This is a genomic window from Terrabacter sp. 01T434 (genome assembly GCF_056398545.1).
Genome location: NZ_JBFTPP010000004.1, coordinates 1 through 56208, shown reverse-complemented (window position 1 = coordinate 56208; position 56208 = coordinate 1). Strand labels below are relative to the sequence as shown.

55 protein-coding genes and 2 pseudogenes (1 of these 57 only partly in view) are annotated in these 56208 nt (G+C 68.9%); 34 read left to right on the top strand and 23 right to left on the bottom strand.

Going from position 1 to position 56208, the window contains the following annotated elements; all coding sequences use genetic code 11:
• The 4 genes in view from narH to AC1DIW_RS09850 are tightly spaced (at most 26 nt apart) and all read left to right on the top strand, a layout consistent with a single transcriptional unit that may run on beyond the window.
• Nucleotides 1–542, top strand: the 3' portion of a protein-coding gene (narH, locus tag AC1DIW_RS09865) for a nitrate reductase subunit beta (protein WP_478107838.1). 1150 nt of this gene lie to the left of the window's left edge; 542 of the gene's 1692 nt are visible here — the last part of the coding sequence; its start codon lies off the left edge, out of view; the stop codon is at nt 540–542.
• A complete protein-coding gene (gene narJ / locus AC1DIW_RS09860) occupies nt 539–1228 on the top strand; it encodes a nitrate reductase molybdenum cofactor assembly chaperone (RefSeq protein WP_478107836.1) in 690 nt (229 codons plus the stop codon). The genes narH and narJ overlap by 4 nt, the downstream gene beginning before the upstream one ends.
• Nucleotides 1225–1974, top strand: coding sequence for a respiratory nitrate reductase subunit gamma (gene narI / locus AC1DIW_RS09855; RefSeq protein ID WP_478107834.1), 750 nt, complete (start codon nt 1225–1227; stop codon nt 1972–1974). Before narJ ends, narI begins: the two co-directional genes overlap by 4 nt.
• Nucleotides 1975–2000: 26 nt before the next feature.
• Nucleotides 2001–3233 (top strand): MFS transporter, encoded by a 1233-nt coding sequence (locus AC1DIW_RS09850; protein WP_442278362.1) that lies wholly within the window; start codon nt 2001–2003, stop codon nt 3231–3233.
• 76 nt (nt 3234–3309) lie between these two features.
• On the opposite strand, the gene AC1DIW_RS09845 is transcribed toward AC1DIW_RS09850, so the two are convergent.
• From AC1DIW_RS09845 to AC1DIW_RS09835, 3 genes are read right to left on the bottom strand one after another with little or no spacing between them, the layout of a single operon-like run.
• Complete coding sequence (locus AC1DIW_RS09845) at nt 3310–4089, bottom strand: amino acid ABC transporter ATP-binding protein (protein WP_478107832.1); 780 nt, start codon at nt 4087–4089, stop codon at nt 3310–3312.
• Nucleotides 4086–4874: an amino acid ABC transporter permease gene (locus tag AC1DIW_RS09840; RefSeq protein ID WP_478107830.1), complete on the bottom strand. Its 789-nt coding sequence runs from the start codon at nt 4872–4874 to the stop codon at nt 4086–4088. The genes AC1DIW_RS09845 and AC1DIW_RS09840 overlap by 4 nt, the downstream gene beginning before the upstream one ends.
• Nucleotides 4875–4916: 42 nt before the next feature.
• Entirely contained in the window at nt 4917–5750 is an 834-nt protein-coding gene (locus AC1DIW_RS09835) for an ABC transporter substrate-binding protein (RefSeq protein ID WP_478107828.1), read from the bottom strand.
• A 339-nt stretch (nt 5751–6089) separates the two neighbouring features.
• Between AC1DIW_RS09835 and AC1DIW_RS09830 the strand changes: the two genes are divergently transcribed.
• The 3 genes from AC1DIW_RS09830 to AC1DIW_RS09820 are packed head-to-tail and all read left to right on the top strand — an operon-like array spanning nt 6090 to nt 9243.
• Complete coding sequence (locus AC1DIW_RS09830; RefSeq protein ID WP_478107826.1) at nt 6090–7130, top strand: acyl-CoA dehydrogenase; 1041 nt, start codon at nt 6090–6092, stop codon at nt 7128–7130.
• Nucleotides 7127–8503, top strand: coding sequence for a PIG-L family deacetylase (locus tag AC1DIW_RS09825; RefSeq protein WP_478107825.1), 1377 nt, complete (start codon nt 7127–7129; stop codon nt 8501–8503). The genes AC1DIW_RS09830 and AC1DIW_RS09825 overlap by 4 nt, the downstream gene beginning before the upstream one ends.
• The gene (locus tag AC1DIW_RS09820) at nt 8500–9243 is read left to right on the top strand and encodes a glycosyltransferase family 2 protein (protein ID WP_478107823.1); all 744 of its coding nucleotides are present in this window, start codon (nt 8500–8502) and stop codon (nt 9241–9243) included. The genes AC1DIW_RS09825 and AC1DIW_RS09820 overlap by 4 nt, the downstream gene beginning before the upstream one ends.
• 52 nt (nt 9244–9295) lie before the next feature.
• Here AC1DIW_RS09820 and AC1DIW_RS09815 read toward each other — a convergent pair whose 3' ends face one another.
• The gene (locus AC1DIW_RS09815) at nt 9296–9754 is read right to left on the bottom strand and encodes an SRPBCC family protein (protein ID WP_442278369.1); all 459 of its coding nucleotides are present in this window, start codon (nt 9752–9754) and stop codon (nt 9296–9298) included.
• Nucleotides 9751–11349, bottom strand: coding sequence for a phytoene desaturase family protein (locus AC1DIW_RS09810; protein ID WP_478107820.1), 1599 nt, complete (start codon nt 11347–11349; stop codon nt 9751–9753). The genes AC1DIW_RS09815 and AC1DIW_RS09810 overlap by 4 nt, the downstream gene beginning before the upstream one ends.
• A gap of 219 nt (nt 11350–11568) precedes the next feature.
• Between AC1DIW_RS09810 and AC1DIW_RS09805 the strand changes: the two are divergent.
• A pseudogene (locus AC1DIW_RS09805) lies at nt 11569–11673 on the top strand (hypothetical protein); the annotation flags it as partial.
• 129 nt (nt 11674–11802) lie between these two features.
• On the opposite strand, the gene AC1DIW_RS09800 reads toward AC1DIW_RS09805, so the two are convergent.
• A complete protein-coding gene (locus AC1DIW_RS09800) occupies nt 11803–12705 on the bottom strand; it encodes an NAD(P)H-hydrate dehydratase (protein ID WP_478107819.1) in 903 nt (300 codons plus the stop codon).
• Between the two features lies 1 nt (nt 12706).
• Nucleotides 12707–13489, bottom strand: coding sequence for a histidine phosphatase family protein (locus tag AC1DIW_RS09795; RefSeq protein WP_478107817.1), 783 nt, complete (start codon nt 13487–13489; stop codon nt 12707–12709).
• A 186-nt stretch (nt 13490–13675) separates the two neighbouring features.
• Between AC1DIW_RS09795 and AC1DIW_RS09790 the strand changes: the two genes are divergently transcribed.
• A complete protein-coding gene (locus AC1DIW_RS09790; protein WP_478107815.1) occupies nt 13676–14173 on the top strand; it encodes a hemerythrin domain-containing protein in 498 nt (165 codons plus the stop codon).
• A gap of 522 nt (nt 14174–14695) precedes the next feature.
• Here AC1DIW_RS09790 and AC1DIW_RS09785 read toward each other — a convergent pair.
• Entirely contained in the window at nt 14696–15136 is a 441-nt protein-coding gene (locus tag AC1DIW_RS09785) for an Hsp20/alpha crystallin family protein (protein WP_442278375.1), read from the bottom strand.
• A 150-nt stretch (nt 15137–15286) separates the two neighbouring features.
• Here AC1DIW_RS09785 and AC1DIW_RS09780 point away from each other — a divergent pair, with 150 nt between their 5' ends.
• Entirely contained in the window at nt 15287–15598 is a 312-nt protein-coding gene (locus AC1DIW_RS09780) for a MerR family transcriptional regulator (protein ID WP_478107813.1), read from the top strand.
• A 49-nt stretch (nt 15599–15647) separates the two neighbouring features.
• Here AC1DIW_RS09780 and AC1DIW_RS09775 read toward each other — a convergent pair whose 3' ends face one another.
• On the bottom strand, nt 15648–16010 hold the full coding sequence (locus tag AC1DIW_RS09775) for an STAS domain-containing protein (RefSeq protein WP_478107811.1): 363 nt from the start codon (nt 16008–16010) through the stop codon (nt 15648–15650).
• 238 nt (nt 16011–16248) lie between these two features.
• On the opposite strand from AC1DIW_RS09775, the gene AC1DIW_RS09770 reads away from it, so the two are divergent.
• Complete coding sequence (locus AC1DIW_RS09770; protein ID WP_478107809.1) at nt 16249–16914, top strand: hypothetical protein; 666 nt, start codon at nt 16249–16251, stop codon at nt 16912–16914.
• Here AC1DIW_RS09770 and AC1DIW_RS09765 read toward each other — a convergent pair.
• From AC1DIW_RS09765 to AC1DIW_RS09750, 4 genes are all read right to left on the bottom strand, one after another.
• Complete coding sequence (locus tag AC1DIW_RS09765) at nt 16907–17731, bottom strand: bestrophin-like domain (RefSeq protein WP_478107807.1); 825 nt, start codon at nt 17729–17731, stop codon at nt 16907–16909. The two genes, AC1DIW_RS09770 and AC1DIW_RS09765, sit on opposite strands and share 8 nt — an antisense overlap.
• A gap of 153 nt (nt 17732–17884) precedes the next feature.
• Nucleotides 17885–20257 (bottom strand): phosphoenolpyruvate synthase, encoded by a 2373-nt coding sequence (ppsA, locus tag AC1DIW_RS09760; protein WP_478108216.1) that lies wholly within the window; start codon nt 20255–20257, stop codon nt 17885–17887.
• A gap of 101 nt (nt 20258–20358) precedes the next feature.
• Nucleotides 20359–21201, bottom strand: a complete 843-nt coding sequence (locus AC1DIW_RS09755) for a pyruvate, water dikinase regulatory protein (protein ID WP_442278380.1) — start codon at nt 21199–21201, stop codon at nt 20359–20361.
• Between the two features lie 277 nt (nt 21202–21478).
• Nucleotides 21479–22045: a dihydrofolate reductase family protein gene (locus tag AC1DIW_RS09750; RefSeq protein ID WP_478107805.1), complete on the bottom strand. Its 567-nt coding sequence runs from the start codon at nt 22043–22045 to the stop codon at nt 21479–21481.
• 355 nt (nt 22046–22400) lie between these two features.
• Here AC1DIW_RS09750 and AC1DIW_RS09745 point away from each other — a divergent pair, with 355 nt between their 5' ends.
• From AC1DIW_RS09745 to AC1DIW_RS09725, 5 genes are all read left to right on the top strand, one after another.
• The gene (locus AC1DIW_RS09745; protein WP_478107803.1) at nt 22401–24665 is read left to right on the top strand and encodes a SpoIIE family protein phosphatase; all 2265 of its coding nucleotides are present in this window, start codon (nt 22401–22403) and stop codon (nt 24663–24665) included.
• Nucleotides 24666–24823: 158 nt separating this feature from the next.
• Entirely contained in the window at nt 24824–25351 is a 528-nt protein-coding gene (locus AC1DIW_RS09740; RefSeq protein WP_442278383.1) for a hypothetical protein, read from the top strand.
• A 137-nt stretch (nt 25352–25488) separates the two neighbouring features.
• A complete protein-coding gene (locus AC1DIW_RS09735; protein ID WP_478107801.1) occupies nt 25489–26718 on the top strand; it encodes a sensor histidine kinase in 1230 nt (409 codons plus the stop codon).
• On the top strand, nt 26715–27380 hold the full coding sequence (locus AC1DIW_RS09730) for a response regulator (protein WP_478107799.1): 666 nt from the start codon (nt 26715–26717) through the stop codon (nt 27378–27380). The genes AC1DIW_RS09735 and AC1DIW_RS09730 overlap by 4 nt, the downstream gene beginning before the upstream one ends.
• A gap of 444 nt (nt 27381–27824) precedes the next feature.
• Nucleotides 27825–28073 (top strand): hypothetical protein, encoded by a 249-nt coding sequence (locus AC1DIW_RS09725; RefSeq protein ID WP_478107797.1) that lies wholly within the window; start codon nt 27825–27827, stop codon nt 28071–28073.
• A 210-nt stretch (nt 28074–28283) separates the two neighbouring features.
• On the opposite strand, the gene AC1DIW_RS09720 is transcribed toward AC1DIW_RS09725, so the two are convergent.
• Nucleotides 28284–29366: an alpha/beta hydrolase gene (locus AC1DIW_RS09720; RefSeq protein ID WP_478107795.1), complete on the bottom strand. Its 1083-nt coding sequence runs from the start codon at nt 29364–29366 to the stop codon at nt 28284–28286.
• A 348-nt stretch (nt 29367–29714) separates the two neighbouring features.
• On the opposite strand from AC1DIW_RS09720, the gene AC1DIW_RS09715 reads away from it, so the two are divergent.
• The 5 genes from AC1DIW_RS09715 (at nt 29715) to AC1DIW_RS09695 (ending at nt 36072) form a co-directional block, all read left to right on the top strand.
• Complete coding sequence (locus tag AC1DIW_RS09715; RefSeq protein ID WP_478107794.1) at nt 29715–30089, top strand: ArsR/SmtB family transcription factor; 375 nt, start codon at nt 29715–29717, stop codon at nt 30087–30089.
• Nucleotides 30090–30094: 5 nt separating this feature from the next.
• Nucleotides 30095–30583: an SRPBCC family protein gene (locus AC1DIW_RS09710; protein ID WP_442278390.1), complete on the top strand. Its 489-nt coding sequence runs from the start codon at nt 30095–30097 to the stop codon at nt 30581–30583.
• 68 nt (nt 30584–30651) lie between these two features.
• A complete protein-coding gene (locus AC1DIW_RS09705; protein WP_478107792.1) occupies nt 30652–31551 on the top strand; it encodes a class I SAM-dependent methyltransferase in 900 nt (299 codons plus the stop codon).
• Between the two features lie 2905 nt (nt 31552–34456).
• Nucleotides 34457–35416 (top strand): patatin-like phospholipase family protein, encoded by a 960-nt coding sequence (locus tag AC1DIW_RS09700; RefSeq protein WP_478107790.1) that lies wholly within the window; start codon nt 34457–34459, stop codon nt 35414–35416.
• A gap of 170 nt (nt 35417–35586) precedes the next feature.
• On the top strand, nt 35587–36072 hold the full coding sequence (locus tag AC1DIW_RS09695) for a hypothetical protein (protein ID WP_478107788.1): 486 nt from the start codon (nt 35587–35589) through the stop codon (nt 36070–36072).
• A 108-nt stretch (nt 36073–36180) separates the two neighbouring features.
• On the opposite strand, the gene AC1DIW_RS09690 is transcribed toward AC1DIW_RS09695, so the two are convergent.
• Nucleotides 36181–36621: a hypothetical protein gene (locus AC1DIW_RS09690; protein ID WP_478107786.1), complete on the bottom strand. Its 441-nt coding sequence runs from the start codon at nt 36619–36621 to the stop codon at nt 36181–36183.
• A gap of 195 nt (nt 36622–36816) precedes the next feature.
• Here AC1DIW_RS09690 and AC1DIW_RS09685 point away from each other — a divergent pair, with 195 nt between their 5' ends.
• Together AC1DIW_RS09685 and AC1DIW_RS09680 are read left to right on the top strand one after the other, a co-directional pair.
• Nucleotides 36817–37296, top strand: coding sequence for a hypothetical protein (locus AC1DIW_RS09685; protein WP_478107784.1), 480 nt, complete (start codon nt 36817–36819; stop codon nt 37294–37296).
• Nucleotides 37297–37687: 391 nt separating this feature from the next.
• Complete coding sequence (locus AC1DIW_RS09680) at nt 37688–38875, top strand: PP2C family protein-serine/threonine phosphatase (RefSeq protein WP_442281331.1); 1188 nt, start codon at nt 37688–37690, stop codon at nt 38873–38875.
• A gap of 524 nt (nt 38876–39399) precedes the next feature.
• Here AC1DIW_RS09680 and AC1DIW_RS09675 read toward each other — a convergent pair.
• Nucleotides 39400–39981, bottom strand: a complete 582-nt coding sequence (locus AC1DIW_RS09675; protein ID WP_442281330.1) for a hypothetical protein — start codon at nt 39979–39981, stop codon at nt 39400–39402.
• 223 nt (nt 39982–40204) lie between these two features.
• Between AC1DIW_RS09675 and AC1DIW_RS09670 the strand changes: the two genes are divergently transcribed.
• On the top strand, nt 40205–40555 hold the full coding sequence (locus AC1DIW_RS09670) for a hypothetical protein (RefSeq protein ID WP_442281329.1): 351 nt from the start codon (nt 40205–40207) through the stop codon (nt 40553–40555).
• A 45-nt stretch (nt 40556–40600) separates the two neighbouring features.
• Here AC1DIW_RS09670 and AC1DIW_RS09665 read toward each other — a convergent pair whose 3' ends face one another.
• On the bottom strand, nt 40601–40900 hold the full coding sequence (locus AC1DIW_RS09665; protein WP_442281328.1) for a hypothetical protein: 300 nt from the start codon (nt 40898–40900) through the stop codon (nt 40601–40603).
• 331 nt (nt 40901–41231) lie between these two features.
• Entirely contained in the window at nt 41232–41402 is a 171-nt protein-coding gene (locus tag AC1DIW_RS09660; RefSeq protein WP_478107781.1) for a hypothetical protein, read from the bottom strand.
• Between the two features lie 190 nt (nt 41403–41592).
• Here AC1DIW_RS09660 and AC1DIW_RS09655 point away from each other — a divergent pair, with 190 nt between their 5' ends.
• Nucleotides 41593–41961, top strand: a complete 369-nt coding sequence (locus AC1DIW_RS09655) for a DUF1622 domain-containing protein (protein WP_442281327.1) — start codon at nt 41593–41595, stop codon at nt 41959–41961.
• Between the two features lie 229 nt (nt 41962–42190).
• Here AC1DIW_RS09655 and AC1DIW_RS09650 read toward each other — a convergent pair whose 3' ends face one another.
• Nucleotides 42191–42652, bottom strand: coding sequence for a hypothetical protein (locus AC1DIW_RS09650; protein ID WP_442281326.1), 462 nt, complete (start codon nt 42650–42652; stop codon nt 42191–42193).
• A gap of 119 nt (nt 42653–42771) precedes the next feature.
• On the bottom strand, nt 42772–43344 hold the full coding sequence (locus tag AC1DIW_RS09645; protein ID WP_478107779.1) for a dihydrofolate reductase family protein: 573 nt from the start codon (nt 43342–43344) through the stop codon (nt 42772–42774).
• Nucleotides 43345–44783: 1439 nt separating this feature from the next.
• Between AC1DIW_RS09645 and AC1DIW_RS09640 the strand changes: the two are divergent.
• From AC1DIW_RS09640 to AC1DIW_RS09630, 3 genes and pseudogenes are all read left to right on the top strand, one after another.
• Nucleotides 44784–46053: pseudogene (locus tag AC1DIW_RS09640) on the top strand (IS256 family transposase).
• 159 nt (nt 46054–46212) lie between these two features.
• Entirely contained in the window at nt 46213–47010 is a 798-nt protein-coding gene (locus AC1DIW_RS09635; RefSeq protein WP_478107777.1) for a maleylpyruvate isomerase family mycothiol-dependent enzyme, read from the top strand.
• A gap of 183 nt (nt 47011–47193) precedes the next feature.
• Nucleotides 47194–47562, top strand: coding sequence for a hypothetical protein (locus AC1DIW_RS09630; protein ID WP_478107775.1), 369 nt, complete (start codon nt 47194–47196; stop codon nt 47560–47562).
• 231 nt (nt 47563–47793) lie between these two features.
• Here the strand turns inward: AC1DIW_RS09630 and AC1DIW_RS09625 are convergent, their stop codons facing one another.
• Complete coding sequence (locus AC1DIW_RS09625) at nt 47794–49194, bottom strand: DUF2252 domain-containing protein (protein WP_478107773.1); 1401 nt, start codon at nt 49192–49194, stop codon at nt 47794–47796.
• A gap of 399 nt (nt 49195–49593) precedes the next feature.
• Nucleotides 49594–50415 carry an MIP/aquaporin family protein gene (locus tag AC1DIW_RS09620; protein WP_442281321.1) on the bottom strand — a complete coding sequence of 274 codons (822 nt, stop codon included), beginning with the start codon at nt 50413–50415 and terminating at the stop codon, nt 49594–49596.
• A 1059-nt stretch (nt 50416–51474) separates the two neighbouring features.
• Here AC1DIW_RS09620 and AC1DIW_RS09615 point away from each other — a divergent pair.
• From AC1DIW_RS09615 to AC1DIW_RS09595, 5 genes are all read left to right on the top strand, one after another.
• The gene (locus AC1DIW_RS09615) at nt 51475–51777 is read left to right on the top strand and encodes a hypothetical protein (protein ID WP_478107770.1); all 303 of its coding nucleotides are present in this window, start codon (nt 51475–51477) and stop codon (nt 51775–51777) included.
• A 103-nt stretch (nt 51778–51880) separates the two neighbouring features.
• Nucleotides 51881–52270 carry an ester cyclase gene (locus AC1DIW_RS09610; protein ID WP_478107769.1) on the top strand — a complete coding sequence of 130 codons (390 nt, stop codon included), beginning with the start codon at nt 51881–51883 and terminating at the stop codon, nt 52268–52270.
• A 56-nt stretch (nt 52271–52326) separates the two neighbouring features.
• Nucleotides 52327–52461, top strand: coding sequence for a hypothetical protein (locus AC1DIW_RS09605; RefSeq protein WP_478107767.1), 135 nt, complete (start codon nt 52327–52329; stop codon nt 52459–52461).
• 199 nt (nt 52462–52660) lie between these two features.
• Nucleotides 52661–53503 (top strand): DUF2127 domain-containing protein, encoded by an 843-nt coding sequence (locus AC1DIW_RS09600; RefSeq protein ID WP_442281316.1) that lies wholly within the window; start codon nt 52661–52663, stop codon nt 53501–53503.
• Nucleotides 53442–53852 (top strand): DUF4265 domain-containing protein, encoded by a 411-nt coding sequence (locus tag AC1DIW_RS09595; RefSeq protein WP_478107765.1) that lies wholly within the window; start codon nt 53442–53444, stop codon nt 53850–53852. The genes AC1DIW_RS09600 and AC1DIW_RS09595 overlap by 62 nt, the downstream gene beginning before the upstream one ends.
• A 440-nt stretch (nt 53853–54292) precedes the next feature.
• Here the strand turns inward: AC1DIW_RS09595 and AC1DIW_RS09590 are convergent, their stop codons facing one another.
• On the bottom strand, nt 54293–54787 hold the full coding sequence (locus tag AC1DIW_RS09590) for an ester cyclase (protein ID WP_478107763.1): 495 nt from the start codon (nt 54785–54787) through the stop codon (nt 54293–54295).
• An 806-nt stretch (nt 54788–55593) separates the two neighbouring features.
• Here AC1DIW_RS09590 and AC1DIW_RS09585 point away from each other — a divergent pair.
• Nucleotides 55594–56004, top strand: a complete 411-nt coding sequence (locus tag AC1DIW_RS09585) for a hypothetical protein (protein WP_478107762.1) — start codon at nt 55594–55596, stop codon at nt 56002–56004.
• Nucleotides 56005–56208: the final 204 nt, after the last annotated feature.

Genomic DNA, 56208 nt, shown 5'->3' with positions numbered 1-56208 from the left:
TGTTGTTCGGTGCGATCGAGGCACTGCGCATCCCCGTCGACTACCTCGCCGAGCTCTTCACGGCAGGGCGCACCGACATCATCACGGACGTGCTCCGCAAGCTCGCAGCCATGCGGGCCTACATGCGCGACGTGTCGCTCGGGCGCGACGGCGACCCGTCGATCCCGGCCGCCGTGGGGCTCGACGAGGAGACGCTCTACGAGATGTACCGCCTCATGGCGATCGCGAAGTACGACGAGCGCTATGTCATCCCCACCGCCCACGTCGAGCGTGCCCACGAGCTCGAGGAGATCGGCTGCTCCCTCGACTTCGACGAGGGGCCTGGGATGTACGAGTCCGGACCGTTCGGCGAGGCGAGCGGACGGCCGGCGCCTGTGGCTGTCGAGACGTTCAACGCCTTGCGCCAGCGACAGACGTCTGAGACCACGACGCCGACCTCGGCGTCAGGCGAGCTGCGCGGCCGGGTCAACCTTCTCAACTGGGACGGCAGGGGCGCGCCGCCCGGTCTCTTCCCCGACGACGGCAAGGAGGACGCGTCGTGATCTCGCTGCGCCGACGTCTGCCGCGGACCGGCGACGACCGCGTCGTGCACCTCGTCGCAGGACGGTGCCTCGACTACCCCACCGCGGAGCTCCTCACCGCGCTGCCCGCGATGCGTGAGGCGCTGACGGAGCACCGCGGCTCACCGGGCGCGACCGAGCTGGGGGGCCTGCTCGACCACCTCGGGGGCGCCGATCTCGCCAGTCTCCAGCGCACCTACGTCCACACCTTCGACCTCAGTCGCAAGCACGCGCTCTACCTGTCGTACTGGACCGACGGGGACACCCGACGGCGCGGCGAGGTGCTGGGACGGTTCAAGACGGCATACCGCAGCAGTGGAGCCGTCGTCGACACGCACGGGGAGCTGCCCGACTACCTCCCGATGGTGCTCGAGTTCGCCGCACGGGTGGACGCCGACGCAGGCCGCACCATCCTCCAGGACTACCGGGCGAGCCTCGAGCTGTTGCGAATCGCTCTGCAGGAGAAGCAGAGTCCGTATGCCGGTGCCCTCGTCGCCGTGTGTGCGACGCTTCCCGGTGAGTCGCCACCCGATCGCGCAGCGGTCATGGAGATGGTGGGGATGACCGGCCCCCACCCGACCGAGGCCGTCGGGCTGGAGCCCTACGACCCGAGACTCCTCCCGCTGCAACCGGTCCCGTCGGGCACGGCCTCGGGAGCCCACGCGTGAACACCTTCCTGTGGGGCGTGCTGCCCTACCTCTGCGTCGCGAGCCTCGTCGGCGGCACCATCTGGCGCTACCGCTACGACAAGTTCGGGTGGACGACCCGCTCGTCCCAGCTCTACGAGTCGCGGCTGTTGCGCATCGGCTCGCCGCTCTTCCACTTCGGCATCCTCCTCGTCTTCTTCGGGCACGTCGGAGGCCTCGTCATCCCCGAGTCGTGGACGGACGCGGTCGGCATCAGCGAGGGGCTCTACCACTTCAACGCGCTGCTCTTCGGCGGCATCGCCGGGGTGTGCACGCTCGTCGGCATCCTCATCCTCGTCTACCGCCGCCGCACGACGGGTCCGGTCTTCATGGCCACGACGAAGAACGACAAGCTGATGTACGTCCTGCTCGTCGCGGCCATCGTGCTCGGCCTCTGGACGACCCTCGTCAGCGTCGGGGCGGGGAGTGAGGCGCACAACTACCGCGAGACCGTGTCGCCGTGGTTCCGGTCGGTCTTCCTGCTGCGACCCGACGTCGCGTCGATGGCCGCCGCGCCGATCCAGTTCCACGTGCACGCCGTCGTCGGGATGCTGCTCTTCGCGCTGTGGCCGTTCACGCGGCTCGTCCACGCCTTCACGGCGCCGCTGCACTACCTCTTCCGGCCCTACATCGTCTACCGGTCCCGCGACCGGCAGACCTCCGGCAACCGGGCCAGCCGTCCCGGCTGGAGCGGGGTCGGCACCACGGACCGCGACCGCCGCCGCTGAGTGATCCCACCCACACAGGAGCCACCATGAGCCAGACCGCGGCCAGCCCACGTGCGGGCGCCGAACCCGAACTCTCCGGTCAGAACCGCAACCTCGCCCTCGCCCTCTTCGCCTTCACCATCACCTTCTGGGCCTGGAACATCATCGGGCCACTCGGGGTTCGCTACACCGCGCAGATGGGCCTCAGCAGCAGCCAGAAGGCCCTCCTCGTCGCGACGCCGGTGCTCGTCGGGTCGGTCGGACGCATCCCCGTCGGCGCGCTGACGGACCGGTTCGGCGGGCGAATCATGTTTCCCATCCTGACCCTGGCCAGCATCCCGTTCGTCCTGCTCGTCGCCGTCGCCGGCAACGCCCGCTCCTTCCCCCTGATGCTCCTCTTCGGCTTCTTCCTCGGGATCGCCGGCACGACGTTCGCCGTCGGGATCCCCTTCGTCAACGCGTGGTTCCGCGCCGACCGCCGGGGTTTCGCGACCGGCGTCTTCGGAGCCGGGATGGGTGGGACGGCGCTCTCGGCCTTCTTCACCCCACGATTCGTGCAGTGGTTCGGCTACACGGCGACGCACGTCATCCTCGCCGTCGCGCTCGCGGCGACCGCGGCGATCTGCTGGACGTGGATGCGCAACTCGCCGCTGTGGCGCCCGAACACCGACCCGGTCGTGCCCAAGCTCGCGGCGGCCCTGCGCCTGCCCATCACGTGGCAGATGTCGTTCTTGTATGCCGTCGCCTTCGGTGGCTTCGTCGCCTTCTCCACCTACCTCCCGACCTTCCTCAAGGACGTCTACTCCTTCGACCTGACGGCCGCAGGCACGCGCACGGCAGGTTTCGCCATCGCCGCCGTGGTGGCGCGCCCGATCGGAGGCATCCTCAGCGACCGCATCGGTCCCCGTGCCGTGCTCGCGATCTCGCTCGCCGGGACGACCGCGCTGGCCCTCGTGCTCGCGTTCCGACCGCCGCTCGAGCTGTCCGCGGGCCTGTCGTTCGTCGCCATCGCCTTCTTCCTGGGCCTCGGCACCGGTGGCGTCTTCGCGTGGGTCGCCACGGCGGCACCAGCCGAGCGGGTGGGCAGCGTCACCGGCCTCGTCGGCGCTGCGGGCGGCCTCGGCGGCTACTTCCCGCCGCTCGTCCTCGGGGCCACCTACGACACGCTGCTCCCCCAGTACGGCGTCGGCCTCGTGCTCCTCGCCATCGTCGCCGCCTCGGCGCTCGTCTTCTCCCAGCTCGGCATCAGGGCGCCGGACCGGACCGCCCGACCCGCCTGAGCACGACGGGCCGGGCACCCGAGGTCGAGGACCACGGATGCCCGGCAACACGGCATACGCCAGGTGGTGGCGCTTGCTAGAGCACCTGCGAGAGGAAGCGTTGGAGCCGCGGCGTCCCGGGGGCCCCGAAGACCTGGTCCGGTTCCCCCGACTCGACGACCCGGCCGTGGTCCATGAAGAGCACCTGCTGCGCGACGGACCGGGCGAAGCCCATCTCGTGGGTCACGACCAGCATCGTCATCCCCTCGGCGGCAAGGTCGGCCATGGTGGCCAGCACGCCCTTGACGAGCTCGGGGTCGAGGGCGGAGGTGGCCTCGTCGAACAGCATGACCTCCGGCTCCATCGCCAGGGCGCGCGCGATCGCGACGCGCTGCTGCTGGCCGCCGGAGAGGCTGCTGGGGCGCACGTCGGCCTTGTGGGCCAGCCCGACGCGGTCGAGATGATGGAGTGCGAGCTCCGCTGCGTCGTCCTTGGGCAAGCCCTTGAGCTTGGTCAGGCCGAGCGTGACGTTGGCGCGAACTGTCTTGTGCGGGAAGAGGTTGAAGTGCTGGAAGACCATCCCGACCCTTTGCCGCAGGACGTCGGGGTTGTCGAGCAGCACGCTGCGGCCATCGAGCAGCACGTCCCCACGGTCCGGCTCCAGGAGTCGGTTGACGACGCGCAGCAGCGTGGACTTGCCCGAGCCCGAGGGGCCGATCACGCATGCCGTCGTCGCGGCGGCGACGTCGAGGTCGACGCCCCGGAGGACGCGGTTGGAGCCGAAGGCGAGGTGCAGGTCGCGTGTCGCGACGGCAACCCCGTGGCCCGGGGCCACGCCAGCGGTGGCCAGACGGTCAGCAGTGGTCTCGGCGGTCATCGGGCCTCCTGGCTCACGGCGAGGACGGGATCGTCGAGGTCGACTCCGTCTGGGTCATCGGGTCGGGTAGCGCCGTCGGCACGCCGTCCGTCGCGCAGGCGACGGTCGATCGCGTTGACGACGTGCGTCAACGGCACGGTGACGAGCAGGTAGAAGAGCCCCGCGAGGACGAGCGCGGACTGGTTCCCCGTGTTGGCAGCGGCATCCTGGCCGATCCGGAACAGGTCGCGCTGGCTGGCGAGCAGCCCCAGGAAGTAGACGAGCGAGGACTCCTTGATGAGCGCGATGAACTGGTTGACCAGCGCCGGCAGGACGCGGCGCACGCCCTGCGGGATGACGACCAGGCGCATGCCGGAGGGACGACTGAAGCCCAGGGCCCGCGCGGCCTCGAGCTGCCCGGTGTCGACGCTCTGGATGCCCGACCGGAAGATCTCGCCGATGTAGGCGCTCGCGATGAGGGACAGGGCGAGGATGCCGAGCGGGTAGGGGTTGGGCCCCCAGATGTGCAGGCCGACCGGGGACAGGCCGACGCCGATGAGCAGGATCGTGACGGCGGCCGGCAGACCGCGGAAGATGTCGGTGAACGCCCTTGCGGGCCAACGCAACCAGCGCCGGTGCGAGAGCCCGCACACGGCCAGCACCATGCCGAGCACCGTGCCGATCACCGCCGAGGTGAGGGCCAGGACGAGCGTGTTGGGGAGCCCGACGCGGAGCAGCTCCGGCAGCGCCGCGCGCATGGCGTCGAGGTCGAAGAAGGTCTCCCGCAACGTGGTCAGGATGTCCATCCGGCCCTCCTCTCGTTGGTGGTCTGGTCTACGACGGTCGGGTCACTGCGACGCGGTGGAGCCGCTGCCCGGCTTGAAGTCGGCGGGGATCTCGCGGGTCGGGTAGTACTGCTTCTGCAGCTTGGCCCAGGTCCCGTCGGCGACGACCTCGTCGATCCCCTTGTCGAGCGCGGCCCGCAGCCTGTCGTTGCCGGGCGCCACGGCATACGCGATGCCGCCGGGGTCGAGCTGCTTGGCCACGGCGAGGACCTTGCCCCCGGAGTCGCCCGCTGTCTTCTCACCGATCTCGGCAGGCGTGATCCAGGCGTTGGCGGTGCCCGTGCGCAGCTGGTTCAACGCGGCGTTGTAGTCCGGGACGCGGACCGGGTTGAGGTTCTCGCGCGTGGCGTAGTCGTCCTGCACCGTGCCCTGGACCACGACGACGCGCTTGCCGGGGAGCTGGGCGAAGGAGCTGATGCCCGAGCCCTTCGGCACGTCGAGGCCGAGGAAGCCGAAGTCGTACTTGTTCGTGAAGTCGACGGTCTTCTTGCGCGCCTCGGTGATGCTGATCGACGACGAGCCGACGTCGAACTTGCCGGTCTTCACCTGGGCGAGGAGCGAGCTGAACTCGGTCCCGACGAACTCGACCTTGAGGCCGAGCTTGCCGGCGACGGCGGTCAGCAGGTCGTTGTCGAAGCCGGTGAACTTGCCGTCCTTGAGGAAGACGTTCGGCGGTGCGTCGGTGAGCGTGCCGGCCCTGAGGGTCCCGCGCTGCTGGAGGCCGTAGGGGTTGTCGGCTGCGCTCTGGGCCACGGACGACCCACCGCCGCACGCGGCGAGCAGGAGGGGGACGAGGGCGACGGCGGAGGCCGTGAGGGAGCGCTTGAGCAGGTGCATGGTGTCGTCCTTCTGGTCGGGCAGGTCAGGGCGCGCCGGGTCCGGCCCGCCGGGCGTCGGTGCTGGCTTGGGGCGAACGGGTGCCGCGCGCCGCGCGCTCCTCGTTGACAGTCAGCACGTTATAGGACACGTAACACGAAGTGATAATCGGGGTGGAGGTGGGGGACCGCGATCACCCACCGAGGGGGAGTCGCAGCGGCCAGCGACTCGGCACGCTCGATCCACGTCCACTTCGCCGTCCGGAGGAAGCTGAGGCCAGCGCGGGTATGTGCCCCGTGTGACCTCTCCTCCTGCCGGCCTGTCCACCGCCCCAGGGAAGCCCGGGTCATGAGGGGCCCCGTGACGCTGGCCGGTGATCGCGAGGCAGCCCCAAGCACCGGCGCCCTGACCGCCGAGGTCGAACCCAGCACCGATCCGGCCTCGGCGCTTGCGCTCCTGCGGCGACACGCGGCGGCCTTCCCGCTGCCAGGTGCCGGATCCACACTGACGCTCTGGGAGTCGTTGGCGACCGTCGCCGCCGTGAGCCTGACCGCAGCCCGCGCCGTCGAGCCGCACCTCGATGCCCTGGCGATCCTGGCCGAGGCGCGATCGGCGGGCCACGAGACACCCGACACGACGGACAGTGCCACGTGGGGAGTCTTCGCTGCGGAGGGACCCGGCGTTCGGCTGGCCGCGACCGACCCTGACGGAGACGGCGTCGTCCGCCTGCACGGCACCAAGCCGTGGTGCTCGCTCGCGGGCTCGCTCTCGCACGCCCTCGTTACCGCTTGGGAGAGTGAGACGACGCGGCGGTTGTATGCCGTCCCGCTGGGTGAGGCGAACGGCGTGACCGTCCATCCCGCCACCTGGTTCGCGCGGGGCCTGAGCGCCGTGGAGAGCGGACCGGTCACGTTCGAGGGGGCCGAGGCGGTTCCCGTCGGGCCGGCGGGCTGGTATCTCGAACGACCCGGGTTCGCCTGGGGCGCAATGGGCGTCGCGGCGATCTGGTACGGCGGCGCGGTCGGGGTCGCGCGTCGGCTCATGCGGGGTGGGCGTGAGCCGGACCAGATTGCCCTGATGCACCTGGGTGTGGTCGACGCCTCACTCTGGGCCGCCCGGGCGACGCTCGCCGAGGCGGCAGCTCAGGTGGACGAGGGACGCGCGACCGGTGCGGACGGTGCCACTCTCGCGCTGCGCGCCCGTGACGTCGTGGCCCGCGCCGCCGAGGCGGTCCTCGAGCACGTCGGTCATGCGACGGGGCCGGCTCCCCTCGCACTCGAGGACGACCACGCGGGCCGGGTGGCCGACCTCCAGCTCTATCTCCGGCAGGAGCACGCCGAGCGCGATGAGGCCGCGCTCGGTCGCCACCTGCTCGACGCCGGCCCCCGACTGCCGTGGTGACGGCAGGCAGCCGGTCGTTCACCCACGCGGAGACCGGCACGCCGGAGGCCCGGTGGCGTGAGCGTCCCGAGTGGGCTCAGGTCATCCCTGTGCCGGCGTCGGCCACGACCGGTGCCAGCCGGCTGGTCCTCGTGGCGGCCCACCCCGACGACGAGACCCTCGCTGCCGGCGGCCTGATGGCCGTTGCGGGCCGGGCCGGCCTCGAGGTGGTCGTCGTCCTGCTGACGGACGGAGAGAGGTCGCACCCCGACTCCCCCACGATGGGCGAGCAGGAGCTCGCCCGGCACCGGGTCGAGGAGTCGAGGCAGGCGCTGGGGCTGCTCGCGCCGACCGGGAGGCTCGAGCGAGTAGGCCTGCCCGACGGGTCGGTCGCCGACCACGTCGACGCCGTCGTGACAGCGCTCGTCGACATCATCGGCGAGGACGGGGCCCGCACCCTGGTGGCGGCCCCCTGGCGCGACGACGGCCACGCCGACCACGACGCCGCAGGTCTCGCCGCGAGCGTGGCCGCGCGGCGCACGGACGCGACGCTGTGGGAGTACCCCGTCTGGCTGTGGCACTGGTGCGAGCCCGAGCACGCGCCCTGGGCGGCGTTCCGGGCCCTGCCCTTGCCCGACGACATCCGGGATGCCAAGCGCGCCGCCGTCGCACTCCATCGCACCCAGGTGGCGCCGCTGACCGACGCGACGGGGGACGATGCGGTCCTGCACGACGGGATGCTGGAGCACTTCCGTCGTCCGTTCGAGGTCTTCCTCCGGCTCGACCCGGCAGCCGACGACAGCCTGGAGCGGCTGCACGACACCTCTGCCGACCCGTGGCGGGTGCGCACGAGCTGGTACGAGCAGCGCAAGCGGCTGGTCACCCTGGCAGCGCTCCCCCACGGGCGATATGCGCGCGCCCTCGAGGTCGGCGGCTCTGTCGGGGCCCTGGCAGCCGAGCTCTCCCGGCGTTGCGACGAGCTGGTCGTCGTCGACGAGAGCGCCGCCGCGACCTCGGCGGCCCGCGCGTCGCTCGGCGCCGGCGCAAGTGACACCGGTGCGGTGGGCGACGTCTCCGTGCTTCAGGCCAGCGTCCCCGAGGAATGGCCCGGCGGCCATTTCGACCTGGTCGTCGTCTCCGAGGTCGGCTACTTCCTGAGCCCGGACCGGTTGCGACGCCTGGTCGCCCGCGTCGACGCATCCCTGACGGACGACGGCGCGGTCGTGCTCTGCCACTGGCGGCATCCCGTGCGGGGGTGGCCGCTCGACGGGCGGCGGGTGCACGAGATCTGGTGCGAGCACTCAGACCTGCCCGTCATCGCCACACACCTCGAAGCCGACTTCCGACTGGACGTGTTCTCTCGCACCACGGTCCACGAGGCGGGGTCCTCGTGAGCGCCGCGGTGTCGTGCGCCGCGGTGGAGAGCCTGACCCACGTGCACGTCGTCGTGCCGGCCAACAACGAGGAGGCCCTGCTCCCCCGCACGCTCCGAACCCTGCACGACGCGGTCGACGAGCTGCGTCGCGCGCGCCCGACGATCACGACCCACGTGACGGTCGTCCTCGACGCCTGCACGGACGGGTCTCGCGACGTCGCCCGACGGCATCCCGAGCTCCGCGTGGCCGAGGTGGGCTACCGCTGCGTGGGCGCCGCACGCGCGCACGGAGTCGCGGCGGCAACGGCGGGGGTGCCCGGTTCCGAGCGCGGACGGCACTGGCTGGCCAACACCGATGCCGACTGCGCCGTCCCGAGGGACTGGCTCGTGCGGCAGGCGATCCTCGCCGACGCCGGAGTCGACCTCGTCACCGGGACGGTCGAGCCGGACAGGGCCGACCTGGACCCGGCCGTGCTGGCGCGCTGGCAGGCCCTCCACCAGCTCCGTGACGGGCACCCCCACGTGCACGGCGCCAACCTCGGCCTACGGCTGTCGACCTACGTGAGGAGCGGCGGGTTCCGGGCCGTCCCGGTGCACGAGGACGTCGGCCTCGTCGAGCAGGCGCGCCTGTCCGGAGACACCTGCCTTGCCTCGTCGGCCCTGAACGTCCGGACCTCGGGGCGTACGCGTGGGCGCGCACCGGGTGGGTTCGCCCACTTCCTCAGCGAACTGGAGACGGGTGCCTCGTTGGCCGGGTGAGCAGGTCGAGGACCGACACGGTGAGCGATCAGGAGGCGCGCAGAGGACCGGTTCAGCGGGGGGCGCGGTGGACCGCCGTCCCGGCGCGCTCGGCGAGGATGGCCAGGCGCCGCAGCGACTCCCGGTTGCGGCGGTCGAGGACGACGTCCCGCAGCGCCTTGGGCACGAGGGCGGCCGGCCCCTTGGTGGCGTCCTCCTCCATCGTGACCTCGGTGTCGGCACCGTCGGCGCGGCACGTGAGCCGCACCATGCCCTCCCCCGAAGGCCAGGCGCGCACCGTCAGCTCGAGCAGGATCGGGCGCTCGCAGGCGCGGACCGTCGTCGTGTCGTCGATGAGCACCGGCCACGCGCCGACCGAGTGGTGGATGTGGGTGCCCACAGCCGGCCAGCCGTCGGTGACGTCGCGGACGCGGGAGGCCCCGACCACCCACTGGCCGTAGCTCCATCCGTCGGCGAGCACGTCGAAGACGGCTTCGGGCGTGGCGTGGATCGTGCGGGTCGTCGTGCTCATCTGCGCCTCCAAGGGAGTTGGATCTTGTTGTGCCACAGCGCTGCCCGGGCAGCATTGGCACCACACGCGCCGTGCACGCCACCGCCCGGGTGGGCGGACGCCGACGCGAGGTAGAGGGCCTTGACCGGGGTCTCGGGTCGCCCAGACCCGGCGACCGGGCGGAACACCAGCTGCTGGTGCAGTCCGGCGGTCCCGCCGTTGATCGCGCCGCCGACGAGGTTGCTGTCGCGCGCCTCGAGCTCGCGCGGCCCGAGCACGCGGCGAGCGGTGATGAGGTCGCGGAATCCCGGGGCGCGGCTCTCGATGCGCTCTTCGATGCGCTCGACCATCGCCTCGAGATCCGAGTCGTCCCAGGTGCCACGCACCTCCCGCAATCCGTTGCGCCCAGCTCCTGCGTCGCCCCGAACCTGCTGGGGCACATGGGTGTAGGCCCACAGTGCCTCGTGGCCCGTCGGCACCCGAGAGGGGTCGGCGACGCCCATCTGGCCGACGAGCAAGAACGGCTTCTCGGGGACCAGCCCCGCGGCCACCTGGCTGCCGGACAGGGTCATGCCGTCGAGTGAGTCCGCGATGTGCACCGTGCCCGGCGCCTGCTCCGGCGCGCCCTCCCACGGGACGGGACCGTCGAGCGCCCAGTCCACCTTGACGGTCGAGGGGTCCCACTCGAAACGGTCCATCCGATGGCGCAGCCGGGTGGGCAGCTGGTCCCACGACACGAGGCCGCCGTAGAGGGCGGGCGCCGACACGTCGGCCACGACGGCGCGCCGCACGGCGATCTCCCGGGACGCGGTGCGCACGGCGACCGCACGACCGTCCTCGACGCGTACGCCCTCGGCCCGCTCTCCCAGGCAGAGCTCGCCCCCACGGGCCTGGAGCCGCCGGACCATCGCGGCCGAGAACTCGCCGGCCCCGCCGCGCGGCACCGGGAAGCCGACGGTCTGACCGAGGAGCACGAGGAGAAGACCCATGGCTGCGGATCCCGGAGCCTCGAGGGCGATGTCGGCATGTGCCGCGTTGCCGGCCACGAGCATCCGGGCCGCCTCGCCGACGAACAGCCGCTCGGTGAGGCTGCGCGCGGGCATCAGCAGCTCCCGCAAGAGCTCCCACCCGCCGGGCCTCATGACCTGCCATCCCAGGCCGGCACCGCCACGGACGGGAGGGAAGGGACTGAGCAGGCACCGGACGAGATCGTCGCCCACCCGGTCCCACGTCTCGCACAGGGCGAGCCAGCTGTCGCCATCACCGGGGGCCTGCTCGTCGAGCCCCGCGGCGGTCGCGCCTCGGTCCCGGTGCAGCACGCCCCAACGCCCGTCGGGGAAGGAATGGCCGACCACGGAGGGCGCCTGGACCCACTCCAGCCCGTGCTTCTCCAGCTCCAGGCCCCGGATGGTCGGCGACCCCGCAGCCAACGGGTAGAAGGAGCTGAAGGTGTCGTGGACGAAGCCGGGCGCCACCGAGCTGTCGCTCCGCACGGCGCCCCCGGGGGTCTCCTGCTCCTCGAGCACCACCACCGACCAGCCGGCGTCCACGAGCAGGTTGGCGGCCACGAGCCCGTTGGGTCCGCTGCCGATCACCACGGCATCCGTCGGCGTCACGATGTCCTCTCGTCCAGTGACCGTGCCGTACCCGCTGGATCGCGCGGTCAATCCCGCGTTGGCGATGCGGACCGAGGCGGCACGTCGTCATCGTGGACCCGACGCCTGTCCCTCCCACACCCGGCGCGCCTGTCATCCTCGTGACGGGCGCCTCCAGCGGCGTGGGCCTCGCCGTGGCCACGGAGCTGGCACGACGGGGTCGTCAACGGTGCAGCGGTCGTGGCCTACGGCCGCCTCGAGGAGCGGGCCGCGCCGCTCTTCGACGCAGTCGTCGAGACGAACCTGTTCGGCTCGGCCAACGTGCTGCGACACGTGCTCCCCCACCTGCGCCGCCAGGGCAGCGGTTCGGTCGTCCTCGGTGGCTCGATGATCGGCCGCATCGCAGCTGGGCAGGCTGGGCCGGCGTCCATAGCGGGACGCGGCCCGTCGCCAAGGCAGCGGTCGTCCGGAGCCTCACGACGACGCTGCGCGCGCACCCCCGTCCTCGGCCCGGGCCAGCTCGTGCGGGATGGCCTCGACGACATGGCGGGCGAGGAAGCCCGGCTGCTCTCGCGCGAGTCGCTCGCCGGCCTTCCCGTGCAGCCACAGTCCCCACATCGCTGCCTGCTCGGGCGACGCACCACGACCCACCAGCCCCGCGACGGCGCCGGCCTTGACATCCCCCGAGCCGGCCGTGGCCAAGGCCGTGGGTCCGGCTTCGGAGCACCACGCCTCGCCGCCGGGAGCCACCACGTAGGAGACGCCGGTGCCGCTGAGCACGACGGCGCCGGTCTGGTCGGCGAGCTCACGGGCCGCGCCGAGCAGGTCCTGCTCGACGTCCTCCTCAGGCCGCTCGAGCATCGCGGCGAGCTCCGTCGTGTTCGGGGTGAGCACCACCCGACCGTTCAGGTGGCGGACCCCGTCGAGATGACCAGTGAGGTAGGCGGTCCCTAGGGCATCGATGACGAGAGGGACGTCCACACGCGGGATGATCTGCGACAGAAGGAGATCGGCGCATTCGGGATCCCCGAGCCCGGGGCCGAGGAGCACCACGTCCGCCGATGCCGCGAGCTCGACCACCCGGTCGGCCCCATCCACGGCCAGCTCGCCGTTGTCGAGGATCGGGAGCCCCTCGACGAAGGCCTCGGGAAGGGCCGCGGCGACCGCCGCCGCCGTGTCGCGTGCCGTCGCGACCTGCACCTTGCCGGCCCCGAGGCGCAGGGCGGTCTCTGCGGCGAGCAGGACGGCCCCGGGAGTCTGGCGGGCTCCCCCGACGACCAGTACCGTCCCGCGCTCGGACTTGTCGCCGTCCGTCGAGGGCAGGGGCCTGGTCCGCAGCAGCTCATGGTCGATGATGACTGGTTTCTCGGGTGTCATGTCAGGTCGTCCTTCGCTCGTCGTCAGCTGTGCTCGTCGGGGGCTCGTGCGTCTCCTCGACCTCGGACGTCTCGAGGTGCCGGCTGTCCGCGAAGGTCACCAGCTCGAGCGATCCGCCACCCTCTCGGCGGTACCGCGTCAGGGAGCAGTTGCCGAGCGGCTCGTTCCGGTCGAGGTCGAGCAGGGCGCGCTCGTCCAGCCCCTCGAGCACGAGCCGGAAGCTCATGATCACGGCCTGGTGGGTGAACACCCAGACGCGCTGGTCCGCGTAGAGCTGGCCGAGGTCGCGGACGACATGACGCACGCGCAGCGCGACGTCCGTCCAGCTCTCACCGCCGGGAGGGCGGTAGTAGAACTTGCCCAGCCGCGCTCGGCGCTGCGCCTCCTCCGGGAGGGTCTCCCGGATGCCGACACCGGTCAGTCCGTCAAGAATGCCGAGGTCGCGCTCGCGGAGCCGTTCGTCGAGCACCGGGTCCAGCTGGGCCGTCGAGGCGACGATGTGCGCGGTGGTGGCGGCCCGAGCGTAGGGAGAGGTGAGGACGACGTCCGGCGGCCGCGCCTCGCTGCGCGCGACGTGCCGGGCGAGCACCCTCGCCTGGTGCTCCCCGCGCTCCGACAGGGGCGTGTCCGGGTCGCGGGTGTCCAGGTCGAGCCGCCCGGCGCCCCGCCGGCGCGCATCCGCGTCCGCCACGTTGCCGACGCTCTCACCGTGGCGCACGAGCACGAGCTCCTCGACCTGCATCCCCGCCGCCCCTCCTGACCGGTTGGTCCGTTCGAGCGACACGCGGCCTCCTTTGCTGATCTGCCGTGCCGGCGTCGCGCCGGCCTCTGGCTAAGGGGTACCCACCGGGGGCCGCCCCAAGCCGCAGCTCGTTGAGGACCGCCGGCAATGGGTACGAGGAACCACGAAGCGGCGGGCGCGCGGCGCCGGTCGCCTTCCCGTTCGCCGCACCCACTCGAAGGAGCTCACATGTCCACAGACGCCATCGTCCTGCTCAAGGAGGACCACCAGGAGGTCCGCAAGCAGTTCCGTGCCTTCCGAAAGTCCGGACAGACCGCGGTGCAGAAGCAGGGGATCGTCGACACGATCCTGGAGCTGCTCATCGTGCACACCTACATCGAGAACGAGGTCATGTACCCGCGGGTGCGCGAGCTCCTGCCCGACCTCGAGGACGACGTGCTCGAGTCATACGAGGAGCACCACGTCGCGGACGTGCTGTGTGTGGAGCTCGCCGCCATGGACGCCACGGACGAGCGCTTCGACGCCAAGACCACCGTGCTCATGGAGAACGTCGAGCACCACATGGAGGAGGAGGAGCAGGACTGGTTCCCCAAGGTGCGCGAGGGGCTCGGTCGCAAGCAGCTCCAGGAGCTCGGCGAGGAGCTGCTCGACGCCAGGAAGCGAGCTCCACGCCGCCCCGAGCAGCCGAGCGCCATGAAGAAGGCGATCGACGCGGTGGTCTCCTGATGAGCGGCCAGATCCCAGCCGTCCCCATCGAGACGGAGCCCCAGAGCCCCTGCGACTGCGCGAACTGCCCGGACGGCTGCACGTGCGACTCGTGCAGCTGTGACGACTGCACGTGCTCGAACTGCAGCCACTCAGCCTGAGCCGTGCATGACGAGTCCCCGGGTGAATGCACCCGGGGACTCGACAGACCCTGCTCCCTTCGACACCCACCTCCTTCACGTCGTTTGCGCCGTTCGAGCGCCGACCGGGGGCGAGCGCTGCCGGCCCGGCAACCTCGACGGCCTCAGGCTGGGACGACACCCACGGCATACGAAGTCGTGAGGAAGAGCTTCGGCGGGGCCCCACGTGCCACCTCCTCGCGGGACGGCGGTCGGTGGCGACCAGCCTGCCGCGATGATGGCTTCGAACTCCGCGGCGAGCAGCTCCTCGTCGGCGCACACGAGCGCCATGAACTCCTCGTCGACATCCGCACCGCGGAGGTGGCCGTCACGGGCGAGCGGCGTGATCACGGCGGCACCGCTCTCAGCTCGTGATGGCTTGCCGCTCGTCCTGGTGCGCGATCTCGATCTTTCGGGGCTTGGCCCGCTCCGCCACCGGGATCGACAGGGAGAGCACGCCGGAGTCGTAGCTGGCCTGGATGCGGTCGGTGTCGAGGCTGTCACCCAGGACGAGCTGCCGGCTGAACACCCCCCTCGGCCGCTCGGCGGCGATGAGGTCGGCGTCGCTCGCCCGGGTCGGGCGCTCGGCCCTGACGGTGACGACGTTCCGTTCGACGTCGAGGTCGATCGAGGACGGGTCGACACCCGGTAGGTCGAGCTCGACACGGAAGGTGTCTCCGTCACGCCAGGCATCCATCGGCATGGCCGACGGGCGGGCGAGGGTTCCGGCCGTTCCGAGGGCCAGCTGGGCCATCCTGTCCAGGTCACGGAAGGGGTCACGGAAGGGGTCGGTGCGCATCAGCATCGTCTTCACCTCCATCGATCTCGGTGATGCTCCAGGGTGGCCATGAGCGCTTGGGTGCGATCTATGGCATGCGCTATAGATTTCTTTTAGCACCGATGACATGATCGATGCAAGAGGCCACGACCGGGTTCGCAGAGGAGGTGAGTGCTCGTGCCGAGCGGAACCACTCCGGACGCCGACCGCGGGGTCTACGGCATCTCCGTGGCCGCGGAGCTCGTCGGGATGGAGGCGCAGAGCCTGCGGCTGTACGAGGCACGAGGAATGCTCACACCGGACCGCACGGACGGCGGCACTCGGCGCTACAGCGCCAACGACCTGTTGCGTCTGCGCCGTATCGCCGATCTCATGGCCACCGGTGTCAACCTCACCGGCATCGGGATGCTGCTCGACCTGCAGGACGAGAACCGACGCCTGCGCAGGGAGATCGAGGACGGCGGGGTCCAGGTCGGAGGAGCTGACTGACGCACCTCGCCCGCAGAACCAGCTGCGGCTCGTTCGGTGCTCTCGTCGGTCAGACGATGTCGAGGTCCCGGTCGTCGCCGGTGATGGCCATGACGCGTCGGACCCCTGCCGGCACGTGGTGCAGAGTGAGTCGCCGACCCTCGCCGCGGAACGTCCGGTGCAATGCGGTGAGGGCTCTCAGTCCCGCGGCGTCGCAGAAGGTCACCGCGGAGAGGTCGATGACCAGGTGTTCTCGTGAGTCCAGACGCAGCAGCACGACCCATCGCGTCAGATCGGCAACGGTCGCGATGTCGAGCTCGCCGCAGAGACGCACTCGTGCCGCGCCACCGTCCGATTCGGCGGTATCGAGCCACAGCTGGGTGCGCACATCCGCCTGCAGAACGGACGGCGGGTAGGGCCAGCTGGGGAACATGGGACACGCTGCCTTCGCGAGGCAGAACGCTTGTGATCGACCCCGGGATCGGAATGCGCCGGGAACGACAGTGCCTTGGATGACAGGGTGCGAGGAACTCTCGGTGCTGCCACGATACGCGCCGCCTGACCGTCTCGGGCGAAACTTCCCGAAACGTGACACCCGGCCCGGAACCGCGCCCTGTGCCGGATGCCCGCAATGGCTGCTGACCCGTGCCGCGGTGAACTAGGCTCCGAGCATGAGTCGGGCGGCTGCTCCTCGCAGGCTGACGGCACGGTTCTGGCGGGGGCGGCGGTCCGCCGCCGTGGCCGGGATCGTGTTCGGGATTCTGCTGCTCGGTGCGCTGACGATGGTGCGGCTGGCTCTCTCGGACACCAGCATCACGTCGCTCCAGTCCGACTCCTCGAAACGCGCGCTCATCGGGCTGGGCCTCAACCTCGTCCCGTTCGCGGGCATCGCGTTCCTCTGGTTCATCGGCGTGGTGCGCGACCAGCTGGGCGATGTCGAGGACCGCCTCTTCTCGACCGTCTTCCTCGGCAGCGGACTGCTTTTCCTCGCAATGCTTTTCGTCGGTTCGGTGACCACGGGCACGGTGATGTCGCTCGTCGCCGCGCAGAACCCGAGCGCCGAGCTGTTCGACTACGGCCGCGTGACCACCCAGGGACTCATCTCGGTCTACGCGCTGCGGATGGCCGCGGTCTTCACGCTCTCGGTGAGCACCGTCGGCATGCGGACCGGGGCGCTCCCCCGCTGGGTGGTCTACAGCGGCTACGTCGTCGCGCTGGGGCTGATGGTGGCGGCCGGGGAACACAAGTGGGTGCAGCTCATCTTCCCGGCCTGGGTGCTCATGGTGAGTGTCGTGATCCTGGTGACCTCTCCGGCCGATCGCGACACGGTCACCTAGCGACCCCGCGCTCGTCGCACGGCGGGTCGGCCGTGATGCCGACGACCTGGAGCTGGGTGTCCATCAGGCGAAGCGTGCGCTGCATCTCCGTCGGTCGCAGCGTCCCGACGCCCGTGCCGTACGGGTGGTTGAAGAACACCACGAGCAGCATGAGCACGGCGATGACCACCGTCACGCTGGCCATCATCACCCCCTGCGTGAGCGCCCGTTCCCCGCTGTCGGCGAAGAACAGCATGAAGCCGAAGATGGCGAGGCTGAGCAGGCCTAGCGCGATCCACAGGGGCACAGGAATGATCCCATCGGCGGAGTGCAGGCGGGCGTCGCGCGCCGCCTGCCGCTGGGTCGTCTCGTCCATCCACCGGTCGTATGCCGACTGCTCGGTCGCCGTCCTCGGCTGCACGGACTTGATGGTGAGGAACATGCGGGCACCCCACGGGTTGACCGTGTCCCCGATCGTGCCCGCGTCCACCGCATCCCACTCGGCTCCCGCGACGGACCGCGCGTAGCAGACGAGCTCGCCCGTGAGCCGGCCCGAGACGTCGGCGGGGAGGAACTGGGCGGTCTGGGTCATCTGGGCGACGATCGTGGCCTCGGTCGCCGCTCCTGCCCGCGAGTTGTCGTACGACTGGAACGCCAGGAAGATGATGAAGCCGAGCAGCACCGAGAATCCGGTCGCGAGGACGCCGAAGACCCCTGCAGCGCGGTCGCCGTCACTGAAGTAGCCGCCCACCGGGGCCGTACGACGCACCAACAGCATGGCGGTCACCGTCGACGCCGTGACGGCGACGACGATGAGCAGTCCCCAGAGGAGGTTCACCGGCGATCGGGCGCGGTCGTGAGATCCATGGGTGAAGTCTGTGGGCTCCCCTGCCTCTCCGTCAGCACATCGGCGCGAAACACCGTGCGGCATGTCGGCATCGACCACTTCTTCTCGAAGTTCCCCGGTGAGTGGTGCGACCACCCCCGCACCTCACGAGCCGTCGGGAGCACCGCCATGTCTGGCCAGCTGCAGCCAGGTCTCGACGACGGTGTCGGGGTTGAGCGACATCGACTCGATACCCTGGTCGAGCAGCCACTCCGCGAGGTCGGGGTGGTCCGACGGACCCTGCCCGCAGATACCGACGTACTTGCCCCGGTCGCGGCAGGCCTTGATGGCCATGGCGAGCATCTTCTTGACCGCCGGGTCTCGCTCGTCGAACGAGCCGGCGACGAGCGCGCTGTCACGGTCGAGGCCGAGCGTCAGCTGGGTCATGTCGTTCGAGCCGATGGAGAAGCCGTCGAAGTGGTCGAGGAACTCGTCGGCGTTGACGGCGTTGCTCGGGATCTCGCACATCATGACGACCTGCAGGTCGTTGTCGCCGCGGACCAGGCCGTGCGAGGCGAGCAGGTCGATGACGCCCTCACCCTCGGCGACGGTGCGCACGAACGGGATCATGATCTTGACGTTGGTCAGGCCCATCTCGTCCCGGACGAACTTCAACGCTTCGCACTCCATCGCGAAGCACTCGGCGAAGTCGGCCGAGAGATACCGCGCGGCGCCGCGGTAGCCGATCATCGGGTTCTCCTCGTGAGGCTCATAGCGCTCGCCACCGAGCAGGCCTGCGTACTCGTTCGACTTGAAGTCCGACATCCGCACGATGACCGGCTCGGGTGCGAAGGCGGCTGCGATCGTCGCGACGCCCTCGGCGACGCGCTGCACGAAGAACTCCCGCGGGCCGGCATACGCGGCGATGTGCGCCTCGATCTCGGCCTTGAGGGCGGGCTCCTGGTCGTCGAGCTCGAGCAGCGCCTTGGGATGGATCCCGATCTGTCGGTTGATGATGAACTCGAGCCGCGCGAGACCGACGCCCTTGTTGGGCAGCCGGGAGAACTCGAACGCCTGCTCCGGCGTGCCGACGTTCATCATCAGCTTGACCGGCAGCTCGGGCATGTTGTCGAGCTCGGTCTCGGTGACCGTGAACTCACGCAGCCCCTCGTAGACGAAACCGGTGTCGCCTTCGGCGCACGAGACCGTCACGTCCTGTCCGTCGGCGAGAGTCCTTGTGGCAGAGCCACTTCCGACCACGGCCGGGATCCCGAGCTCGCGGGCGATGATCGCCGCGTGGCAGGTGCGTCCCCCTCGGTTGGTGACGATGGCGCTCGCCCGCTTCATGATCGGCTCCCAGTCCGGGTCGGTCATGTCGGCGACGAGGACCTCGCCCGCCTGGAAGTCGTGCATCGCGTCGATGGACTCGAGCACGCGCACCGCGCCCGCGCCGATCTTCTGCCCGATCGCACGGCCCTCCACGATCACGGGCCCGCGCTCGTCCATGCGGAACCGTCGCAGCGTCGAGCCCGTCTGGCGCGACTGCACCGTCTCCGGGCGGGCCTGCAGGATGTAGAGGCCGCCATCAACGCCGTCCTTGCCCCACTCGATGTCCATCGGGCGGCCGTAGTGCTCCTCGATCCGCAGCGCGTGCCGGGCCAGCTCGGTGACGTCCTCGTCGGTGATCGACAGCAGTGGCCGCTGCTCCTCGGGCACCGGTACGAACTCGATGGTGCGCCCCACGCTGGCGTCTTCGGTGTAGACCATCTTCGTCGCCTTGCCGCCCACGCCGCGCTTGAGAATGGCCGGGCGGCCCTCCCGCAGCGCCGGCTTGTAGACGTAGAACTCATCGGGGTTGACGGCACCCTGCACGACCGCCTCGCCGAGCCCGTAGCTGCTCGTGATGAAGACGGCGTCGCGGAAGCCGGACTCGGTGTCCATGGTGAACATGACGCCGGATGCGCCGACGTCCGAGCGGACCATCCGCTGGATGCCGGCCGACAGGGCCACGACGGAGTGGTCGAAGTCGCTGTGCACGCGGTAGGCGATCGCGCGGTCGTTGTAGAGCGAGGCGAAGACGAGCTTGATCGCGTGCAGGATGTTGTCGATGCCGCGCACGTTGAGGAAGGTCTCCTGCTGCCCGGCGAACGACGCGTCCGGCAGGTCCTCCGCGGTCGCGCTCGAGCGCACGGCGAAACTGACGTCGTCGCCGCTGTCGCCGACGAGCTGGTCGTATGCCGTGCGGATGTCGCTCTCGAGGTCGGCCGGGAACGCCTGCTTCTCGACCTGCTCACGGATGCCGGCGCCCACCTCTGCGAGCTTGCGGGTGTCGTCGACGTCGAGGTCGGACAGCATGGCGTTGATGCGGTCGGCGAGGCCGTCCTCGGCGAGGAAACGGCGGTACGCCTCCGCCGTCGTCGCGAAGCCGTCGGGCACCGTCACCCCGGCCTTGGACAGGTGCTGGACCATCTCACCGAGGGAGGCGTTCTTGCCCCCGACCAGCTCCACATCGCCCAGTCCGAGGTCGGCGAACCTCATCACGTTCTCGGTCACAACAGGTCCTTCCGGTAGGTGGTGCGGGTCGTGCGACTCAGGGGTCGGGTGGGGTCGCGTGGGGTCGAGTGCTCTGTGGCTGGCCGTCAGCCGTTGCCGAGGCGTCGGCTCTGCATGATGACGGCCGCGATCTCCTCGACGGACATCGCGGAGGAGTTGACGACGGGGACCTTGTGGGCGCGGTACATCGCCTCGGCGCGGCGGAGCTCATAGCTGCACTGTGCGAGGCTCGCGTAGCGCGAGCCCGGGCGGCGTTCGCCGCGCACCTGGCTCAGGCGCGCGGCGGTGGACAGCAGCCCGAAGCACTTGGCGGCATACGGCCGGACGGGCCGCGGGAGGTCGCTCGAGTCGAAGTCCTCCTCGACGAGCGGATAGTTCGCGACCTTGATGCCGTGCTGCAGGGCGAGGTAGATCGACGTCGGCGTCTTGCCGCAGCGCGAGGGCGCGATGAGGATCAGCTGCGCCTGCTCGAGGTTGCGCATGCTCTGGCCGTCGTCGTGCTCCATGGCGTACTCGACAGCCCGCATCCGCGCCTCGTAGCGGCCGAGGTCACCGACGCCGTGCAGGGATCCGACATGGCGGGCGGCGTTGACGTGCAGCACGTGCTCCACCGTGGCCAGGTGCGAGCCGAAGAGGTCGATGAAGGCGCAGCTCGTCGTCTGCAGCTCGGCCCGGATCTCCTCGTCCGAGACGGTGGAGAAGACGAGCGGCGTCACCGCCTCGGTCATGGCCGCATCGAGCTCGGCGACGACCTCAGATGCCCGCGCCACGCTCGTGATGAACGGGATCTTGCGCCGCGTGAAGCTGACCGTCGGGAACTGCTGGAGCATCATGTTGCCGAGCGTCTCCGCAGAGATGCCGGTGCCACCGGCGAGGAAGAAGGCCGGGGTGGGCAGGGGGGAGGACGCGGGCGTCGTCGTTGAGGCCACGAGAGGAACTGTGGCACACCGTGACACACGACTCGTGCTGCGCACGCCACCGATGTGACCCACGACTCAGTGGACTTCCAGCGGTCGAGACCGGCGCGGTCCCCGCCGCACTCGCGACACGGATGCGGAGCCGGCGCAGTCTCGGGATGGGGATGCGGTAGCCCACTGCGACGGCGGCACTGCGGGCTGACGAGACGCAGCAACTGAACCTCTGAAACCCCACAGCCCGAGCAGAAGCCGCGGCGACGTCCTGTCATGCCGGTGGGCGGCGTGAGTGTCAGGCAGGGTGTCGGACCGCGTGACGGACGTAGACCACGCCGTTGTCGAATCGTCGAAGGTCGAGCAGCTCGAGGTCGAGTCGTACACCTCGAGGCAGCGCCGGCTTGCCGCCGCCGACGAGGACCGGGCACAGCAGCAGCACGCACTCGTCGACCAAGCCGTGCCGGAAGGCCTCGGCCGCGATCCCCGCGCCTCCGATGCTCAGGTCCGAGCCGGAGGTCTCCTTGAGCCGTCGTACCGCCTCGGGCTCGAACTGCCGCTCGATCCTCGTGCGCGCGGTCGACACGTCGGTGAGTGAGGTGGAGTAGACGACCTTGTCGGCGTCACGCCAGATCTCGGCGTACTCGCGGACCACCTGTGGCTCGTTCGTCAACCAGTCGTCGCTCTCCCACACGCGCATCGCCTCGTACATGCGTCGCCCGTAGAGCGACGTGCCGATGTGCCGCTCGTGCTCGTTCCAGAACTCGTGCACGGCCCGGTCCGGCACCGACCAGTCGAACGAACCCTTCTCGTCCTCGAGGAAGCCGTCGAGCGAGATGTTGGCCGCGTAGATCAACTTGCCCATGGAGCCCCTCCGCCCAGACGCGGGCAACAACGTGCGACGTGACAGACCCAGTCAACAACATCGACCCCGAGATCGGTGGCCCAGGCAGCTCATGGGCTTCCCGACGAAGCCCACCCCTTCGGCGTCAACCATCGGCCAAACGCCCTGGCGCAGCACCTGATTTGGCGGAAGCGCTGACGGCGTCAAGAGTGCGAGCAAGGCTTGACCTGGGCTCCCCGGTTTGCCGAGGAGTGGCCAGGTCGGCGGTTGACACGTCGACGGCGCGACATGCCATACGGAGTGCGTGATGTCGGAAGGTGGGCCCACGGGCGTCGACACGGGGCGGAGCGATTCCCTGCTCTCCAAGAGCCGCCTGATGATGGTCCTGGAGGCCTTCGCCGCCGCTCCGGCGGACGCGGAGACACCACATCTGGTGATCTCGCAAGCAGTGGCAGCACTGCACGCAGCTGGCGGCGTGGTCGCTCTCGTGAACGGCGACACCGTCGAACCACTGGCCACCCGGGGCTACACCCAGTCGGAGCAGGATGCGTGCGGACCCTTGCGGATCGGCGACCTGTCCCTGCCCCTGACCTGGGCAGCGACGACCGGGGAGCCCGTGTGGCTGACCTCGCAGGCGGAGACCGCACGACAGTTCCCGCGCGTCGTCGAGCTGGTGTCCCGCGACGAGCGGGCGTCTGCGGTGGTCCCGCTGCGAGCCGCAGGATCCCTGCTCGGTGTGCTGGGAATCAGCTGGCTCGAGCCGCACACGTTCAGCCCGTCGGACCGTGAGCTGCTGCTGGCGTTGGCCGACATCTGCGCACTGCATCTGCAGCACTGGCGCCGCCACGAGCACGAAAGCGCCACCGAAGACCCCTCCGCCGCTCGGCCGCTGGCACCGGCGGTCGCGCTGGCGCCGCTCGTGCAGGCGTTGATCGGGTCGGACACGATCGAGGACCTGGCGCGCGCCATCGCCGAGCAAGGCGCCGCGGCCGTCGGTGCCGCGTTCTCCAACATCGCCGTGCTGGTGCCCGGCGCAGCCGGGGACACCGCGCGGCTCTACCACCTGTCCACCTTGGTGCCGCAGGTCGCGCAGCGCTACCAGCGCATCCCCGTTGACGGTTCCACGCCTCTCGGCGCGGCCATGTCCGGGCGCGGCGAGGTGTGGCTCAGCGACCTCGCTCAGGTGGGGGCCCAGTTTCCGGCTCTGCTGGCCGACACCGCGGCAGCAGGGCTGGCCGCAACCGCGTCACTGGCAGTCGCCGGCCGAGAAGGCCAGGTGATCGGCGCGCTCGGGCTGGGCTGGGAAGCTCCACAGACCTTCCCGGCGGCGCAGCGCGACGAGCTCCGAATATTTGCCAGGCTCGTCGCAGACGCGCTCGTGCGGGCGCAGCTGCTGGCCACCGAACGCAAAGCGCTGGGGCGGTCCGAGCGGCTGCACCGCATCCTCAGCGCACTGGTCGCCTCTGCCTCGCTCAGCGACGTCACGGAAGCGGTGTTCCTCTACGGCACCGCCCCGTATGACGCGGCTGCCGCACGGCTGGCGCTCGTCGACGAACAGCACTCCGACGCGCTCGTCACCATCGCCGCGGTCGGGCTGCCGGACGAGGTCGAAGCCCTCTGGCATCCCGCCCCGGGCTCGACACCCTCGCCGCTGTCCGACGCACGCGTCAGCGTGACCACGGTCTATCTGCCCGCCCTGACCGACAGGGCCGTACCCGACCAGGACGCACGCGCTGCGCTGGCACGAGCCGGCTTGCGGTGCTGGCTCGGTGTGCCCCTGCGCAGCGGGTCGCACACGCTCGGGGCCCTCGTGCTGGCCTTCTCGGAGGAGAACGCGCTCGGACCCACCGACCTGACGGCGCTGTCCGACCTGGGCGCCGCGCTCTCGGAGGCCATCAGCCGCGCCGTCGAACGCGACAGCGACCACAACCTGGCAGTGCTGGTGCAGCGAAGTCTTCTGGCCGAGCCCCTGCCCGACCTCTCCGGAGTGCAGGTCAGCGCGCGGTACCTTCCCGCTGACGCCCGCTACGGCATCGGCGGCGACTGGTACGACGCCATGCCGCTTGCCGACGGCAGGACCCTGCTCATGATCGGGGACGTCGCCGGTCATGACGCCCGTGCGGCTGTGGCCATGGGCCAGATCCGCGCTGCAGCCCGTGCGTTGGCCCCCACCCACGAGCCGGCCAGGCTGCTCGAGGCGCTGGACCGGTTCGTCACAGCCACATCCGGCCAGACGATGGTGACGGCTGCCGCCGTACTCCTGGACCCCCGACGCGGCAGCCTGACCTACTCGCTCGCGGGCCATCCACCCCCGCTGCTGCGGGAACCCGGCTCGACCGCCACTCCCCTGGACCGCGTGGACCCACCCTTGGGCATGTTGGTCGCCACCCGCGCGCAACACACCGTTGCGCTGGTGCCGGGCAGCACCTTGGTCCTCTACACCGACGGACTCGTCGAGCGTCGCGGCGAGCCCCTCGACGCCGGACTGCAACGCCTCGCGGCCGCCGTCGACGACAGCCCCGCGGCCACTGCCGACCACCTGTGCGCCACCGTGCTCAACAGGTGCTTGCGCAACCTGCCGCGCCGGGACGACACGGCCGTCATCTGCGCCGTCATCGATCCTCTCGAGCCACCGAACTGACGGTCCTTTCCTGCGAGGCTTGTCAGGCCACCCTCGCAACCTCCGGGATGCGCGGCCTGCGTCACGGCCGGTATTGCCTTCGGGTTGAGGGCGGCGTCAACCCAACATCAACCTCGGCGCCGACGACGCGGAGCGTACGTCCCACGCAGCCTTGAGGCATGGCTCTTACTGACTACCTCATCAACGCGGTCTTCCTCCTCGTCGTGCTGCGCCAGGTCCGGGAACGGCGCCTCGACGCGCGCAGCATCATTGCCCCGATGGCCCTCGTCGTCTTCGTCGCCACGCACTACGTCCACTCCATCCCAACCGGCGGTTCCGACCTCGCCCTGGTTCTGACCCTGACCCTGCTCGGCCTGGGCCTGGGTGTCCTGTGCGGATACGCCACCCACGTCCGGGCCAACCCCGACGGCACGCGGTTCGCCCGGGTCGGCCCCGTCGCGGCGACACTGCTGCTGATCGGCATCAGCGCCCGGCTGGTCTTCGTCTACGCCCTCGAGCACGGCGCCGGACCTGCCATCCGCGACTTCAGCATCGTCCACCAGATCAGCGCCGCAGCCTGGCCGCTCGCCCTGGTCTCGATGGCCTTGTGCGAGGTCACCGCACGGCTGCTCATCGTCCAGATCCGCGGGCAGCGACTCGTGCCGCGACCGGCGACCGCTGTCGCGGTGTCCGGCCCCCACTCCTGACACGCCGACGCTGTCTCTCGCGCACAGGGTCCTTCTCGGGCTCGCTTACGTGGGCCCGAAGAGGTTCCATGGACCTAGGGACACCCACCCCGGACCTCCCCCGGCGCGCGGCCCCAAGGGTCAGCGAGGTGACGACCATGACCACCGACCTAGGCAGGCCGAGCAACAGGGCCGCTGACGCTGAAGCCACTGCGCACGAACGGCTGCGCCACCAGCGTGACCTGCTCCGACCGCTGGGATGGGCTGTCATCGCGGTGGTCACCGCCACCGCGATGACGACCCCGCAGACACCCAACCTGCGCGGGGGCCCGGCCGTCGTGACGTTCGCTCTCGCGGGGTATGCCGCCACCACCGCGATCGCGATCAGCGGCCGGTTCCTCGACCAGCCGCGCGCTGTCCAGGTCGCCGTCATCGCCGTCATGGGCGCGACCGGGGTGGGCCTCGTCGTGCTCCAGCCGCGCGGTGCCACCGGGCTCGCCGTCGGCGCCGCGGTGTGGATGGCGATCACGCGTCTGCCACTCACCCTCGGGGTCGTACTGGCCGTGGCCCTCACCCTGGGGCAGAACGTAGCCGCGTTGCGCGGCGGCGCGACGACCGCAGCAGTGCTCGCCGCCACCCTGCTCAACGCCCTGCTGGGACTGGTCGCCTACGTGGTGAGCGCCGCACGCGCAGCCCAGAACCGGACCGAGCTGCTCCTCGCCCAGCTGGCTGACGCCCAGGACGAGCAGGCGCGCGCCGCGACGCTCGCCGAACGCGGCCGAATCGCCGCTGAGCTCCATGACGTGCTGGCTCACTGCCTTTCCGGTGCCGCGATCCAGCTGCAGGGCGCCCGGATCCTCGCCGCCCGTGAGTCCGCCGGCGCGCCAGTGCGGGAGGCGATCGAGCGGGCCAGCAATCTGGTCAACGATGGTCTCGTGAACGCCCGCGCGGCCGTCGGGGCGCTACGCGGGGAACCACTGCCCGGCGTCGCCGACCTCGACCGCCTCGTCGCGGGCTTCCGACGCGACTTCGGCGTGCCAGCGTCGCTGACCGTGCAGGGCCGGCCTCACCCCCTGGCCGCCGAAACAGACCTACTCCTGTATCGCGCGGCGCAGGAGGCCCTGACCAACATCGCCCGGTACGCCCCCGGGGTCCCCGCCTTCGTATCGCTGCACTACCAGAGCGATCGCACCTGTCTCACGGTGCGGAACCAGGCCTCCGGTCCTCACGCGTCTGGCTCGTCGATCCCTGCCCCGCCCGGCCTGGCGACCGTTGGCGGCGGCCACGGACTCGCCGGGCTCAGCGAACGCCTCGAGCCCCTGGGCGGCAGCCTGCACGCCGGGCCTCGCCCGGACGGGTGGCAGGTGGACGTCGAGGTGCCGGCATGACCCTGAACCCGCTGCGGGTCGTCGTCGCCGACGACCAACGTGTCGTACGCGAAGGCTTGGCCATGCTCATCGGCCTCCTTGACGGGATCGAGGTCGTCGCCACCGCCGTCGACGGCCTCGACGCGGTCGAGCAGGCCCTGCTGCACCGGCCCGACGTCGTGGTGATGGACCTGCGAATGCCCGCCCTGGACGGCGCGCAGGCCACCGCCCGAATCCGTTCGGAGCTGCCGCACACCCAAGTGCTCGTCCTGACGACGTATGCCGACGACGACGCCCTGTTCCCGGCGCTTCGGGCAGGTGCGCGTGGCTACCTCACCAAGGACGCCAGCGCGGAAGAGATCGAGCAGGCCCTGTCCGCCCTGGCCCGGGGCCAGACCCACCTCGCCGCGCAGATCCAGCAGCGTCTCGTGGATGCCACCCTCGACGCGAACGCGGCACCCAAGGAAGCCGCCTCGATCGCGGGCTTACCCGACGGGCTCTCCCCCCGCGAGGCCGAAGTGCTCGCCCTCATTGCTGCCGGCCTGTCCAACACCGACATCGCCCGTGAACTCGTCCTGAGCAACGCCACCATCAAGACCCACGTCAACCACATCTTCGCCAAGATCGGCGCCCGCGACCGCGCGCAAGCCGTCCACTACGCATACGACCGAGGCATCACCTGACGAGACCTTGCTTCCGTTCCGCAACGAGGCGTCCGTCAGCGCCTGGGTTCACAGCGTGCGACAACTGCAAGAGACGTCCAGTTCTCGTGTTGCGGCCGTTCACCAGACGTTGATGCCGGGGGCCGAGATGATGAGGGGGACGCCGCAGGCCCCACCTTCCCTCCCGGAGAGGGGCGAAAAGCGGCGCCGACGCGCCCGGGAGGGCAGCAGTGCCGGCGCGCCAGGGCGCTGCCGTCGAGGACTCCCCCTACCGGATGGCAGCGCCCGCGCCAGCCAGATGCCCACCTCCCGACGCGGGCCTGACCCGTGGACATCCGCGGTGGCAGGACCTGCCGCCGAAACCGCACACACCAGTGAAGACACCCGGCCCCTCCACCCCTCTGAGCCACGGGACTGCTCGGCGTACCGTTTGCCTGAACCGGACCCAATCCCTGGGGAGGCTCGATGCGGTCCTTCACTGATCCAGGCGACCGCCTGGTCGGGCGCTGGAACACCCAGGGATCCCATCCGCTGCTACCGGGCGAAGACATCACGGGCCAGGCGACGTTCGAGTGGCTGGACAGGCACACATTCCTGATCTGGCGCTCGCACCACGACCATCCGCAGATCCCCGACGCCATCTCAGTCATCGGCTCCATCGACGACCAGCTGCTCATGCACTACTTCGACCACCGTGGTGTGCACCGGGTGTAAGAGGTTGCCTTCGACAGTGACCAGTGGCGGTACTGGCGCAACGATCCGGGTTTCCAGCAGTCATTCACTGCCGAGTTCGGCGGTGCCGGAGACACCATGACCGGACAGGGGCGGATGAACCGGGACGACGCAGGCTGGGAGGACGACCTGTCCCTCATCTACCAGCGCCGCGCCCCCGGATGACCAGCAGCTGCCTTCGTCGGGACGTGATCATCCCCGCCCGGACCCGGGGCCGAGCGATGCGTCCAGGAAGCCGAGGACTCGCTTCTTCCATGCCTCCGGGGCCGCTTGCAGAGCAGCCGTGTGTCCGGCCCCCGGCACCGTCCAGACCTGCACCGCGTCAGGCGCGGCCCGTTCGAGGAATTCGGCAGCGAGCCGCTCGGTGTCCACCGTCCCGGCGGTGATCAGCAACATCGGGGTCGGGGTACCGTCCGCCTGGGCATCCACCACGGAGTCACTCAGCGGCATCGGCTCGGGGGCATCGCTGAGCAGCCCGGCGACGGCATACGTCCCCCAGTCGATCCCACGCTGGATCTGACCGCGGACGCCGTACGCGGCCAGGTATGCCTTGTCGGCAGCCACCCGGGCGGTCGCTCCCTCCGCGACGACAGCCCGCACTCGAGGGTCGGCTCCGGCAGCGCCGATGGCCACCTCGCCTCCCATCGACAGGCCCACGACCGCGATGCGCCCGGTCGCCCCCGGTCGACGGGCGAGGAAGTCCACGGCGGCGGCGACGTCCCGCTCGCCGTACCAGCCGAAGTCCATGGCCCGACCCCCACTGTTGCCGTGGCCTCGAGGGTCCAGCAGGAGCACCCCGTAACCGTGCGACCCCAGCACTCCGGCCTGCGCGAGCACGTCCGTCCGGGTCGACCCCGAACCGGGCAGCAGCACCACCGCAGCCTGGTTGTCACCCGGCACCCACCACGACGCCAGGTCAACTCCGTCGGAGGTGTGCAAGGTCAGCGACTCGCAGCGCAGCCCCACGTCCGAGGGGGTGCGCGTCCCCAGCGCGGAGCGGGCAGGGAAGGAGGCGGCCACGCCCTGGCCCACCGTCCACAGCGCCAGGAACGCAACCATCAGGAATGCCGGCACGGCCAGGACCCACCACCGCCGCCTCATCCGGTGGAGGAGTTGCAAGAGGCACCAACCGGCTGCCGCCACACCGATGACGACGCTGAGCACCCCGAGCCACGCGACCAGCCCACCTCCTTCCTTGTTCAGGCGGGGCAGTCCGAGGCCGACCCCGACCGACACCACGACCAGCGCGATGAGGCAACCCGCTCCCAGACCCACGGCCACGCCTGCTCGATGTCCCGGCGCAGGCGTCGACGCGCCCTCGGACGGGGCACCGTCTTGCGCGAATCGATCGTCGTCCGTCCTGGGGCTCATGCCGTTTGCACCAGCTTGGGTTGGAAGTACCGCTCTGTGCGCACGCGCTCCGCATCGAAACCGTTGGGCTTGGTCACCTTCGTGAGGCGTCGGCGTCTTGGCTTGCCGGCCACCGGCCACCGGTCACCGGTCACGGCGGGAGTTCGTCCTGCCATCCACCGTCGTCCTTCGCGCACGCGATGAGCAGGGCCGAAGGGCCTGTTCATGACAACCCCTTGACAACCTACAACCGTTCGGTTGTAGGTTTGGATCATGGACGCAACGGAAGAGGAACGGGCGGATGCCTGGTTCCACGCCCTGTCCGACCGCACTCGGCGCGACATCCTGCGCCGAGTGCTGGCGGGAGAGCACTCCGTCTCGACGCTCGCGGCGTCCTACGACATGACGTTCGCCGCGGTGCAGAAGCACGTCGCCGTGCTGGAGAAGGCAGGCCTGCTGACCAAGCGCCGCCAGGGGCGCGAGGCCCTGGCCAGCGGCGACGTGGCAGCGGTGCGGTCGGTGGCAGGAATGCTCGCGGAGCTGGAGTCCCTCTGGCGCGGCCGCATCGCGCGGATCGACGAGCTCATCGCCACGCCGCAGTCCCACCCCCAGCAGACGCCAGCCCCACACCACCCACAGAAGGACTGATCACCATGCCCGTCACCGACGTCTCGCACGACCTCGACACCCGGACCCTGACCATCGTCGCGGACTTCAACGGCCCGCCTAAGCGGATCTGGGAGATCTACGCGGACCCGCGTCAGCTCGAGCGGATCTGGGGACCCCCGACCTACCCCGCCACCTTCGTCGATCACGACCTCGTCCCCGGCGGCCGGATGAACTACTACATGACAAGCCCCGAGGACGAGAGGTTCTACGGCTACTGGGAGGTCGAGACCGTCGACGAGCCCAGCGGCTTCACCTTCGACGACGGCTTCGCGCTCGACGAGGAGTTCACCAAGAACCCCGACCTGCCCGTCGGCAAGAACGTCTTCTCCTTCGCAGAGCACGACGGAGGCACCCGTGCCACCTACGTGAGCACCTACGCCACCGCCGAGGCCCTGCAGAAGGTCCTCGACATGGGTGTCGTGGAGGGCGCCTCCTCGGCGATCAACCAGATCGACGACCTCGTCGCCACCTGACCGAACAGCGGTCGGGCCCGCGGCCAAGCAAAGCACCGCGCGTCACGCCCCCGACGTAGGGTCCGAGGGTGGAACCGGGACAGCCGAGTCGAACTGCAGTCTTTGTCTGTCAGGGCCGCGCGGTGGCCGACGGACGAGTAGGGGTAGGGCAGTTCGCTGACCCCGTGGCGGAGCGGTTGTTGTCCGAGGCCGAGCTGGTACCGGTACGGCTGGCGCGCCGCGGCGTGCTACCTGAAGACGGTCGCGAACGGATGGCGGTCCATTCGGTCAACGCGTGTGCCGTCGTGATGGCACCTCGCACCGTGCTCATCGACTCCGCGATCCGAAAAACGCTCGAGCAGAGCGGGGACTGGCAGGTCGTCCTCCTCGGGGCCGGACTCGACGCTCGGCCGTGGCGCCTGCCGGCGTTGCGCGGGATTCCGGTGTTCTCGGTGGATCACCCGGCGTCCCAGGCTGACCTGCGCCGACGTGCGGAGAACCTTCCTCCCCCGGTGTGCGACCTGCGGTTCGTGGCCGTAGACCTGGCCCAGCAGTCGCTCGGCTCGCTGCTGGCCGCCGCCGGGCACGACCCGCTCCTGCCCACCGCATGGGTCTCGGAAGGAGTCATCCCCTACCTCCGGCGCCCGCAGATCACGGCCACACTCGACGAGGTCACCGGCATCTCTGCCGCTGGGAGCATCCTCGTGGCCCAGTACCAGTCGCGCTCTCTGACGGCACAGGTTGGGCGGCGGCTCGCCGGCCTCGCCTCCCGACTGAGTGGCACGCCTTCACCGCTTGCCGGCGAACCCTGGAGGTCGCTGTGGTCCGAGGGACAGATCGCCACGCTCCTGCGCCATCACGGCTGGGTGGTTCTCAGCGACGTCAGTCTGCTCGAGAGCACGACTCGGCTGGGCATCCCGCACGGCAGCGCCAGGTCACTCGCAAACGGTCGGATCGCCGTTGCTCGTGTCGGAACCCGATCGAGCTGACGGCATCGAGATCGGGGGCTCCCAAAGTCAGGGGCCCTGAGAGTGGATGAGTCGGCCGATACGCCGGGGATTCCAGTAGCGGTTGCAGCCGTGCTGCCGTTGGCGCTCCACGCGTCTGAACCTGCGCAACCGCATGTTGGCGACGTCGACCCCGATGCCTCGGCGCGACGGTTCTCGACTTTTTCGGACCTTTGCGGACTAGATCGGGACCTCGATGACTTGCTGCGCCAAGTCGCGTCAGCGCCTCGACGCGTAGCACTCCCCCAACCGAGTCCTGCCTCCCGGGCGAGGCCATCGGGGCGGTCGCGCCGCACGCGGCCACGAAGGTACTCACGTGCCACTGCTCATTCGAGGAATCGTCCGGTCGCGGTTTCAGGGTCGAAGACGTCCTGTCTTGCCGATGACCGGACGTTGCCGATGTGCCGGTGTGCAGGGCCGGCACGCCTCGTCACCCCCGCGGGTCATCACGTCCAACGGTCCGGATTTGGTCACAGCAGCTTTCTGACCGATGGCTGCACAGTGTCTGCCTTGCCCAACGCGTCAATGGCTTTGACCACTGCCTTCGCGAAGGAACGCTGCCTCTTGCTTACCAGCAAGAAGTTGTTGGTGGGGCCGTCGCTGAAGTTGATCCACAACTCGCCGGGAGTCCCGTAACCCGGGCCACCGCCAGTAACCCTACGTGTCAGGCCGAGGTCAAATGTGCTCTTACGCCAAGGCGTTCGTGAGATGAGGATCTGCCCTCGCAGGGCCATCCGCCGCGGGGGCCGCACGATGGTCCCAAAGAGGGGGCCTGCGATGGCCACTGCTGCCGTTCCCAGAGCGTTCCAGGTGGACGTGGCGGCTATGAGACACGAAACAAGAACCCAGATGGTCCACCCGAGAATCCACCATCCGATGGCGGGGTCCCATGCCGAGGGTTCGCGGTCGGCCGCACCTGGAATCAAGCCATCCCCGTGCTGGGATTTGCCGTGCGCTCTGGGTAGCCCCATGCCTCGGGAGTATGCCAGCCGTCAACGGGGCACCTTGTACGCAAAGCCTTCAGGTACATCCGGTCCAGCCGCCGGTCAGCCGTGCCTGTGAGCCGTGGTCGAATGACCGAAGGGTCCGTCATGTTGCGCGGCGCTCAGTCCGTGCGGGTGAGGACGTAGAAGCCCGTGGTCGGTGGTTGTGCCGTACTCGAAAGATGGCCGCGGCGAAGAAGCAGCCGGCGAAGAGCAGGCCCATGACGGACAGCAGATATTCGCCTTGGGACCACCCCACTAAAGAACCGACCGCGATCATCAGTCCGCTCAGAGGCGCGACGACCAGAAGGGTCACGTTGGTCCTCATGCGTGCTCTCCCCGGGCTCTCCCCCTTGAAGAGCGGACGATCGACGTGCAGAGCGGCGAAGAGCTCGTTGCCGAGGAGACGGGCGTCGTGGTCCGCCGGCCCGAGCAGTTCGGCCACTCCAGGCATGTCGAGCAGTTGGTCTAGCCGGTGACGAGCAACCTCGTCCGCGCTCGAGCGATCCTCACCGCGGGATACCCGCGAGGCCCAGCCGGCAAGTGTCCGATAGACCTCTTGAGCATCCGACCAGGCATAGCCGTCACTCTCGTAACCGTTTGTAGGGGCAGGCACCTCGACAGCGGCACGGACCCGCTCAAGGCGGCCAGCCGCGTCCTCGGGAAGCCCAGATCTCACAGGCGCCAGTGTGGCATCCGTTCATTTCAATAGCGTCCGCTTCTGCCGCTGTCGGCTCGCTACTTCTTGGCCGCAGTTGTTGCACCGTGTCGGAATTCCACGACTAGACCTCCGGTCATGTCGGTGAACGTGCCCTCTGCGCGGGCTAGCGAGGTGGCCCATACCGTTCCCAGAGGACATCTCGTTCTGGACCATCAAGGGGCCGGGCTTGAAAGTGGAGCGTCGCCCCGACGATGGCGTGCTCGAACCTACCTGCCTCGAGATCAGCAACCGTGTACCACTCCGGGCCGTAGTCCTCGTCTGCGCGATCTCGCCGTCCGTCTATCCAGTTGACTTGAAACCAGAGCCACTCCTGCTTGCGACCGAACCCGGGAAAAGATCGCATCGGGGTGACTTGCGTGGTGAGGTGGGCGACCAGTTGACCGTCATGGCGCAACTCCCAGACCGCATCCCGGAAAGGATCCAAGCGCGGGTCTCGCGGCCAGTCAGTCTCATCGAAGAGTTTGGACGACATGGCCGCATTCAACCGCAACCGGCCGCCGCCGGTTTCGGCCCGCTACGTCTTGGCCGCAGTGGTTGCATCGTGGCCGAATTCCACCACAAGACCTCCCGTCATGTTCGACGTGGACATTTGCGTCCGGCTAGCGGGTGAGCGGCCCCTCACGGCTTGGGCGTCGAGCCCTCTTCGCGCCTGCGTCTGACAGCAAGGGATGAACGTGCCTGCGCTCGGTACCTCTCCATCGTTCCCTCCGGCTCTGACTCCCAAAATCGGAAGAAGCCTCCGAAGCCCAAGGCAGCGTCCAGCCGATAAAGACGGCGAGCCTCATCCTCGATGTGCGTTGCCTCGTCTGGCGGGAGCTCCTCGACCATGGCTCCAACGTTAGAGCCTCGGCTCCCTCAGCTGCCGCTCTCCGAGCACTCGGGCCGATGTGCGGACGAGGCGCGATGTGTCCAGGCCTGCGCACACTAAGGGCGCGGTCGTTCGACTGGTTCCTGCCGCCATCGGTCTCGACCGGTCGGCAGACCGCCTCCACGGCATCACCAGGCACGCCCTGCCGCATAAGAGGAGAAGCGGCGAGCGCGCGCCTACCGCCGATTGTGGAACCGTCCCTGGAGGCGGAGTCACCAAGGACGTCGGGGCGGTCCGAACTGCGGTTGGCCGCGGGAGGTGGGGACCGGTCCGAACCCCCTGTTCTCAGTCGGCATACGGGTCAAGATTGGGGGCATGGGTGGCATCGGGCTCGTCCTTGGCGCCGGGGGGGTCGTTGGGCAGGCGTACCACGCAGGCGTCTTGGCCATGCTGGAGCACGACATCGGCTGGGACCCCCGGAAGGCCGACGTGATCGTCGGGACATCGGCCGGGTCCATCACCGGCATGCTGCTGCGAGTCGGCATCCCGGCTACGGAGCTGGCCGCGTGGACGGTTCGCGCCCCCCTGTCCGCCGAAGGCCGGGTGCTGCACCAGATCGCGGGGACCGACGTGCCGGAGTTCCCGCCCTTCCGCCCGCTGGAGGTCCTTCGCCGCCGTCCGAACCTGCCCGGTTGGGAGATGCTGCTGCATGCCGCCGTCCGCCCGACGCGCTTTCGCCCTCGGGTCGCCGCCCTCGCTCTCCTCGCCCCCGGGGACCACGACATCGTTGAGCAGCTGAGGGTGCTTCGGGAGGTGGAGGGTCAGTCGTGGCCGGAGCAGCCACTGTGGGTGTGCACCGTTCGCCGGGAGGACGCCAGACGGGTCGTGTTCGGCCGACCCGGCAGCCCCGACGCACCGCTGCACCTGGCCATCGCCGCCTCGTGCGCCCTCCCCGGGTATTTCGCGCCGGTAACCATCGGCAGGCACAGCTACATCGACGGCGGTTCGCATTCCCCCACCAACGCCGCCATCCTGCGCGAGCTCCAGCTCGACCTCGTGGTGGTGGTCTCGCCCATGTCAGGGCCTTCGGGTCTGCCATGGGACCTCTACGGTGCTTCCAGGTGGCACTCCGGCCGCCTCGCGCGCCAAGAGGTCAACGCCCTTCGCCGGACGGGGACCGACGTCGTGGTCTTTCGTCCGGGACCGGCCGAGCACGAGGTCATGGGCAATGACCTGATGGCCAAGGACCGATTGAACGAGATCGTCCAACAGGCCTTCATCGGTGCCGGCGCGCACGCCGCAGAACCACAAGTCAGGAAGATTTTGCTGTCCTGACCTCGCGCACTCGTCGACGCCTGGCCCACTCGTTGTCGACCGCGACTGGACCACGCCGCGTCAGCCAAGTCGGGAAGTTGGGCACCTCCACGTCGAATCTGTGGACTGAAGACCGCACTCACATGCCGCCAAGCGCGCGCCTGATCAGCTCTGCTGATTGACTGGCCTGCGTGGAAACGCCAGACCTCGCTGCGCTCGTTCCCGGGCTGCTGGCGCGATACCCACAGTTCGCATGGAGGATCGCGAGCAGGCACGCGGAGGACGAGGTATTGCTAGTCGAACTACACCCGCGCAGCAGGCCGGAGCGAGTTGCCAGGATCAGGGTCAATCCGCGTGGTGAGGTCTACTTCGTGTCGTTCGGGGGCCACGAAGCAGGCCCCGAGTTCGCGTACGAGAATGAAGACAAACGCGAGGTGCTAGAAGGCCTCGTCAAGGATGCCGTTGCCCTGGCCACTGGTCCGACCCGTGTCAAACGCCACGCGGTCGACGGAGTCGAGGTCAGCTCAAGTTTGGTGATCGACCCTGTCGGCCCGAACCGGCGCTCCCTTGGAGTGAGCTTCTCGAATCCGATCATCTACCTGAAGGCGCGTCTACGGGGCACAGGAACGACCGAAGAAGTCATCGACTTCCCCTCCATCGAGGATGAATGGCTCTGAACTGTCGCGCTCATGCCGCGATGACGAGAGCCGTCGTTCCACCGTGTTCCACGGGATAACCGCCACATTGGGATGGGCCCCTGGGAAGTCGATCAGTTCGCAGTAGGGCTAGCTGGCGGCGGCCGCACGGACCACGTCGTCTCCGAAGGTGGCCTCAACTCGATCGATGTTCGCGTCGTCGCCGACTCTCATGAGCAAGAGCCGTGAGTCAGTGCCGCAGAGGACGGCGGCGTCCGTGCGCATTGCAGCGCACGCCTGGTCCCGATCGGCTGCCGAGCGGAACTGAGCCAGGACGATGGTCGGCTCGTCTTGGTGTGGGCCGCAGGCAGTGGAGCGCTCGACCAGCCGCGCTGACGGCGCGCGAGCGGGCAGCACCCCGGAGCCGGGGGCAACGGCCACGCCCGAACAGAACTGATCGCGTATGAGTCGGTCCCTGGTCGCGATCACATCGGTGCTGGTGACGACCGTCGGCGAAGAGCACGCCGATGCCACAGCACCGGTGGCCACCATGCCCAGGGCAACCAGGGCAACCAGGGCGAACGTCGGCATACCGAAAGCAGGCCATCGCGTCCGCATGTCAGCAGGCTAACCGGCCGGCCAGCAACGTCCGCAAATGCCGCGTTGAGGGCGGGACGCCCGACCATGCCGCGCTGAGAACGTTCGTAAGACCCAGACCGCGCCGGGGCAAGCCTTCTGTCCTCTGTCGTGCACATCCGACGCGCGTCACCGTGTTTGACTTCGGACGTGGACACCCCGGAACTCACTGCCTTAGTCCCCGGACTCATGGCCCGGCATGCGCAATGCGCGTGGACGATCGCGCCAGCCCGGGTGCCCGGAGATGTTCTTGAGATACAACTACACGCCAAGGCTTGGCCCGACCGTGTGGCCAAGATCGAGGTCACTTCCGGAGGCGAGGTCTACTTCCTCTGGTTCGCCGGGCAGCTGGTCGGCCCCGAGTTCGGCTACGACGATGACGAGAAGGTGGAGGCACTGGAAGAGGTCATCAAGACGGCTGTCGCACTGACCACCGGACCTACCCGCATCACGCGGACAGTGGCCGATGGGGTCGTTCTCACCTCCAGCCTCGCCATCGATCCCGACGGTCCCAACCGACAGTCCCTAGGCGTGAACTTTGACCAACCCGTCACCTACATCAAGGCGCGGTTGCGGGGAAGAAAGGTCACTCGCGAGGTGACCGACTTGCCTGTAGCAGATGACATCTGAGGCACAAGCCTGCGCCCGCTCATGCCGCAGAGGGTGAATCACCAGGCGATGTGTGGGTGTTCCGGTGGGAGACTGCCATGAGAAGGATCAACAGGGCAGGAGCCACACTGTCCTGAGCTGGCCCTACGCCATGCCGGTGGCGACACCGCTGGCTCCTCGTCCATGGGATCGCTCCATCACTCTTCACTGGGTTGCGGGGTCGGGCCTCCGGTCACAGCAGCGCCGCGGAGCGCCGTGACGCAGATTATGAAGTGTGGAGCTGATTCCGCGGGAGTGAGACGCACAGATGCCCTCGAAGGAGGTCGGTGGTGTGACGCAAGGCCCACAGATGGATGCTGAGAAGCGAGCGTCGCTGAGGGGTCTTGGCGCGTCGGTGGCTTGGCTAGCGCTGGTGTTGCTGATCGACGTCCTGAATCCTCGGCGGACGTTCACGCTCAGCGTCCTGTACGGGATCGCCCCGCTCGTCGCGTGCGCGGTCCTCTCCCCGGCGTGGACTGCCCTCGTGGCGGTCGCGGCCACCGTCCTGACCGCGGCCTCGGGGGTGTGGAATCACACCTGGGGATCGACGCAGCAGGTGGTCCGCATCGTTGATGTGCTGCTGGTCGGTGTCAGCGCGGTTGCGGTCGCAACGGTCCGGGTCCGGCGCGAACGACAGGTCGCCCGGCTGGTCGCGATCGCCGACGTGGCCCAGCGAGCGATCCTGCCGATCGTGCCCGCCCAGGCAGGGCCGGTCCGGGTTGCGGCTCGGTACATCTCGGCCGCGCAGGACGCCGTGGTTGGCGGTGACCTCTACGACTGCTACCGGTACACCAGCCCCGCGTCGAACGACCCGGAACGGGTGCGGTTCATCGTGGGTGACGTCCGGGGCAAAGGCATCGCCGGGGTCGAGCAGGCCTCCCGGGTCATCCGCGCGTTCCGCCAGTCCGCGGCCCTCGAACCGACGCTGCCACAGGTGGCCGACGCCATGGACCGCTACCTCACCGAGTTCTTTGAACCCGAAGAGTTCGTCACCGCGCTCCTGGTTGACGTCTCGGACCCCTCCCGCGTCGTCCTGGTCAGTTGCGGACACCCACCGGCGCTGCTGCGCCGCAGCGACGGCTCACTGGCACTACTGGAGGCCCCGCCGGGACTACCGCTGGGCATGGGCCTGCCTGACGGCCAGCCCTACCGGGATCGGACCGTGCCGTGGGCCCCGGGAGATCGGCTGTTGCTGTACACCGACGGCCTGTCCGAGGCACGTGACCGTGACGGGGAGTTCCTCTCACCGCTCGCGTTGGGCCCGGCGCTGAGTGGACCAGAGGTCCCCAAGGCCATGGACGCCGTGCTGGAAGCCGTCGGGCGGCACACCCCCGCAGCCCGCCTCGGCGACGATCTCGCACTGCTCCTCCTGGAATGCGCTGCTCCCGATAAGGAGTGCACACCCGAACCCCGAGACGTGCTGCGCTCGGGCGAGCCGACGGTCCCGGACGTCTTATCGCCCCCGGTGGCGGTGAGCCCTCCCCAGCACCCGCCGGGGCCCGACGCTCCGCTGAGCCAGACCGGGGACGCGAGGGCGGGGCTCAGCTCGGTCCGGCGCTGACGGCACGGTCCACGGTGCGGCCTCCTGGTGGTTGCGACCGCATTGGTCGCCTACTCGTGCGTCATCGTCCACCGCGCCGCGCAGGAAGATGGATCGCTGCGCGGGTGTCGGCTTCTTCCCGCGAGCAAGGAGCAAGCTTCGCACTTGGAAGGACGCTCGCCGACGGACTTCTGGTGATCTGCCGCCGATGCCCCAGTAGCCCAACTTCAAGTCCTGAGTTCCCTCTGTCAACGACGGGTGAAATCTGACCAGGGATCGACGGGGTCGTTTCTGATCAGTCTTCAGCCGTCGGCGACACCCTCCCGTGCTTCGGCAGGGCCGCAGCCCCTCATCCCGGTCACCCTGCATGCGGCAGATGCACGAGCAGCATGACGTTCGGCTCTACGGCGCTGAGGGCGACACACGCTCGTCCGGAACTGCCGCGTTGAGGGCGGCTACGCTCGCCCGATCATGCCGCTCCGCGCTTGAGGATGCTGCTCGGACGCCCGGGTCGTCACCAGGCGGTTCGGCCGGGCGGCTCTGCCTCATCGGGTTGGCGGTGGGCCGGTGGCCTCGAACAGGGCGGCCTCGTAGCGCCCTCCGACATCGACCCGCGTGATGTCCCGGTAGCGCCACTTGGACATGGTGTCGTCCCACGTCGCCTTGGGGCTGATCTCGTCAAGCCACATCGCGCGGTCGGTCCAGTCGACAGGCACGCCGATGAAGCAGACTTCGGGGTCGTCGGTCTCGACAAACACCGACAGGGTTGGCACTTGAGCCGCCAGGCCCTGGAGCAGCGGCCCAGTGCCATTCAGTGGTGGCATCGGATTCAGGGTGGACGGGGGCCATTGACCGCGCTGGGTGAGAAGCCTGGTGGCAACCTCGTGCTTGGGGTGCCGCTGCACTCGGTGGATGTGACGGGTGCGCATGGCGATGTGGCCGTCGATCGTGAAGTCGTCAGCGAGACTTGCAAGCAGCGTCCACTTCGCGCTGGACGCGATGAGGTATCCCTCTAGAACATCAGCGACTGGGATTCCGCGCGTGATGCGAACCGCCTCCGAGCGATCGAGGGCACGCTGAAGCCGAGCAGTCAGCTTGTCTGAGATATCGCCTTTGGATCCGGTCACGCCGGCCAGTCTCAGCGGGACCACTTGATCTCGCAACGGGTTTGGCGACCTGGCACTGGCCACGGCTCAAGACAAGCTGCCAAAGCGGCGGTGCTACGAGCCGACGCCCGGCCTGCCGCATGTCGCAGGCTCTCAACCCAGCTCGGGCCGCGCCAGCGCGCAACGTTTTGGGGACTGGAGGTGTCAAACCATCGTGACCCGAGGCCCCCTGCACCGACTCCGCTTGGGCACCGAGCTGCTGCTCCTCGCGTATGTCCTGACGGCCTGTGCGGCGCGGGCGCCCGCCACGGCCGTGCCATTCCATGAAGGACTCGTGACGACGGTCGACTCGACAACGATCACTCTGTCCGTCGACGCATGCCAGCGACAGCCCCACGACTCACGCGTTTTCGAATCGGCCAAGGAGGTGCGGGTGACACTGAGCGCCATCCCGCCGCCGGACGATGCCTCGCCGGGGTGCAGCGATCTGGTGGTGGTGCGTCTCAGCAAACCGATGGGCGACAGGGTCCTGGTGGACGCCAGCACCGGGCGCCAGGTGCATCTCATCCAAAGCGGCGCCGACGCCAAGAACTAGGCGTCGTGTCCGACGTCCGCCCATGCCGCCGTCAGGCCGCATCTGTCACAGCCAGCGGACCTCATCGGCGGCGATAGCCAGTTCATCGAGGCCCTCAATCGTCTCGACGCCCTCGTCGAAACTCACGATGACGTCATAACCATCCATGCGCTTGTACCTGGCACGGAGCCAGAGCTCATTGGGGAACGTCGACGCCGCGGTGATGTCTCGACTCGTCAGGACGGGCACCTTGCCGATGACGTAGTGAGTCCGACCGGCTGAGTCCGCTACGGCGACCTCGATCCAGCCCGGAAAGTCGTCAGACTCCCAGCGCAACGCTGTACCCCGCACAATCACGTCCGTCACCGTTGCAGCCTAGGTACGTAACCACGCTCATGCCGCGGATCGGTGGTGTCGACGGGCGGTCGTGCCGATGTGCGGTAGCCCCCGCTCAGGTCGGCAGACTCCGAACGGACCACACGTAGTCCCGTTGACAGCTGTGCAAAATGAGGGCATAGCGACGGTCGAAACGGGGCCACCCAGACAGGTTGGAGCGGTGACCTCAGACCTGCCTACACCGACCTCCAGCAGCGCACGCGGTCGGCCGTGATAGTCCAGCCAAGGGTCTGTTCAGATGCCGTCCTGGACTCAGGGCTTGTAGTTGCTGAACGGTCCCCCGACGCGGTCGTAGGTGTTCCTAGCTCGTCCTGAGTGACCCTGACTGCCCGCCGTCCGGCGTGAGGGTCAGATCCTCCTTTAGTTCCAGGGTCCGGAACGACCAGTCGGGGGCGGGCCGCAGACGGTCGCCGAGTCGCTCGATGCTCCCGAGCGTCTGGTCTGGGTCGACGATGAGGCTGGCCGACTTCATGCACCACGAGTCACCGGAGGGATCGTCGAGGATGAAGACGGCAGACCGGCGTTGATGCCCAACTGCGTGTCCCGCCTGCCGTTGATCTCCTGGGGCTGCCACTGTAGTCGTGCGTCCTCGGATCCTCTTGCCTCGCAGTCTCCGGCGGGGTACCTGCAGTGGGAGACACCGATGAACGGGAAGGAACGACGTGGACTTCAGCGAGGCCGTCGAGCTAGCCGGCAAGGGCATGGACACGGCCGGGGTCGTCGTTCTGGTCATCGGCGCCGTCGTCGCAGCAGTGCGAGCGGCCCAGAGTGCCCGCGGACAGCAGCCAGGCACCTACCGGCAGTTCCGCCAACAACTGGGACGCACGATCCTGCTGGGCCTCGAACTGCTCGTGGCTGCCGACATCATTCGCACCGTCGCCGTGACCCCGACACTGTCCAGCGTCCTCGTCCTGGCGCTCATCGTGCTGATCCGCACCTTTCTCAGCTTCTCCCTCGAGCTCGAGATCACCGGCCGCTGGCCGTGGCAGAAAGCCCCCACGGACCCACCGACCAGTAAGACTCTCTCGTAACCTCGCAGCCCGACTCGAGCAGTTCCTCCGCGCCAGTGTTCGTGGTTTCGCGCGGCGCGGAGCACTGCTCACGTTCAGACCTAGAGGCGAAGCATTTCTTGGGGACCGTGCGGGCGTCGTCAATACCCGAGACGCCGGCGGCCTGACCTCCGCCGTCGAGGCGACCCAGACGTGCTGTCATCGGCGTGAGGCGTTTACCGGACATGCCGCCGATCGGGCGTCCACTATGTCAGCGGCTGCGCCAGGGGATCAGCACGTCGACGCGTTTGCCTTCGGCCAGAAGCGAGCCCTGCAGCCTCGCGAGCTGTTCGGCCGTCAACTCGAAAACGCACGACGTTCCACGGTCGTCCGCGTTGAAGACCATGTGGCCGTCATGACGCGAAAGGCCCGCCGAGTAGATGGTGCGTGATAGCAGCGGCATCACGGCAGAGCGCTTGTCGTCGTCTCGGCCCGGCACGAGATGAGCGACGGAGTGCAGCTGCTTGCTCAGCCAGTGTCGCTTACGCAGCGGGTATAGAGCCGCCACGGCTTCGGCGCAGTCAAGATCGTCGTCCAAGCCCGCCAGGTCGACCTCCAACCACGCCAAGTCTTCCCACAGCGCACGCCGCGCGGCCCGGCACACGGAGGCGACCTCGCTGTCGGTCGCGTCCCCCTGAACGGTGAATAGCTGTGACGTCTTGGCCCGTGGCACCCGCTCATTGTCCGTCGATGTCGGGGCGCATCCGATCATGCGCGTGCGGCACCCCCTGCAATCCCGGTCTGGTGAGCGACCGAGCTTCACCCGTGCGCGTGCGCACGGTCTTGGGACGCTCAGCGGAGAACGTCGAGGACCTGCTTCTGAATGCCGTTGGCGTAGAGCTGGTGCTCCAGGACGCGTAGTCGTTGGGGGACGATGTCGGCGTCGCTGAACAGTGACTTGCCCGCGCCGAGCAGCACCGGGAACACCAGCAGGTGGTAGCGGTCGATCAGGCCGGCCTCCTGCAGCGCGCGGTTGAGGGTGGCGCTCCCGTGCACGAGCAGCGGGTCACCGTCGCTCTCCTTGAGTGTGGCGACGTCGTCGACCGACCGGAGGATTGTCGTCTCGCCCCAGTCGTCGATGAGGTCGTCCTCCTCGAGGGTGGTGGAGACGACGTATTTGGGCAGGGTCTTGTAGCGGGCGAACTCCGCCATGCCGGGCCACACCGGCGCGAACAGCTGGTAGGTCCTGCGCCCCAGCAGCAGGGCGCCCGCCTCCTCTTGTTCGCGGCCCTTGAGCTCAGAGGCCTCCGGCAGGAAGTCGACGGTCTTGAAGGTCCACTGGGTGTCGTGCAGCCCTGGGTCGCCGCCGGTGGGGTCGAGCTTGCCGTCGAGCGAGACGAAGGAGGTGGACATCAGGGTGCGCATTGGCGTTTCTCCTTCACAGTTGGTGATGGTGCTTCCGTCACCCGTCGAATGGCGGCAGGCGGATTTAACGTGCCGCCCGGATGTTGCTGCGTCAGGCGGGACGCCGACGGAACTATGCTCCGCAGGCTCGGTCTCAACTCCACGGCTCCTCCCCCTGACGCCACCCGGCGACCGACCGCACCGCCGAGCGCTCAACCAGTGGGCGCACGCAGTCGTCGTCCCGCGCCAGTCGGAAGCAGTCTTCGCAGTGAGCTCCAGGAACTGCGCCGTCGGCTCTTCAACCGCTGCCGCACCGGCGTTCGGAGCCGGCCGGCGCGGCACACGTAACCGAAACGCCGAGCCACCGCCGCGACCGGGGTAGACGTAGAGGCCGCGGATTGGATCCGGGACGGCGTCGAGCGCGGCACGCACGGCCAGAAGGGCCGGGAATGCGGCGCGCGCGCCTTCGTCCCGGAACGCGACCTCGAGAACGACGCCCCACGTGGGGGTGTGCCACTTCCATTCCGTCCCGCCGCTGGTCAGAGCTGTCTCGGTCAAGGCGTCACCGCGGCCGGTCCGCCACACGCCCGCGGGGACTTCCCCATCCCGAACCTCGATGCTGAGCCAGCACTCCTTAGAAGGTGCTGGCCCCCCGTCGAGCGGGCGCCGCGCTGCGGAGCCGATACTGTCGGGCGAAGCCACGCGCTGCTTCGGCGTAGCTCGAGCCCTGAGGCAGGCCGAGCTGTGAGCAGTAGAGCCCAGGCAGGGTGTCGTCGCACTCGAGTAGTTCCTCGATCGTGGACGACTCGTCTTTGGCGAGCCTGGTAGGGAACGACTCGGGCTGGTCAAGCCAGTCGAGAAAGGTCTGGCGGTCGGATTCGTGAGACATCTGGTTCTCCGCTTGGTGGCATGTCGGGTTGGTTCCCGGTGTAGTGACCGAGCACCAGAGGCCACACGGCTGGGCAGGTGCGAGGCAGAACCTCTGGCTCGGCTGATCCGGCTGGTGCTCTAGTCTTCCGGGCGACACTGCGGGGGCCTAGGGACGAAGGTCCCGAGTCGGGCGCCGCCTAGAGACCCACCTGGCGCGGGGCGATCAACGTGTGTCCGCAGATCCAGGGCGACTATTAGGCGCGGCATCGCCCTGAGGGGAGGCAGTGGGGGAACTCTCCGATCGGTGGCACTGACCTTCGCCGACCCGCCGACGCAGCACACACCGGGCACGCGCTCATGAAAGCGTTACCGGGTGTCGACGGCGGGTGGGGAGGCGGGGCACACCGCCGCACCCCCATGAGGCCCAGGCGCTACGGACGAGGACCATGCCGCACGTCGCTTCGCGTCGAGTTGAGTCCATAGCGTTGGTGTACGACGACACCGGTGAGCGTGTCCCTGCACATGCAGGTGCGGTCACCGCGTGATCCTTCGAGTGAACCTCTCACAGCACCCTCGAATGGAGCATCGCGATGACCGCGAAGACCAGTATCGACCCTGCCGCCTTTCTTCACGAGCAGCTGGCCCAGGCCAGTCCCGACCTGATGCGTGAGCTGCTCGGCACGTTCATCAACGCCTTGCTGTCCGCGCAGGCCGACAGCGTGTGCGGCGCCGAGTACGGGGTCCGCAGCGACGAGCGCACCAACCGTCGCAACGGCTACCGCCACCGCGACCTGGACACCCGCGCCGGCACCATCGACGTCGCGGTCCCGAAGCTGCGCGAAGGGACCTTCTTCCCGGACTGGCTCCTCGAGCGACACCGCCGCGCCGAGGCGGCGCTCACGACGGTCGTGGCGACCTGCTACCTGCTGGGGGTGTCCACCCGGCGGATGGACAAGCTCGTCCGCACGCTGGGGATCACCGGACTGTCCAAGTCGCAGGTGTCGGTCATGGCCAAGGACCTCGACGAGCAGGTCGCCGCATTCCGCACCCGGCCGCTGCACGAGGGGCCATACACGTTCGTCGCGGCGGACGCGTTGACGATGAAGGTCCGCGAAGCGGGCCGGGTCGTGAAGGTCCCAGAGTTGACGAGGGATGGTCGCCACCGGCGTCAACGCTGACGGCTACCGGGAAGTCCTCGGGATCCACACCACCACAACCGAATCGAGCGCCGGCTGGCTCGGCTTCTTCCGGGACCTGACTGCCCGCGGGCTCAAGGATGTGGCACTGGTGACCTCCGACGCGCACGCCGGCCTGGTCGAGGCTATAGGGGCGACCCTGCCGAACGCGTCCTGGCAGCGGTGTCGCACCCACTACGCCGCGAACCTCATGGCCGCGACGCCGAAGTCGCAGTGGGGGTGGGTCAAGGCGCTGCTGCACAGCGTGTACGACCAGCCCGACGCCGAGGCCGTGAACGGCCAGTTCGACCGGGTCTTGGAGGGACTGTACGAGAAGCTCCCGACGGTGGCTGAGCACCTCGAGCTGGCCCGGGCGGACATCCTCGCCTTCACCGTGTTCCCGAAGGAGATCTGGCGCCAGATCTGGTCCAACAACCCGAACGAGCGGCTCAACCGCGAGATCCGCCGGCGCACCGACGTCGTGGGCATCTTCCCGAACCGCGAGGCCGTCATCCGCCTCGTCGGAGCGGTGCTGGCCGAGCAGCACGACGAGTGGGCCGAACAGCGCCGCTACCTCGGCCTGGAAGCGTTGAAGAACGCCCGAGCCGTCCTCACCGAGCGCTCCGCCGACGACAAGCCCGAGGAGGTACCGAACGATCTGATCGCCGCCACGATCACCGCCTAAACGAACGACCTCAACGGATCACCGTCGTACACCACCGATCCGGACTTGACCTCGCGTCGTGCGCCTCGACCCGAGACCGATCCGGCGTCCGCACATGCCGCTCCGCGGGCGACTACGCTCGCCGGACAACTTGTGCGGTCGTAAGGGAGCCCGAAGTCAATGACGAAGTTGAACGCGGAACGCGTACGGCAAGGCATCCTCGAACACACCCTGCGTCTGGCGGAATCAGCCGTAGCGGCCGGACCCGCCGCTAGCGTTCCCACCGCCCCAGGGTGGACAACTGCCGATCTGGTTGCGCACGTGGGCCAGACCCAGCACTGGGTCGCGGAGATCATCGAGCGGCGCATCACGCACCCTACGCAGTTGCCGACCGAGTTCGTCGAGGCGCCCACGAACTCCGAGGACTGGCAAACGTGGCTGTCGGCGTCCGCGCGGCGCATCGTAAGCGCATGCTCTGATGACGCGCTCGATGCGCCGGTGTTCAACCCCGCGGGTGACAAGCGGTCCGGGACCTGGTTCTGGCTGGTCAGCGTCCTCAACGAGGCAGTCGTTCACGGCTTCGACGCCGCCAACACCGCGGGTCGGCCGCTCGACATCGACGCCGACATCGCAGCCATGCTCATCAGCAACCACCTCGCGATGCTCACGTCTCCCACGTGGGAGATGCAGCGGCCGCAATCCGCTCACGCCATCCGGGGCACCGGGCAGACCCTGCAGTGGGCCGCCACCGACATCGCTGATGATGGCGCATGGTTCATCGAACGGCAGGCAGACGGGGCGAAGTGGCAGCACAGAGCGCAACAGGCCGACGTCACCATGAGCGGCCCAGCAAGATCACTGCTGCTGGCCTTGACCCGACGACTTCCTCTCGCCGACCACGCGGCCCACATCCGCGTCGAGGGTGACTCCGGCCTCGCGCAGCACTGGCTCGACAACACCGCCCATGTCAGCGGTTGACCGGACACCGAGGCGAGCAAGCGGAAACCGCCGGCCAACGTCCGGAAATGCCGCGGGCAGGACGTTCATCAGACCACGCCGCTGATCGTCGGGCCGGTCGGCGTGTACAGAGCAACAGGATGGACCGCGTGGGAACCTGTGCACGTGCGGTTCCTTCGGAAGCGGGGCAAGGATGCGCGAAACGTGCTCTTCGATGCCGCGCTCGAGTTCGGAGACGACTGGCGGCGCGACGTCGCGGTACTGGCAGCAGAACGGCTGCCCGGGCTGAGTCCCGAGGAGCGTGCGGCCCTCGCCAAGGAAGTCGAGGCGGCTCGCAGTTCGATCGAGAAATGGGTCCTGAACCGTTGGGGTGCGGCGCACGGCACATGGTCGCGTGACGATGCTGCGGCCGCCGCGGCACACATTCGAGGCACCTATCCGTGGATGGACGAGCGCAACGTGGCGCGCGCGATCAACCAGAGCACCTACTACGCCTGGCACGGCGGACGTCCGCTCATCAGCGCGAGACCCTTACCGGATTTGCCGCGGATCGTGCGTCACTCCGCCGCGTAGCGCCCACTAAGACGCGCCGTCGCAGGAGTCGTCGAAGTTCGTCGTCAGGCCCCTGTTCGTCTGGTTGGCATGTGAGTCGGACATGCCCCTCCCCTGCGCCGGACGGATCTCACCCGGACCTGGGAATCCCGCCATGCGTCCGCAGCGATGCATTCCCGGCCGGGTTGATGGGGCGGGCGAGCGGCTGATGATTGCCGGACCCGACCCCGTCCCTCGATCTCCCGCACGGGTTCACAAGCCGGTCTGCGCCTCCAGCTCCTCTGCGGCCACCGCATCCTTCAGGCGCTGGTAGTCCCGCTCGTTCTGGTCGGCGTACGCTGCCGCGAACCGGGCGATCGCCTGGTCGAACTTGGGGCCGGCGCCCAGGTAGGCCGCGATCGCCAGCCGGTCGCCGGACCGGGCGTGCGAGCGGGCCATCGACCAGCCGCAGGCCCGCGTGTAGGCATGCAGACCGGATTCAGGCAGCGCCGACAGGTCCGCGGACGCCTTCCAGTCCCAGAGCTGACGCACGTAGAAGTCGTGCTCCTTGCCATCGAGACCCTGACTGCGTTGCCAGCTGAGGAAAATATCGGTGGCTGCGTGGGAAATCCGCTGCCCCTGCACGACCCGTTCGCCATGGTTCTCGAACGTGCTCGCCCCCAGGTGAGGCTCCAACACCGAGGGCTGAGCCTCCTTCGCCTGCAGCACCAACGGGTCCAGACCACCGCGACCGACGAGCAACACCACCCAGGCACGCGTCCCGACGCTGCCGACGCCGACAACCTTGCGCGCCATGTCGACGAACTCGTAGGTGCCGAACAGGAACCGTCGGTCCTCGTCGAGCCCGGCGGCGTACTCGACCAGCAGCTCGCGGACGTACTCCTCCTCGACACCGGCATGCGGTGCGTCGAGGAGCTCGCGCAGCGGGACGAGCAGCGGCGGAACGCTGCGGAAGCGCAACTCACCGCCCACCCGGTGAGTGAGCTTGTCGACCGCGCGCAGACTCGTCTTGCGCCGTCCCTTGGCGAACGTCTTACTGAACAGGATCCGCCCTCGCGGCCCCAGCCGCCCGCCAAAACGATCGACGAGCTCACTGGCGTTGAGCCGGTCGTACCAGACGTCGAGATGGCTCTCGTCGGCGAACCCGCGCATCCCCTCGCGGTACTCACGCGCGCACGCCTTCACCAGGCGCCGACGGCGATCAGCCGGCAGTCCGACGTCGCGTCCGGCGATCTCAACGCTCGCCGCCATCCGCTTGACGTCCCACTCCCACGGGCCGGGCAGCGTCTCGTCGAAGTCGTTGGGCCCGAAGACGAGCCTGCGGTCGGGAGCCGCGAAGCCCCCGAAGTTCGAGATGTGCGCATCGCCGCACACCTGAACCACGATGCCGGAGTCCGGAGTCGCTGCGAGATCGGTCGCCATGATGGCCGCCGCGCCGCGGTAGAAGGTGAACGGCGACACCAGCATCCGCCCGTAGCGGATCGGCACCAGCTCCTGCACCCGGGTCGCGGCCTGAGCACGGAGCACGTCAACCGGATCCGGTCGACCGGGTGAGGGACTCCAGTCGCCGTGGGCCGATCTCGGAACGTCTCTTCTGGCCGCCCTCCCACGCTCAGGGGACTCGCCGCCGCTGAGTGTCGAGTGCGTCGCCATCTGCCGCCTCTATCCGCTATCTGATCCTCACAAACTACCAAGGACCCGCTCGCCGCCGGTGCCGTCGCCGTCTCGGTACATGTGCGTGGTCGCCCCCGTCCGAAACGCTGTCTCGACCTCCGCCTATCCGCCGTCTGTCGGGTGAACGTGTTTCACCTACATGCCGATGAGCGCCTGTCAGCTCCGGTACGGTCCGCGGTATGTCGCGGGCATGCTCCTCGGCTCAGGTCGAAGTTGCCCAGCGCCCGCTGCGATGCATCCGTGATGCAGATGATGAGGTCGTCCCCGCGGTGAACGAGGGGGATCGTTCCCCCTGGGTGGCCAGCGTGCGCGGCCCTGGAGACTGTTGATGCCAACCGCCCGAGTGGTCGCCAGGGTCGTCCCCGAGGCGCTGTCCGTTCAGAGGCCACCGGGGCTCTCGTCGAGGACGCCCTGTGCGGCTTCGGCGCCGGCTTTGGTCGCCTTGCCCTTGAGGATGAACTCGAAGGTGACCGCGACCATCGCGCCGAGGATCGGGCCGACGAGGTAGATCCAGTAGTTGGAGAGGTTGCCGGCGACGAGTTCGGGCGCGAACGATCTGGCGGGGTTCATCGAGGCGCCGGAGACCGGGGCCCCCCAGACCGACACCAGACCGATGTAGGCACCGACGGCGAGTGCTCCGTTGATGCCGACGTTGCGGGCGCCGGAGGCGGTGCCGAGGATCACGCTGACAAGCCCGAGGGTGAGGATGGCTTCGGTGAGCATCGCGACCCAGGGGCTGACGTCCTTGGTGGGTTCCGTGGCGCCGTTAATGATGCCGCCGTACATGGCCTGCAGGAACAGTGAGGCCAGCACGGCTCCGACGACCTGAGCGACGACGTAGCCGGGTACTCGACGCCACGGGAAGTTGCCTCGGACCGCGAATGCCAGCGTGACGGCCGGGTTGAGGTGAGCCCCGGAGATTGTGCCCATGAAGAAGATGATGCCCATCACCATCATCCCGGGGGCCAGGGCCTTCATGGCCAGCGTCAGGTCGCCGCCGAACGCGGTCGCGCCTACGACGCCGCCGCCGGCCGCGACCATGACCAGCAGGAAAGTGCCCCAGACCTCGCTGAACAATCGGCGGTACTCCAGCTTCGGGTCGTCGAACTCCAGCTCGCGGATGCGCGACGTCGATGTTCGGCGCTCGAGCCAGGCCAGTAGCGGTTCGCCGGTGGCCGTCGGACTCTCGATGGGTGTCATGACATTCACGCTCTCCTTCTTGGTGTGGTGAGCAGTTCTGGTTTGCGCATGGGCTCTGAGCAGCGTCAGGGAAGTTGACCGGTGGGCCTGACTTCTTCGTTGCTGCGTGGTCGGTTGACGCCCTCCAGGTCTTCAGTTCGCGTCGGACGTTGCCGTTGGTGCCGAGTTGGACGGGGCCGGGCCCGAGCTGCCTCCTTCGACGGAGGCAATGACCTGGTCGAGGGCATGGCGGGGTCCACCTCGCGAGGAGTCGACGAGGGCCCGCCTAGGGCCTGTGCCAACACGGGCCGGTAACGACACGGACCCGCTGCCTGAGCACGCCCTGAGTGCCGCCACCGCTGCAAGCACCAGTGGGGCGCCAACGGTGCTCACGTTCTTGCGGGTGCCTCTCATGGATGATTGTCCGCACCCGCCTGCCAGTTGGGGCGTCACTCTGCCGGGATGACCTCGCTGGACGGCATGGCCATCAGCAGGGCATCGGCAGGCGCCAGCCCCAGGTCAGCACGGCATACGGCACCGCTGGGTATCGTCCGAACGTCGTGAACGACTCCAGAGGACAGGCGATCATGCACGCCGTGCTGGTCGGCTGAGAAGCGGAGATTCACCCGCGACATCCGCAACTGCCGCGGGTTGCGCGGACGCGCAGGACTCGGCGCCCTCACCTGTCAGTTCAACCATGATGAGCACATGGACCCCGCTGTGGCCCCAGTGGCGATGAAGGCTTACGTCACCTGGTTTGGTGATGGCGATCGGTGGAGCGCCCACGTCGAGCACAGCGAACAAGACCCAAGCGGGGAGTGGAGCGAGCACGAGGCGGCGGCGGACGCTGTGGCGTGGGCTCGGGAGCCCACGGATTGGGTTCTCGTGGTCACCGAACCGCTGCAATGGGCGGGATCACCGCAGTAGCGGCCGTCCGACGTCCCCCCGACTCTGGCGGGAGCGAGACTCGCCGCTGTAGGTCTCCCGTACCCGCGAAGCCGCGATTCCATCTCCCTTGACAACGTCCGGCCCCTGCGCTCTTCGAAGGATCGAAATAGAGGTTGGCCATGTACTGACACGATGCACGTTCCTGCGCCAATCGAGGCATACAGGGCCATGCACAAAGGGGTTCAGGAGGTGCTCGCCGAGGAAGGCGGCGGCGACGGGCTGCTCCTTCACGTTGCCTATCCCACCGACCGCGGCTTTGACATGACTGAGGTATGGGATTCCAAAGAGCATTTGGACACCTTCAACCGTGACGTGTTCCCCAAGGCCATGTCACGAGCCGGTCTGCCAGTAGATGTGCCGCAGCCGGCATCGGACGAGTTCACCTCGGCGTTCGTCATGACGCCTCACGCCTTCAACTCCGATGCCGTGACGTGACTGCCAAGCGCCCGAATCCGCCCTTACCAGCACGATCGTGCCGTTGGGCCACGGCTAACCGGTATCCCAGGCCCGCGTCACCACTCTGGACAGACAATGAAGCGTGGATCAGACCCTGTCCGTTCTTGCCCGCTGGCTAGCCGCCGGTGACGCGGGTGACGTTGAAGCCTTCGATGACCTCCTGCATCATGATGTCGTAGTCCATGCGCCGCGGGGCCTGTCGACTGAGAACCTTGAATCGGAGAAGCAGGTGTGGCGCGAGGCAGTGACAGCCATGCCTGACCTTCGCCACGAGGTGCAGGAGGTTGTCGCAGCGGGGACCGTGGAAATGGCACGTGTCATCGTCACCGGGACACTCCGCCACGACTTCGCCGGCATCTCCGGGAGCGGTCGATCCTTCCGCTTGGACCAAGCGGTTATCTGCCACCTTGACGGCGGCAAGATTGCTGAAGCGTGGGAGATCGCCGACGTTGGCTCGCTGGTCGACCAGTGAGTTCCTGACTGGCAGCACCGCACGATCAAGCCGCTGGTAGGACCGGTGCAGTCGGGATGCGCGAACCCTGGGCGCTGCCACAGTGGCCTCGGGGGCCCTTCTCGATCTTCTCCTTCCGCCACGCCGCCGAGGTCATCGACCCGCAGGTCTTCGCCGGCCACCCAGACGCCACCCTCGGGAGCCGGCCATGAACGCATTGTCGCGGACCGCGACGGTGACGCCGGTGATGCCGGTAACGCCGGTGACGCCGGTGACGCGGCCGGACCGATGTCAGGTCATGCACGCCGCTGTCCGTCGCCCTCAGAGTCCAGCAGGGCGTGACGGGGTGCGCCACACTTCTGGACGTCGGCTCCAGACCGCGTCCAGCGCACGCCGTTATGCTCCCCGTCCATGTCGAGCCGAGAGTTACGGGTGTGCGGACGCCGGGGGCACGTGCTGTACGAGCCGACCGAGGAACAGCTGCGTGCGCGTCTGCACGTGCAGACGCCCGTCGGTGATGCGTGGCGGTGCCTGCGCTGCGGCGACTACGCCGTCGGCAGCCCGACCGAGCAAGGCCCGGCGGCCGACGCGCCAGTCCCGGCCCGGGGCAAGGCGCTGCGCCAGGAGATCATCCTCCGGCTGCTGGCGGTCGAGCGCATCGTGCGCGGGCTGCTGCTGCTCGCGGCTGCATACGGCATCCTCCGCTTCGCTAGCGCGCAGACCGCACTGCGACAGGCCTTCGTCTCCGACCTGCCCATCGCGCGCCCGCTCGCCGAGCAGCTCGGTTTCGACATCGACCGCTCGACGCTTGTACGCGACTACGACAAGGCCGTCAACGCCTCGCACACGACGCTTACGTGGATCGCGGTCGGGGTGACGGTTTATGCGGCGATCGAGCTCGTCGAGGGGATCGGTCTCTGGCTAACCCGCCGGTGGGCCGAGTACCTGACGGTCGTCGCCACGTCGCTCTTCCTGCCCATCGAGATCCGCGACCTGCTCGTCTCGGCCACCATCACGCACGTGCTGACCTTCGCCATCAACGTGCTCGCCGTGGTCTACCTCATCGTGGCCAAGCGCCTCTTCGGGGTCCGCGGGGGCCGCACCCGCTACCTCGAGGAGCTCTCCAGCCAGTCGCTGCTCGAGCTCGAGGCCGACGCGACCGACCCGAACAGCACAGGCAGGGGCCTGCCCGGTGCAGACGCAGGGATGGGTACGGACCCGCGGCAGCCCGCGGCGGCGCGCCGCGATCTTTGAGCTGGCGGTTGAGGACGGTTGGCCGCCGGTGGGCTGCGAGCGGGCGTGGGCATTCCATCTCGGCGAGGATCGATACCGCATCGACAACCCGCCCTGGTTCGTTCCCGATCTGGCGGTGGGCGACGTGGTGCGAGCCGAAGCATCCCAACCCGACTCTCACCCGGTGTTCAAAGAGATCGTGCAGCGATCCGATCACGTGACCATTCGCCTGATCTGTTTCCGTGACGGTCCACTCGGGCGACCTGGCACGCGCGTTGGAGCCCTTCACCTCGCTAGGTGTACTGACCGGGGAGGTTGCGTCTGTGTACGGCATGCTCGCCCTCGACGTCGGGCCGAAAACCCCGCTTGACGCCGTAGTGACGGAGTTGCATCGAGGCGCCCAAGACCGCTCGTGGGAGTACGAGGAGGGCCGGATAACCCCGGCCTGGATCGCGGCGACCGAAACATAGGCCGGTTACCGGATCTGGCGCGGTCAGGTCAGTCGGACTGCGCAACCCACGTTGGTCGTCGAGGGGTCCGCGGACACCGCCGTCGAGCACGGCCGTGGTCCCGCGGCTCGTACGACCGACGGGTCAGTCCTTCTTGGCCGTCGGGTCGTCCGTTCCTCCTGGCGCACGTTCTTCCGGGCGGACTCGATGACCTCCCACCACGCCCGATGTGTTTCGTAGTGCTCACCGGTCGCGACCGCCTGCCCGTTGGTGGGGAACAAGTTGACGTGATAGCCCTCGCCCGGCTGGGGAGTTGGGGCGCACGACGTCGCTGTAGACGAGGATGCGCGTGGTCGTGGGCTCAGCCGCCGTTCGGTCCGGGGATCAGCCCGAGCTGCCCGAGCATCCCGGCGATGTCCATGATGATGCGGCTCTCGACCAGCTGCCCGTCCCGGTAGCGGTCCAACGTCCAGGCCTCCACGCTCACGCTGCGACCGGTGGCTGGGAAGCCGACGAACTCGCCGAGGTGGGTGCCGGTCCAGGTGGACAGCGTCATGATCCGGTCGTCCTGCACGAGCGTGTCCTGCAGCATCCAGTGCAGGTCCGGGAACCCGGCGAACATGCCGGCCAGCACGCCGGCCAGGCCGGCGCGTCCGGGTCCCTGGCCCGGCAGGGGGTTCTGCTCGACGAAGTCCTCGACGACTATTTCGCGCAGGGCGACGTCGAGGTCGCGGCCGTTGATGACTTCGTCTGCGAAGCGCTGTGCCAGCCCGACGAGATCGGTGGTGCGAACGCCGGTGGTGCGTGCGCTGGCGGTGCCGGCACTCGTGGTGCCGGCGGGGATGGGAGCAGTCATGGCGGTGCGGTCCTTCCACTGATTTCATGTGGTGTTTCGAGTGGTGCTTCGCGTGGTGGTGCGTGCGGGCCAAAGCGGAGCTCGTGCTGCAGGACACCTGGTCCTTCGGCGCGGCCGGCGAGGGTGCGGACGAACTTGACGTCGTCCACAGATGACGGCCCTCCTGAAGCTTTCTGTCCGCACCCGACTGAGTGCTTCCCTTCCAAGGTAGGAACGACGCGCGCCCGGGGGAATAGGGAAAACCCTTGCCTGCCCCCAACCTCGTCACGCTCCCCTCGAGGGCACGGATCGCACTCCGTCCCGGGCGCGAACGGCCGGTGGCGCCAGGACCTCACATTCGCCAGGTGACACACTCGGCGACCGCGGTCCGACTGGGCCGAGTCGGCATGACGTACGGGCGGCCGTGTTGTCGAGTGCCGACGCACTTGCACTCTCCTACGCCCGCGAGACCCCTGGCAGACGCTCGCTCATACCGCTCTCAGTGCGGTCAGGCTCGCCGTCCCGCGCCCACATATCGGACCCGCACTCCCTCAGCACGAGGGACCTTAGCCGTGCACTAGATGGACGTATCCGTCACGGTCGCATCACGGATTGATCGAACGTCCTGGCACCTGGCGGTGTCTCCCGGCACCCTGCACCACATGGGAAGTCAGGGGTCGCCAGCGCGCAGGCGTTGGCTCACAGTGGCCGCGTCCGTCGTCCTCGCGGCGAGCGGGTGCACCAGGTCGGGGCCGTCGCCCTCGTGCGACCCGTGCGCCGCGCCGCCCACCTCGCGGCCGCCCGCGCCGCTAACGACCGCGATGTCCGTGAACCTTCTGGTCGGCGGCGAACTGCCCGAGCAAGACGTGCAGGCGCTGCTCGCCGGGACCTCACGTGCGTGCCCACTGACGGTCCACCGTCCGGGAAACCGGCTGGGCCTCGGTCTCGGCAGCGTCATCCGGTTCACCCCGACCGAGCCCGCCTACGGACGACCCTGGTCGAGGCCGCCGGTGACCGCAACCGTCACCGTGGACACCGCGGTCACGGCGTTCATCTACGCCGGCCCGCACGTCGACGCGACGGGGCAACCCGTGGGGGCCGGCTGCCGCTTCACCGGGCACAGCGTCATCCCCAACGCGGCCGCCTGGCGGGTACAGCTACCGGATGGGACCGAGCTTGCCCATCCGCGCGGGACAGGTGCACGCGACGAACTCGGGGCCACATTCGGTAGCGGCTGACAAACACGAGCCAAACAACGCAAGCACCCAGCTCGCGCATGCCGCTCCTCGGACAACTGTCCCGTTCCGGGTCTGATGGAGGCTCTCATTCCACGGAAGGATGAGAGTTATGGGAGCACCGAGGAAGTACCCGGAGGAGCTTCGGGAGCGAGCGATCAGGATGGCCGTCGAGCTGCGGCGTGACCCGGACACGCGTTCCGGGGC

Bases quoted from the DNA above. Each gene is read 5' to 3' on its own strand.
- AC1DIW_RS09850 (WP_442278362.1), top strand. From the start codon at position 2,001: ATGAGCCAGACCGCGGCCAGCCCACGTGCGGGCGCCGAACCCGAACTC.
- AC1DIW_RS09845 (WP_478107832.1), bottom strand. From the start codon at position 4,089: ATGACCGCCGAGACCACTGCTGACCGTCTGGCCACCGCTGGCGTGGCC.
- AC1DIW_RS09840 (WP_478107830.1), bottom strand. From the start codon at position 4,874: ATGGACATCCTGACCACGTTGCGGGAGACCTTCTTCGACCTCGACGCC.
- AC1DIW_RS09835 (WP_478107828.1), bottom strand. From the start codon at position 5,750: ATGCACCTGCTCAAGCGCTCCCTCACGGCCTCCGCCGTCGCCCTCGTC.
- AC1DIW_RS09815 (WP_442278369.1), bottom strand. From the start codon at position 9,754: ATGAGCACGACGACCCGCACGATCCACGCCACGCCCGAAGCCGTCTTC.
- AC1DIW_RS09800 (WP_478107819.1), bottom strand. From the start codon at position 12,705: ATGACACCCGAGAAACCAGTCATCATCGACCATGAGCTGCTGCGGACC.
- AC1DIW_RS09790 (WP_478107815.1), top strand. From the start codon at position 13,676: ATGTCCACAGACGCCATCGTCCTGCTCAAGGAGGACCACCAGGAGGTC.
- AC1DIW_RS09785 (WP_442278375.1), bottom strand. From the start codon at position 15,136: ATGCTGATGCGCACCGACCCCTTCCGTGACCCCTTCCGTGACCTGGAC.
- AC1DIW_RS09775 (WP_478107811.1), bottom strand. From the start codon at position 16,010: ATGTTCCCCAGCTGGCCCTACCCGCCGTCCGTTCTGCAGGCGGATGTG.
- AC1DIW_RS09770 (WP_478107809.1), top strand. From the start codon at position 16,249: ATGAGTCGGGCGGCTGCTCCTCGCAGGCTGACGGCACGGTTCTGGCGG.
- ppsA (WP_478108216.1), bottom strand. From the start codon at position 20,257: ATGAGGTTCGCCGACCTCGGACTGGGCGATGTGGAGCTGGTCGGGGGC.
- AC1DIW_RS09750 (WP_478107805.1), bottom strand. From the start codon at position 22,045: ATGGGCAAGTTGATCTACGCGGCCAACATCTCGCTCGACGGCTTCCTC.
- AC1DIW_RS09745 (WP_478107803.1), top strand. From the start codon at position 22,401: ATGATGGTCCTGGAGGCCTTCGCCGCCGCTCCGGCGGACGCGGAGACA.
- AC1DIW_RS09740 (WP_442278383.1), top strand. From the start codon at position 24,824: ATGGCTCTTACTGACTACCTCATCAACGCGGTCTTCCTCCTCGTCGTG.
- AC1DIW_RS09735 (WP_478107801.1), top strand. From the start codon at position 25,489: ATGACCACCGACCTAGGCAGGCCGAGCAACAGGGCCGCTGACGCTGAA.
- AC1DIW_RS09730 (WP_478107799.1), top strand. From the start codon at position 26,715: ATGACCCTGAACCCGCTGCGGGTCGTCGTCGCCGACGACCAACGTGTC.
- AC1DIW_RS09725 (WP_478107797.1), top strand. From the start codon at position 27,825: ATGCGGTCCTTCACTGATCCAGGCGACCGCCTGGTCGGGCGCTGGAAC.
- AC1DIW_RS09715 (WP_478107794.1), top strand. From the start codon at position 29,715: ATGGACGCAACGGAAGAGGAACGGGCGGATGCCTGGTTCCACGCCCTG.
- AC1DIW_RS09710 (WP_442278390.1), top strand. From the start codon at position 30,095: ATGCCCGTCACCGACGTCTCGCACGACCTCGACACCCGGACCCTGACC.
- AC1DIW_RS09700 (WP_478107790.1), top strand. From the start codon at position 34,457: ATGGGTGGCATCGGGCTCGTCCTTGGCGCCGGGGGGGTCGTTGGGCAG.
- AC1DIW_RS09690 (WP_478107786.1), bottom strand. From the start codon at position 36,621: ATGCCGACGTTCGCCCTGGTTGCCCTGGTTGCCCTGGGCATGGTGGCC.
- AC1DIW_RS09660 (WP_478107781.1), bottom strand. From the start codon at position 41,402: ATGAAGTCGGCCAGCCTCATCGTCGACCCAGACCAGACGCTCGGGAGC.
- AC1DIW_RS09645 (WP_478107779.1), bottom strand. From the start codon at position 43,344: ATGCGCACCCTGATGTCCACCTCCTTCGTCTCGCTCGACGGCAAGCTC.
- AC1DIW_RS09635 (WP_478107777.1), top strand. From the start codon at position 46,213: ATGACGAAGTTGAACGCGGAACGCGTACGGCAAGGCATCCTCGAACAC.
- AC1DIW_RS09625 (WP_478107773.1), bottom strand. From the start codon at position 49,194: ATGGCGACGCACTCGACACTCAGCGGCGGCGAGTCCCCTGAGCGTGGG.
- AC1DIW_RS09620 (WP_442281321.1), bottom strand. From the start codon at position 50,415: ATGACACCCATCGAGAGTCCGACGGCCACCGGCGAACCGCTACTGGCC.
- AC1DIW_RS09615 (WP_478107770.1), top strand. From the start codon at position 51,475: ATGCACGTTCCTGCGCCAATCGAGGCATACAGGGCCATGCACAAAGGG.
- AC1DIW_RS09605 (WP_478107767.1), top strand. From the start codon at position 52,327: ATGCGCGAACCCTGGGCGCTGCCACAGTGGCCTCGGGGGCCCTTCTCG.
- AC1DIW_RS09600 (WP_442281316.1), top strand. From the start codon at position 52,661: ATGTCGAGCCGAGAGTTACGGGTGTGCGGACGCCGGGGGCACGTGCTG.
- AC1DIW_RS09590 (WP_478107763.1), bottom strand. From the start codon at position 54,787: ATGACTGCTCCCATCCCCGCCGGCACCACGAGTGCCGGCACCGCCAGC.